This window comes from Vibrio sp. Isolate24, assembly GCF_022398215.1.
GTDB lineage: Bacteria > Pseudomonadota > Gammaproteobacteria > Enterobacterales > Vibrionaceae > Vibrio > Vibrio coralliilyticus_A.
The window spans coordinates 1-57,671 of the sequence record NZ_JAKEUU010000011.1 but is presented as its reverse complement, the minus strand read 5'-3'; the positions used below and the strand labels follow the sequence as shown (position 1 = coordinate 57,671).

The 57,671-nt window shown below is 45.9% G+C and carries 48 protein-coding genes, 9 tRNA genes, 1 pseudogene and 1 riboswitch (1 of these 59 running past the window's edge); of the genes and pseudogenes, 36 read left to right on the top strand and 22 right to left on the bottom strand.

Annotated elements, in window-relative coordinates; genetic code table 11:
* The 3 genes in view from L1D23_RS21015 to L1D23_RS21005 are tightly spaced (at most 31 nt apart) and all read left to right on the top strand, a layout consistent with a single transcriptional unit that may run on beyond the window.
* On the top strand, positions 1-3,707 hold the 3' portion of the coding sequence (locus L1D23_RS21015; protein ID WP_239871387.1) for a translocation/assembly module TamB domain-containing protein. Its footprint begins 55 nt before the window's first position; the window shows 3,707 of its 3,762 coding nt (coding positions 56-3,762); the start codon falls outside the window, past its left edge; its stop codon occupies positions 3,705-3,707.
* Between the two features lie 20 nt (positions 3,708-3,727).
* Positions 3,728-4,075: a gamma-glutamylcyclotransferase gene (locus tag L1D23_RS21010; RefSeq protein ID WP_239871384.1), complete on the top strand. Its 348-nt coding sequence runs from the start codon at positions 3,728-3,730 to the stop codon at positions 4,073-4,075.
* Positions 4,076-4,106: 31 nt separating this feature from the next.
* Positions 4,107-4,457, top strand: coding sequence for a DUF2799 domain-containing protein (locus tag L1D23_RS21005; RefSeq protein ID WP_239871382.1), 351 nt, complete (start codon positions 4,107-4,109; stop codon positions 4,455-4,457).
* Positions 4,458-4,487: 30 nt separating this feature from the next.
* Here the strand turns inward: L1D23_RS21005 and ppa are convergent, their stop codons facing one another.
* On the bottom strand, positions 4,488-5,015 hold the full coding sequence (ppa, locus tag L1D23_RS21000) for an inorganic diphosphatase (protein ID WP_038509400.1): 528 nt from the start codon (positions 5,013-5,015) through the stop codon (positions 4,488-4,490).
* A gap of 156 nt (positions 5,016-5,171) precedes the next feature.
* Positions 5,172-6,185, bottom strand: coding sequence for a class 1 fructose-bisphosphatase (gene fbp / locus L1D23_RS20995; RefSeq protein WP_239871379.1), 1,014 nt, complete (start codon positions 6,183-6,185; stop codon positions 5,172-5,174).
* 315 nt (positions 6,186-6,500) lie between these two features.
* Here fbp and mpl point away from each other — a divergent pair, with 315 nt between their 5' ends.
* The 5 genes from mpl (at position 6,501) to thiQ (ending at position 12,026) form a co-directional block, all read left to right on the top strand.
* Positions 6,501-7,853: a UDP-N-acetylmuramate:L-alanyl-gamma-D-glutamyl-meso-diaminopimelate ligase gene (mpl, locus tag L1D23_RS20990; protein WP_239871376.1), complete on the top strand. Its 1,353-nt coding sequence runs from the start codon at positions 6,501-6,503 to the stop codon at positions 7,851-7,853.
* 14 nt (positions 7,854-7,867) lie between these two features.
* Positions 7,868-8,494 (top strand): flavin prenyltransferase UbiX, encoded by a 627-nt coding sequence (locus L1D23_RS20985; protein ID WP_239871373.1) that lies wholly within the window; start codon positions 7,868-7,870, stop codon positions 8,492-8,494.
* 37 nt (positions 8,495-8,531) lie between these two features.
* Positions 8,532-8,645, top strand: a riboswitch (TPP riboswitch).
* A 53-nt stretch (positions 8,646-8,698) separates the two neighbouring features.
* Positions 8,699-9,691 carry a thiamine ABC transporter substrate binding subunit gene (gene thiB, locus L1D23_RS20980; RefSeq protein ID WP_239871370.1) on the top strand — a complete coding sequence of 331 codons (993 nt, stop codon included), beginning with the start codon at positions 8,699-8,701 and terminating at the stop codon, positions 9,689-9,691.
* Between the two features lie 9 nt (positions 9,692-9,700).
* The gene (gene thiP / locus L1D23_RS20975; RefSeq protein WP_239871367.1) at positions 9,701-11,305 is read left to right on the top strand and encodes a thiamine/thiamine pyrophosphate ABC transporter permease ThiP; all 1,605 of its coding nucleotides are present in this window, start codon (positions 9,701-9,703) and stop codon (positions 11,303-11,305) included.
* Positions 11,289-12,026, top strand: a complete 738-nt coding sequence (gene thiQ, locus L1D23_RS20970; protein WP_239871363.1) for a thiamine ABC transporter ATP-binding protein — start codon at positions 11,289-11,291, stop codon at positions 12,024-12,026. Before thiP ends, thiQ begins: the two co-directional genes overlap by 17 nt.
* Here the strand turns inward: thiQ and L1D23_RS20965 are convergent.
* The 4 genes from L1D23_RS20965 to L1D23_RS20950 all read right to left on the bottom strand — a co-directional run bounded on the left by L1D23_RS20965 (position 12,018) and on the right by L1D23_RS20950 (position 18,451).
* A complete protein-coding gene (locus tag L1D23_RS20965; protein WP_239871360.1) occupies positions 12,018-13,790 on the bottom strand; it encodes a PglL family O-oligosaccharyltransferase in 1,773 nt (590 codons plus the stop codon). The genes thiQ and L1D23_RS20965 overlap by 9 nt on opposite strands.
* A gap of 63 nt (positions 13,791-13,853) precedes the next feature.
* Positions 13,854-16,676 (bottom strand): excinuclease ABC subunit UvrA, encoded by a 2,823-nt coding sequence (uvrA, locus tag L1D23_RS20960; protein WP_239871357.1) that lies wholly within the window; start codon positions 16,674-16,676, stop codon positions 13,854-13,856.
* Between the two features lie 135 nt (positions 16,677-16,811).
* Positions 16,812-17,684 (bottom strand): UTP--glucose-1-phosphate uridylyltransferase GalU, encoded by an 873-nt coding sequence (gene galU, locus L1D23_RS20955; protein WP_239835103.1) that lies wholly within the window; start codon positions 17,682-17,684, stop codon positions 16,812-16,814.
* A 119-nt stretch (positions 17,685-17,803) separates the two neighbouring features.
* Complete coding sequence (locus L1D23_RS20950; RefSeq protein WP_239871354.1) at positions 17,804-18,451, bottom strand: LuxR C-terminal-related transcriptional regulator; 648 nt, start codon at positions 18,449-18,451, stop codon at positions 17,804-17,806.
* Between the two features lie 281 nt (positions 18,452-18,732).
* Here L1D23_RS20950 and L1D23_RS20945 point away from each other — a divergent pair, with 281 nt between their 5' ends.
* The 26 genes from L1D23_RS20945 (at position 18,733) to tldD (ending at position 48,587) form a co-directional block, all read left to right on the top strand.
* Positions 18,733-19,278 carry a single-stranded DNA-binding protein gene (locus L1D23_RS20945; protein ID WP_239835105.1) on the top strand — a complete coding sequence of 182 codons (546 nt, stop codon included), beginning with the start codon at positions 18,733-18,735 and terminating at the stop codon, positions 19,276-19,278.
* A gap of 150 nt (positions 19,279-19,428) precedes the next feature.
* The gene (gene csrD, locus L1D23_RS20940) at positions 19,429-21,444 is read left to right on the top strand and encodes an RNase E specificity factor CsrD (protein ID WP_239871351.1); all 2,016 of its coding nucleotides are present in this window, start codon (positions 19,429-19,431) and stop codon (positions 21,442-21,444) included.
* A complete protein-coding gene (locus L1D23_RS20935; protein WP_239871349.1) occupies positions 21,441-22,880 on the top strand; it encodes an MSHA biogenesis protein MshI in 1,440 nt (479 codons plus the stop codon). The genes csrD and L1D23_RS20935 overlap by 4 nt, the downstream gene beginning before the upstream one ends.
* Positions 22,880-23,530, top strand: a complete 651-nt coding sequence (gene gspM / locus L1D23_RS20930) for a type II secretion system protein GspM (protein ID WP_239871344.1) — start codon at positions 22,880-22,882, stop codon at positions 23,528-23,530. The genes L1D23_RS20935 and gspM overlap by 1 nt, the downstream gene beginning before the upstream one ends.
* Before the next feature lie 19 nt (positions 23,531-23,549).
* Positions 23,550-23,846 (top strand): MSHA biogenesis protein MshK, encoded by a 297-nt coding sequence (locus tag L1D23_RS20925; RefSeq protein ID WP_239835109.1) that lies wholly within the window; start codon positions 23,550-23,552, stop codon positions 23,844-23,846.
* Positions 23,847-23,861: 15 nt separating this feature from the next.
* Positions 23,862-25,493, top strand: a complete 1,632-nt coding sequence (gene mshL / locus L1D23_RS20920) for a pilus (MSHA type) biogenesis protein MshL (protein ID WP_239871341.1) — start codon at positions 23,862-23,864, stop codon at positions 25,491-25,493.
* A 6-nt stretch (positions 25,494-25,499) separates the two neighbouring features.
* The gene (locus L1D23_RS20915; RefSeq protein ID WP_239871338.1) at positions 25,500-26,345 is read left to right on the top strand and encodes an AAA family ATPase; all 846 of its coding nucleotides are present in this window, start codon (positions 25,500-25,502) and stop codon (positions 26,343-26,345) included.
* Entirely contained in the window at positions 26,342-27,379 is a 1,038-nt protein-coding gene (locus L1D23_RS20910) for a tetratricopeptide repeat protein (protein ID WP_239871335.1), read from the top strand. Before L1D23_RS20915 ends, L1D23_RS20910 begins: the two co-directional genes overlap by 4 nt.
* Positions 27,369-29,093 carry a type II/IV secretion system protein gene (locus L1D23_RS20905; RefSeq protein WP_239871332.1) on the top strand — a complete coding sequence of 575 codons (1,725 nt, stop codon included), beginning with the start codon at positions 27,369-27,371 and terminating at the stop codon, positions 29,091-29,093. The genes L1D23_RS20910 and L1D23_RS20905 overlap by 11 nt, the downstream gene beginning before the upstream one ends.
* 8 nt (positions 29,094-29,101) lie before the next feature.
* Complete coding sequence (locus L1D23_RS20900) at positions 29,102-30,322, top strand: type II secretion system F family protein (RefSeq protein ID WP_239836346.1); 1,221 nt, start codon at positions 29,102-29,104, stop codon at positions 30,320-30,322.
* Between the two features lies 1 nt (position 30,323).
* The gene (locus L1D23_RS20895) at positions 30,324-30,785 is read left to right on the top strand and encodes an MSHA biogenesis protein MshF (protein WP_239871329.1); all 462 of its coding nucleotides are present in this window, start codon (positions 30,324-30,326) and stop codon (positions 30,783-30,785) included.
* Between the two features lie 77 nt (positions 30,786-30,862).
* Positions 30,863-31,438, top strand: coding sequence for a prepilin-type N-terminal cleavage/methylation domain-containing protein (locus L1D23_RS20890; protein ID WP_239871326.1), 576 nt, complete (start codon positions 30,863-30,865; stop codon positions 31,436-31,438).
* A 34-nt stretch (positions 31,439-31,472) separates the two neighbouring features.
* Entirely contained in the window at positions 31,473-31,910 is a 438-nt protein-coding gene (locus L1D23_RS20885) for a type II secretion system protein (protein WP_239871323.1), read from the top strand.
* Between the two features lie 149 nt (positions 31,911-32,059).
* Positions 32,060-32,557, top strand: a complete 498-nt coding sequence (locus tag L1D23_RS20880; RefSeq protein WP_239871321.1) for a prepilin-type N-terminal cleavage/methylation domain-containing protein — start codon at positions 32,060-32,062, stop codon at positions 32,555-32,557.
* Positions 32,535-33,101: a prepilin-type N-terminal cleavage/methylation domain-containing protein gene (locus L1D23_RS20875; RefSeq protein ID WP_239871317.1), complete on the top strand. Its 567-nt coding sequence runs from the start codon at positions 32,535-32,537 to the stop codon at positions 33,099-33,101. The genes L1D23_RS20880 and L1D23_RS20875 overlap by 23 nt, the downstream gene beginning before the upstream one ends.
* Positions 33,101-33,874 carry a type II secretion system protein gene (locus L1D23_RS20870; protein ID WP_239871314.1) on the top strand — a complete coding sequence of 258 codons (774 nt, stop codon included), beginning with the start codon at positions 33,101-33,103 and terminating at the stop codon, positions 33,872-33,874. Before L1D23_RS20875 ends, L1D23_RS20870 begins: the two co-directional genes overlap by 1 nt.
* Positions 33,846-34,268, top strand: a complete 423-nt coding sequence (locus L1D23_RS20865; protein WP_239871311.1) for an MSHA biogenesis protein MshP — start codon at positions 33,846-33,848, stop codon at positions 34,266-34,268. Before L1D23_RS20870 ends, L1D23_RS20865 begins: the two co-directional genes overlap by 29 nt.
* Entirely contained in the window at positions 34,265-37,741 is a 3,477-nt protein-coding gene (locus L1D23_RS20860) for a DUF6701 domain-containing protein (protein WP_239871309.1), read from the top strand. The genes L1D23_RS20865 and L1D23_RS20860 overlap by 4 nt, the downstream gene beginning before the upstream one ends.
* Before the next feature lie 154 nt (positions 37,742-37,895).
* The gene (locus L1D23_RS20855) at positions 37,896-38,939 is read left to right on the top strand and encodes a rod shape-determining protein (RefSeq protein WP_004747218.1); all 1,044 of its coding nucleotides are present in this window, start codon (positions 37,896-37,898) and stop codon (positions 38,937-38,939) included.
* A gap of 57 nt (positions 38,940-38,996) precedes the next feature.
* A complete protein-coding gene (gene mreC / locus L1D23_RS20850) occupies positions 38,997-39,884 on the top strand; it encodes a rod shape-determining protein MreC (RefSeq protein WP_239835122.1) in 888 nt (295 codons plus the stop codon).
* Positions 39,874-40,362 (top strand): rod shape-determining protein MreD, encoded by a 489-nt coding sequence (gene mreD, locus L1D23_RS20845; protein ID WP_239871306.1) that lies wholly within the window; start codon positions 39,874-39,876, stop codon positions 40,360-40,362. Before mreC ends, mreD begins: the two co-directional genes overlap by 11 nt.
* A 3-nt stretch (positions 40,363-40,365) precedes the next feature.
* The gene (locus tag L1D23_RS20840; RefSeq protein WP_275667395.1) at positions 40,366-40,926 is read left to right on the top strand and encodes a Maf family protein; all 561 of its coding nucleotides are present in this window, start codon (positions 40,366-40,368) and stop codon (positions 40,924-40,926) included.
* Between the two features lie 22 nt (positions 40,927-40,948).
* Positions 40,949-42,418, top strand: a complete 1,470-nt coding sequence (gene rng, locus L1D23_RS20835; RefSeq protein WP_239835124.1) for a ribonuclease G — start codon at positions 40,949-40,951, stop codon at positions 42,416-42,418.
* A 7-nt stretch (positions 42,419-42,425) separates the two neighbouring features.
* On the top strand, positions 42,426-46,304 hold the full coding sequence (locus L1D23_RS20830; RefSeq protein ID WP_345779113.1) for a YhdP family protein: 3,879 nt from the start codon (positions 42,426-42,428) through the stop codon (positions 46,302-46,304).
* Positions 46,305-46,313: 9 nt separating this feature from the next.
* Positions 46,314-47,132 carry a carbon-nitrogen hydrolase family protein gene (locus L1D23_RS20825; protein ID WP_239871303.1) on the top strand — a complete coding sequence of 273 codons (819 nt, stop codon included), beginning with the start codon at positions 46,314-46,316 and terminating at the stop codon, positions 47,130-47,132.
* Positions 47,133-47,141: 9 nt separating this feature from the next.
* Positions 47,142-48,587, top strand: coding sequence for a metalloprotease TldD (gene tldD, locus L1D23_RS20820; RefSeq protein WP_239835126.1), 1,446 nt, complete (start codon positions 47,142-47,144; stop codon positions 48,585-48,587).
* 200 nt (positions 48,588-48,787) lie between these two features.
* Here the strand turns inward: tldD and L1D23_RS20815 are convergent.
* The 12 genes from L1D23_RS20815 to mutY all read right to left on the bottom strand — a co-directional run bounded on the left by L1D23_RS20815 (position 48,788) and on the right by mutY (position 52,723).
* Positions 48,788-48,863: transfer RNA gene (locus tag L1D23_RS20815), tRNA-Asn, on the bottom strand.
* A gap of 4 nt (positions 48,864-48,867) precedes the next feature.
* Positions 48,868-48,943 (bottom strand) — tRNA-Thr (locus L1D23_RS20810).
* 39 nt (positions 48,944-48,982) lie between these two features.
* A tRNA-Asn gene (locus tag L1D23_RS20805) sits at positions 48,983-49,058 on the bottom strand.
* 18 nt (positions 49,059-49,076) lie between these two features.
* Positions 49,077-49,152: transfer RNA gene (locus tag L1D23_RS20800), tRNA-Thr, on the bottom strand.
* A 54-nt stretch (positions 49,153-49,206) separates the two neighbouring features.
* Positions 49,207-49,282 (bottom strand) — tRNA-Phe (locus tag L1D23_RS20795).
* Positions 49,283-49,659: 377 nt separating this feature from the next.
* A tRNA-Asn gene (locus L1D23_RS20790) sits at positions 49,660-49,735 on the bottom strand.
* Positions 49,736-49,772: 37 nt separating this feature from the next.
* Positions 49,773-49,848, bottom strand: a tRNA-Phe gene (locus L1D23_RS20785).
* A gap of 7 nt (positions 49,849-49,855) precedes the next feature.
* A tRNA-Thr gene (locus L1D23_RS20780) sits at positions 49,856-49,931 on the bottom strand.
* A 54-nt stretch (positions 49,932-49,985) separates the two neighbouring features.
* A tRNA-Phe gene (locus L1D23_RS20775) sits at positions 49,986-50,061 on the bottom strand.
* 103 nt (positions 50,062-50,164) lie between these two features.
* Entirely contained in the window at positions 50,165-51,301 is a 1,137-nt protein-coding gene (mltC, locus tag L1D23_RS20770) for a membrane-bound lytic murein transglycosylase MltC (protein WP_239835127.1), read from the bottom strand.
* 74 nt (positions 51,302-51,375) lie between these two features.
* Positions 51,376-51,648, bottom strand: coding sequence for an oxidative damage protection protein (locus L1D23_RS20765; RefSeq protein ID WP_006958274.1), 273 nt, complete (start codon positions 51,646-51,648; stop codon positions 51,376-51,378).
* Positions 51,649-51,667: 19 nt separating this feature from the next.
* A complete protein-coding gene (gene mutY, locus L1D23_RS20760; protein WP_239871299.1) occupies positions 51,668-52,723 on the bottom strand; it encodes an A/G-specific adenine glycosylase in 1,056 nt (351 codons plus the stop codon).
* Positions 52,724-52,910: 187 nt separating this feature from the next.
* Here mutY and trmB point away from each other — a divergent pair, with 187 nt between their 5' ends.
* Positions 52,911-53,630: a tRNA (guanosine(46)-N7)-methyltransferase TrmB gene (gene trmB, locus L1D23_RS20755; RefSeq protein ID WP_239871295.1), complete on the top strand. Its 720-nt coding sequence runs from the start codon at positions 52,911-52,913 to the stop codon at positions 53,628-53,630.
* A gap of 100 nt (positions 53,631-53,730) precedes the next feature.
* Positions 53,731-54,651, top strand: a complete 921-nt coding sequence (gene glsB / locus L1D23_RS20750; protein ID WP_019277252.1) for a glutaminase B — start codon at positions 53,731-53,733, stop codon at positions 54,649-54,651.
* A 93-nt stretch (positions 54,652-54,744) separates the two neighbouring features.
* Here the strand turns inward: glsB and hemW are convergent, their stop codons facing one another.
* The 4 genes and pseudogenes from hemW to L1D23_RS20730 all read right to left on the bottom strand — a co-directional run.
* Positions 54,745-55,923, bottom strand: a complete 1,179-nt coding sequence (gene hemW, locus L1D23_RS20745; RefSeq protein WP_239871292.1) for a radical SAM family heme chaperone HemW — start codon at positions 55,921-55,923, stop codon at positions 54,745-54,747.
* Positions 55,923-56,525, bottom strand: coding sequence for an XTP/dITP diphosphatase (locus L1D23_RS20740; protein ID WP_239871289.1), 603 nt, complete (start codon positions 56,523-56,525; stop codon positions 55,923-55,925). The genes hemW and L1D23_RS20740 overlap by 1 nt, the downstream gene beginning before the upstream one ends.
* A 39-nt stretch (positions 56,526-56,564) precedes the next feature.
* The gene (locus tag L1D23_RS20735; RefSeq protein WP_239871287.1) at positions 56,565-56,996 is read right to left on the bottom strand and encodes a DUF4426 domain-containing protein; all 432 of its coding nucleotides are present in this window, start codon (positions 56,994-56,996) and stop codon (positions 56,565-56,567) included.
* A gap of 446 nt (positions 56,997-57,442) precedes the next feature.
* Positions 57,443-57,671: pseudogene (locus L1D23_RS20730) on the bottom strand (IS4 family transposase); the annotation flags it as partial.

Genomic DNA, 57,671 nt, shown 5'->3' with positions numbered 1-57,671 from the left:
TATTGGTGGCGATTGCCATCGCCTTAGCAGTAGTACTGTTTACAACTCCGGGTCTTAAATTAGCGCTCTGGGGTGCAGAAAAGTTTGTGCCTCAGTTGAAAGTCGAGTCCCATTCAGGAGCGATTTTCCCGCGCTTTACGCTTAATGGTGTTGTGTTTAAAGACGACTCACTTAACGTCGATGTGCAGGCTCGCTCAATCACGTTGGCAGTTAATGCTACTTGTCTGACAGAGCCCAGCGTTTGTGTCGATGAACTCGCTGTAGATGGCCTTAAATTTGAGATGCCGGAATTACCGCAGAGCAACGCAACGCCAGATGAATCTGTGGCTGAAGAAAGTGGTCTAGTGACAGCGCCGCTGCCAATTAAAGTCAAACGCGTCGCCTTAACCGACATATCTCTGGATATTCTAGGTAATCAGATCAACTGGCAGTCTTTCACGACTGGATTAACGTTTCAGGGCAATCGTCTACGAATCAACAAAACGGCGCTAGACTCCATTCGCGTCGCACTGGCGCCAAGTGAGGCCAGTGAACCAGCCCCTGCTGCAAGTCCTTCTGCGGATGCTAACACACCGATAGCCTTACCAAACATTACCTTACCGCTGCAAATTGATGTAGTGCGACTAGATGTGAATGATTTTGAGCTGCGACAACCCACTCCTGTAGTCGTGCACCATTTGGGGTTGGAGGCAAGTGCGGCCAGCTCCCAAGTTCAGGTTGATACTCTTGAGTTGGATATGCCTGAAGTCGAAGGTGTGCTGAGTACAACGGTGACCTTAGCAGATGACTATCCGTTGGATCTGGAACTGAATGCCAAAGTGAAGCAGGAGATAGCGGATGGACAGACAGTCAAACTGCATGCGACGGGAAGTGTTGCTGACTTGGAGTTAAAGGCAGACTTTGGCGGTTTAGCGAAGGCACATCTTGAAGCAGCACTGCAGCCACTGAAGGCTGAATTTCCTTTTGAACTGACTTTGAGTGATGGCGACCTTCAATGGCCGTTGAAAGGTCAAGGTGATTATTATGCCACAATACGCAACTTGCATACACAAGGCTCGCTAAGCGGCTACAGTGTTGAACTCGATTCGGCTCTGAAAGGTAAGCAATTGCCTGATGCTGACCTGACTTTGCGCGGCAACGGGGATTTGAACCAAATCGATCTTCAGTCCCTCTCTATACAAACTTTAGGTGGAGAGGTGAGTGGTACGGTGATGGCGAATTGGCAAGCTCCGATTAATTGGGCAGCGGACATATCATTGGTCGATATTCAGCCTGGCCTCCAGTGGCAGCAGGCGGAAGGGAAAATCAGCGGTCAGCTATCGACGTCAGGTTCATTAACTGAGCAAGGTGGCTGGCAGGTGGAACTACCTACTTTGGATATCGATGGTATCTTACGTGATTACCCACTTAACATTGAAGGTGCGTTGTCAGCATCAGATCGCGCTAGTAGTGGAGACATCAAACTCAGTACACCTCGCCTTGTTTTGTCCCATGGTCCTAATCACCTCATAGCTAAAGGGGATATAGACCGAGAGTTGAACATGCAGGTGGCGGTAGACTTTTTGGATATCGCTAAGTCGATCCCCGACTTGAAAGGCAGCGCACAAGGTAAGATCAAGCTGACCGGCCAATTAGATCAGCCCCAAGTTGGCATTAACCTCAAGGCGAAAGCGATAAAATGGCAGCAGGAAGTGAGTGTGCAAAGCGTGGCGCTGAAAGGGCAGATCTCTCCGTTACCTTTGCCGTCAGGAGAACTCAAACTTCAAGTCGCTAATACTCAGTATCAAGACTATTTGATCGATACTATTGCGTTGAATTTTGATGGGGAGCAGAAGCAACATACGCTGACATTGGATGTTGATTCAAATCTTGCTTCGACGAAACTTGCGATTCAAGGTGCGCTTCAAGATACGCCTGAGCTTGCATGGAAAGGGGCGTTAGAGAGCATGTCACTGACTTCGGAACAGGGAACATGGACCTTGGCGCAGCCGACACCAATAGAATTGCTGATGGATTCACAACAAGCTTTCGTTGCTGCCCATTGCTGGTTGCAATCCGGTTCTTCAGTCTGTCTCGATCAAGATTTAACGGCAGGCAAGAGTGGAGAAGCGCACTTCTCAATTAAACACTTCGATTTTGAACAGATCAAAACTTTTATCCCACAGGAAATTAATCTACAAGGCGCCGTTAACGCAGCAGCCATCGCGAAGTGGAATCCTGACACTGCACCTGAGGTGATACTTGATGTGGAGATGCCAAAAGGCTCGTTGGCTCAGACTAACAAGCAACCTGTAAAGCTAGGTTGGGAGTCATTCAAGCTCAATGCTCACCTAGTAGACAATAAGCTACAGGCGGATTGGCTATTGGATGTAACGGACAATGGTGACATTTCAGGGGAAGTTAGGATCCCTGATGTGTTAGCAAAAGACAAACTGCTCGACGGTAAGCTGGGTTTAACGACGTTTAACGTGGATTTTCTTGCTCCACTGCTTGGGGGCTACAGCAAGATGAAATCCAATATTCAGACAGAATTAACCTTCTCAGGCCCAATGATGCAACCTCGCGTTAATGGCCAGTTTGTGGTCGATGATATTTTGCTTAAAGGTGAGATTACGCCGGTCGAAATTGATTCGGGTAAGCTGGTGGTTAATTTCTCTGGCTATGATGCGACCTTAGCCGCAGCGATTAATACCCCGGATGGCAAGTTGGAAATCGCGGGTGATGCTGACTGGCAAGATCTTGAAGATTGGCAGACCAATGTGCGTGTTTTTGCTGAAGAGCTATTGGTGGATGTGCCGCCGATGGTAAAAATCAAAGTTGTGCCGGATATGACGATTTCCGCTTCACCTCAACAAGCTCGTATCGATGGTGATATTTCTTTGCCTTGGGGGCGAATTGTGGTTGAAGAGTTACCACCAAGCGCGATCGGGGTGTCTAAAGATCAAGTGCTCTTGAATGAGCAGTTACAACCCGAAGATGAAACGACAAGTGTTCCATTCAGTATTCAAACCAATGTCAACATCAATATTGGTGATGATTTCAAGCTGTCCGCTTTTGGCTTGGAAGGCGGGTTATCGGGTAATCTCAATGTTGCACAACGCGATCAGGGACCATTTGTGACCGGTGAAGTGAACATTGTGGATGGTTCTTATCGATCTTTTGGTCAAGACTTGTTGATCAAACAAGGGAAGATTCTCATGAATGGTCCAGTGGATCAGCCTTATGTGCAAATTACCGCCATACGTAACCCTGATAACACTCAGGATGAGGTGACGGCAGGAGTGCGAGTTACAGGCCCAGCTGACGAACCGACCGTCACTATCTTCTCTGAACCCGCTATGCCACAAGCTAATGCGCTATCTTATTTGTTACGTGGTCAGAATATAGACGGGGAGTCTGGAGGAAACTCTATGACGACGACTTTGATTGGGTTGAGTCTAGCGCAAAGTGGTCACGTGGTTGGAGAAATCGGAGAAGCCTTTGGTGTTCAGGATCTTCAGTTGGATACCGCAGGATCTGGTGATGATTCTCAAGTGACCGTGAGTGGCTATGTGCTACCGGGCCTACAAGTCAAATACGGTGTTGGTATTTTTGACTCTGTGGGTGAGTTTACGGTGCGCTATCGTTTGATGCAGGATTTGTACGTTGAGGCTGTGTCAGGTCTGGATAGTGCTGTCGATCTACTGTATCAGTTTGAGTTTAATTAATCGGAAAGTTAGGTGGCAGGATGCAGCATTTACTCTTTGTGTATGGAACCCTACGTCAAGGGGAGAGCAACCACGATTATCTGATCGGAACCCAATGCTTGGGGCATTTTGAAACACTTCCTAACTACGCGTTATACGATCTTGGACCGTATCCGGCAGTGATTGAAGGTCATAACTCAATACTGGGTGAAGTGTACCTGGTTGATGATGAGACATTGGCCAAGGTAGATAAGCTGGAAGATGTGCCAGTCGAGTATCGCCGTGAGCAGATTGAGACTCCTTTTGGTGAAGCTTGGATATACTTGTATCAAGACAGCAGTAAGCTCGATACCATTATTTCATCAGGTGATTGGTGCCAGAGGGTATGAGTTCATGCAATGTGCAACCAGGAGAATGACAATGATTATTAGAGTTTTACTATTAGCAAGTTTTCTTGTTGGATGTGCCGTTCCGCTCCCTTCGTCCACTTCAGAAGGCGACTGGCTAAGTTATGGTGAACAACGGGCACTAAGTGGATACAAAGTTCAATCAAAACATGAGCTTTCACAAAATCATGTTTTGTCTCAGGAACTTTATTCTGTCTATCTCAGAGGTTACGAAACAGGGAAAACCGCATATTGTCAGCAAAACCCTTATGCATTAGGGTCACGAAAGCAATCTTATTTTGGAATATGTGACGATGTGGATAAGTTCTTTCGAATGAAATTTGAGGCAGGTAGAAGCTTAGCAGACTCTCGTTCACGTAGTTAAAAAAGAGCCAGCATTGCTGGCTCTTTTTTATTATTTCTGTGCGCGTTCGTAAGACTCAAGAATCTCTTTACGAGCTGACTCTACGTCTTCCCAACCGTCGACTTTTACCCACTTGCCAGACTCAAGCTCTTTGTAACGTTCAAAGAAATGCGTGATCTGCGCTTTTAGTAGCTCAGGCAGGTCGTTTACGTCTTGGATGTGATCGTATTCTTTTGACAGCTTAGTGTGTGGTACCGCCACTACTTTTGCATCTTCACCAGACTCATCGGTCATCTTTAGAACACCGACTGGACGGCAGCGGATCACTGAACCAGGCATCAGAGGATGTGGTGTTGGAACCAGAACGTCTACCGGATCACCGTCTAGAGACAGAGTGTGGTTTACGTAACCATAGTTACATGGGTAGAACATAGGTGCAGACATAAAGCGGTCGACGAACACAGCACCTGAATCTTTGTCTACTTCATATTTGATTGGATCAGCGTTAGCTGGGATTTCAATCACGACATAGAGGTCATCAGGAAGAGACTTACCTGCTGGTACGTTGTTTAAACTCATTAAGAAAGTTCCTTTTTTAGTTTGTACCTCAATGAGGCACACGGGCTGAATATAAGACCGGAATACCTTACTGCTAAACTCGGTTTTATGTAAACCAACTAAGGCGAGATTTTGCTCAAGAAAATGTGAAAAAGGCGCTCGAAAGCGCCTTTATATTTAATCTTCAGGGTGTTGCTCTAAGAACTCTTCCACTTTTTTGACCATGTTTTTTGAGCCAACAAAGAAAGGCACACGTTGGTGCAGTTCGGTTGGTTTGAGGTCCATGATACGAGTTTTACCATCAGACGCTACACCGCCAGCTTGCTCAATGATATAAGCCATTGGGTTGCATTCGTATAGCAAACGCAGCTTACCGTTTGGATGGCTTTGTGTACTTGGGTAGAGGTAGATACCGCCTTTAAGCAGGTTGCGATGGAAATCCGCAACCAGTGAACCGATATAGCGTGACGTGTAAGGACGTTGCTCGCTCGGCTCATTTTCCTGGCAGTATTTGATGTACTTCTTCACACCCATAGGGAAGCGGATGTAGTTACCCTCGTTGATTGAGTAAATCGTACCATCTTGAGGAATCATCATGTTTTCATGAGACAAGCAGAATGTGCCCAGAGATGGATCGTAGGTAAAGCCATTCACGCCTTTACCAGTTGTGTACACCAACATCGTTGAAGAGCCGTAAATGACGTAACCTGCAGCGACCTGCTTGTGGCCTGGTTGAAGGAAGTCTTCTTCTGTTGGTGGGGTGCCGATAGGCGACACGCGACGGTAAATTGAGAAGATGGTGCCAACTGACACGTTAACATCGATGTTTGAAGACCCATCTAGCGGATCCATCAGAACCACGTATTTCGCGTTTTTGTTCAGCTCTTTATTGAACGCAACAGCTTCGTCTTCTTCTTCACTGGCAACACCACAAACCTGATCACGGGCTTCTAGCGCTGCTTTAAACTTTTCATTCGCGTAAACATCCAGCTTTTGCTGGTCTTCACCCTGTACGTTCTCAGTACCGACTGCACCGGTAATGTCACCAAGACCAGCTGCGTTGATTTCGCGGTTAACGATTTTTGCAGCAAGTCGGATAGAAGAAAGTAGGGATGATAGATCACCGCTAGCGTGGGGGAAGTCCGCTTGTTTCTCAACAATGAACTCGCCAAGGGTGCGCATTCCAGACATGATTTTTCCTTTAAGTCGCTTCAATATAGGGGGATTGGCGTTGATGACCTCTGACGGATCTTAGATTTCGCCTACGCTCTAGTCTAAGAGTTAGATCTTTTTATTGGTAATGAACTAACTGACTGAGATCTCGTTTTATTTGTCGACCTAATTAAGGTTTTCATCGCCCTATTTGATGCAATCCTATAACGAGAACGAGCATAACACGTAATCATTTGCGCTCGTGTGACGTAAAAACAGTGAGCAAAGTAGTTCGCTTTTCTGCGTATAATCGCCATAATGTCAGCTCAGTTTTCGCCTTGGAGAAGGTTGTTTATGCATATTCATATCTTGGGAATTTGTGGCACATTTATGGGAGGTGCTGCAATTTTAGCTCGTCAATTAGGTCACAAAGTGACGGGCAGTGACGCCAACGTTTATCCACCAATGAGTACATTGCTGGAGTCTCAAGGTATTGAAATCATTGAAGGCTTTAACCCTTCTCAGCTTGACCCAGCACCTGATCTGGTTGTGATCGGAAATGCGATGAGTCGAGGCAACCCCTGTGTCGAGCACGTACTCAACAGTAACCTGAGATACACCTCAGGCCCACAGTGGCTGCAGGAGTTTCTTCTCCATGACCGCTGGGTGTTGGCTGTCTCAGGAACCCATGGTAAAACCACAACTTCCAGCATGCTGGCGTGGATTTTGGAAGACTGTGGCTATCAACCTGGCTTCCTTGTTGGTGGGGTGCTGGGCAACTTTGGGGTTTCAGCACGTTTGGGCGAAAGTATGTTTTTTGTCGTTGAAGCCGACGAATACGACAGTGCTTTTTTCGATAAGCGTTCTAAGTTCGTGCATTACCATCCTCGCACGTTAGTCATGAACAATTTGGAGTTTGATCATGCGGATATCTTCGATGATCTGGAAGCGATCAAGCGCCAATTCCATCACTTAGTCAGAACCGTGCCGGGGAATGGTCGAATCCTTGCCCCGCAAGGCGATTCAGCAATTGCCGATGTATTACAGCGTGGCTGCTGGAGCGAAACGGAGTTCAGCGGCGAACAAGGTGACTGGCTAGCGGAGAAACAAGTCGCCGATGGTTCAATATTCACAGTTTTTTTCCAAGGTGAAGCCGTCGGTACTGTGAAGTGGGATCTGGTGGGCGATCATAACGTCGATAACGCCTTGATGGCCATCGCCGCGGCTCGTCACGTGGGTGTTACTCCGGATTTAGCCTGCCAGTCGCTGGCGAAATTCATCAATACCAAACGTCGACTTGAGCTAAAAGGTGAGGTGAATCAGGTTACGGTTTACGATGACTTCGCTCATCACCCTACGGCGATTGAACTTACTCTGGGTGGATTGCGTAATAAGGTTGGCCAACAACGTATTCTTGCAGTACTTGAACCTCGTAGTGCGACGATGAAACGTGGTGTGCACAAAGAAACATTGGCTGCGTCCCTTGCTCAGGCTGACGTGGTCTTCCTTTATCAACCAGATAATATTGAATGGTCTGTCGAGGACATTGCCCAGCAATGTCAGCAGTCGGCTTATGCGTCAGACAGTGTTGATGCGTTAGTCCAGATGATGGCAGAACAGGCTCAACCGGGCGATCAAATTCTGGTGATGAGCAATGGTGGGTTTGAAGGTATCCACGATAAAATTCTGGCGAAACTTGCCGAATAGATGAATGTAACGGTATGAAGCAAGAGAAACACAAAGCGATAACACTCGCTTTTACAGGGGCTTCCGGTGCGCCCTATGGACTAAGACTACTTGAATGCCTGTTAGCTGCGGGCTATCAAGTGCACCTACTGATTTCTTCGGCAGCTCGGGTTGTGTTAGCGACCGAGCATAATTTGAAGCTACCTGCCAACCCTGATTTGGCTCAACAGGCGCTAGTGACGCATTTAAACTGTGATGCCGAAAAGCTGCTCGTGTACGGCAAAGACGACTGGTTCTCTCCAGTGGCTTCTGGGTCCGCAGCACCGAAACAGATGGTCGTGTGTCCTTGCTCTGCAGGCAGTGTCGCTGCCATCGCACATGGTATGTCTGATAATCTTATTGAGCGTGCGGCCGATGTGGTGATCAAAGAGCGCGGTCAGTTGCTGCTGGTCGTGCGTGAAACACCGTTCTCTACGTTGCATCTAGAGAATATGCATAAGTTGTCGCAGATGGGCGTTACCATTATGCCTGCGGCTCCGGGCTTCTACCATCAACCTAAGTCTATTGATGATCTGGTCGACTTTATGGTGGCGAGAATTCTCGATCATCTTAATGTTGAACAGGGGCTTGTCCCGCGTTGGGGATATGACCAGCGTGTATAACTCTGGCTAATTGACAACATTACGATTACAATTCAGCCGATACTCATCGGGGAGCTATTCATCGCACAGATGAAGCTGAGATTGGGCAAAGCCCAGGACCCGTGTACCTGAACCAGATAATGCTGGCGTAGGAATTGAGTCTGAACATTTGCCCTGCCAATGTTTCCTCAAACCTGTGCCGCTCAACCAAGGAGAGAGCGAGCAGTGAAAACCACTTTAAGTACCATCGCCGTTGCCACACTGACATCTTTTTCTGCATTGGCAGCAGATAACACCCTTACCGTTTATACCTACGATTCTTTTGCCGCGGATTGGGGCCCAGGCCCGAAAGTGGAAAAAGCGTTTGAAGCGCAATGTGGCTGTGATGTGAACTTTGTTGCTCTTGATGATGGCGTTTCTATTCTTAATCGCCTGCGCCTTGAAGGTGACAACAGCAAAGCGGATATCGTGTTAGGTTTAGACAATAACCTGATGGCAGAAGCGCAGAAAACGGGGCTACTAGCCGAGCACAAGGTTGATACCAAATCGGTCAATCTGCCTAATGGCTGGGAAGACAGCACTTTTGTGCCTTATGACTTCGGTTACTTTGCGTTTGTCTACAACAAAGAAAAGCTTACCAATCCACCAAAGAGTCTTAAAGAACTAGTGGAATCACGCGATGATCTGAAAGTGATTTATCAGGATCCCCGTACGTCAACGCCGGGCCAAGGCTTGATGCTATGGATGAAATCTGTCTATGGCGATGACGTCACCCCTGCATGGCAACAACTGGCGAAGAAAACCGTCACTGTCACCAAAGGTTGGTCTGAGGCTTACTCTATGTTCCTTGAAGGTGAGTCAGACATGGTGTTGTCTTACACGACCTCACCGGCGTATCACCTGATCGCAGAAAGCGACAGCAAATACGCCGCCGCTGATTTTGCCGAAGGCCATTACACTCAGGTTGAGGTGGCGGCTAAAGTAAAAGCATCGAAAAACGAAAAATTAGCCGATGAATTTATGACGTTTATCCTTAGCGACGACTTCCAGTCTTTGATGCCAACAGGCAACTGGATGTACCCAGTAACTAAAGTCGCACTGCCTGAAGGCTTTGAGACACTGACGGTACCTGAAAAAGCCTTGAGCTTTAGCGCAGAAGAAGTGGCGCAAAACCGAAAATCTTGGATACGTGAGTGGCAAAGTGCCTTAACCTTCTAAGGAGACGCTTTGCGTAGTATTCCAAAATTGGGACTCTGGGTCGCGATAGCTATCGCGGCCTTTGTTGTTTCTGCTCTCGGTGCTTTATTAGTTGCCGCCCCATCTCTGAATATCACTCAGGTTTGGTCAGACCCTTATTATTGGCATGTCACCAAGTTTAGCTTTTACCAGTCGTTCCTGTCGACTCTGCTCAGTGTTGGCTTAGCCGTCCCTGTTGCGCACGCACTATCTCGGCGCACCTTTCCCGGTAAATCTTTGCTGCTTAAGCTGTTTGCCACCACATTAGTACTGCCTGTATTGGTTGGGGTGTTTGGCTTACTGGCGATTTATGGTAATAGCGGTCTGTTGTCATCAGCTTTAGCATGGTTTGATTCTAAACTGCCATTTTCGATTTACGGTCTGAACGGTATTTTACTGGCGCATGTGTTTTTTAACCTGCCCTATGCAACGCGCTTGCTATTGCAATCATTGGAGTCTATTCCCGCTGAACAGCATAAACTGTGTACTCATCTAGGTATGGGCCATTGGTATAAATTTAAGTGGGTCGAATGGCCTCGCTTGCGTCAGCAGTTGCCGCACGTGTGTGGCTTGGTGTTTATGCTGTGTTTTACTAGTTTCGCGACGGTAATGGCACTCGGTGGTGGGCCGAAATCGACCACGATAGAACTGGCGATTTATCAAGCGATCAAATTCGATTTTGACTTGCAGGCAGGGGCATTACTGGCGATATGGCAGATGCTATTGTGTGGCATTATGGCGTTGGCAGTGCAGCGTTTGACCAAGCCTGTGGCTGTGAGCTCAGGTACACAAGGTCACAACCTTTATATGGCCAAGGATTCCATCTGGTCACGTATCTGGGATTGGAGTTGGATTGGCCTGAGTATGCTATTAGTGCTGCCACCTTTACTGATGGTGGTGCTCAGTGGCCTCAACTCAGAAGCCCTATCAGTGTTTACGGATCAACGATTTTGGCTGGCGTTATGGTCGTCACTTAAAGTGGCAACATTGGCGAGCGGTATCGCGCTCTCGGCAGGGATTGCAATAATGCTGACCAGCCGTCGATTGCGTTTGAATGCAAAAAAACGTCATGCGGATCAGATTGAGTTACTGGGAACGATCATTCTTGTCACGCCCGGTTTGGTGATATCTACTGGGTTATTCTTGCTACTGCGGTCTTTTACAGATGTGTTTAGTCTGGCGTTTTTTATTGTGGTCGCGGTGAATGCTTTGATGGGCTTGCCTTACGTGATCAAAACCTTGTCACAGCCGATGCTGCATATCGAGCAGCAATACCAATATGTATGCGCAAGTCTAGGTATGAAAGGCTGGCAGCGCTTTCGCGTTGTTGAGTGGCGAGCACTGAAAAAGCCAATGGCTCATGCTTTCGCGATCAGTTTTATGTTTGCGGTGGGAGATTTAAGTGCGATTGCCCTGTTTGGTAGTCAGGAGTTCCGCACGCTGCCGTTGTATCTTTTCCAATTGCTGGGCAGTTATCAGATGGATGCAGCAGCTGTAGTGTCAGTCACTCTGTTACTGCTCAGTGTTGGCTGTTTTGCACTGATTGAAACCCTATTTAAGGCGAACTCTAAGGTGACTTATGTTGAGCCTCAATGATGTACATTACTATTACCATCAGGATCTATTCCATTTTGATTTACATATTGAGCAGGGAAGTCTGGTCGCATTGATGGGGCCGAGTGGGGCGGGTAAATCAACGTTACTGGCCTTGGTTGCGGGCTTTATCGAACCTGAAAGCGGCAGTATCAAAGCTGGTGGATTGGAGATTGTGGGCAAAGAGCCTTACCTACGTCCTTTTGCGATGCTATTTCAGGAGCATAACCTGTTTGCCCACCTCACAGTACGCGAAAACATTGGACTGGGCCTGCACCCTGGGTTGAAGCTCAACTCTGAGCAAGCCAGTGAAGTGGAACACGCAGCAATGCAGGTCGGTATTGCGGAATATTTGGATCGGTTACCTGAGCAATTGTCGGGTGGGCAGCGTCAGCGTGTCGCATTGGCTCGTTGCTTTGTTCAGCCTCATCCTATTTGGTTACTTGATGAACCTTTCTCGGCGCTTGATCCGGTATTACGAGAAGAAATGCTCGGGCTAGTTAAGCAATTAGCCGCAGAGCGCAATATTACCGTGGTGATGGTGACTCATCATATCAGTGACGCTAAAGCTATTGCTTCGCATTTTGCCTTTGTTGACCAAGGAAAAGTGGCGGTTGCGGATAAGATAGAACATTTGTCTCAGCAGAACGCCCATCCAGCTCTGAGCGGCTTTGTCAAAGCTGGTGAGTCATCGTTGGCTAACTTAGGGTTGAATTCAATCTAATTGCTTTTCGCTGTCGGCTTTTAGTGCATCAATATCTGGCGCAATATACTGTACGTGTGAGAAATCTCGTTCAGGAAATAGATATTGGGCTTCTCTGCGAATTTGCTCGGCACGTTCGCTGTCGCCTAAGCCTTGGTAAGCAAGGATTAAGTTGTTATAAAACGCCGGCCTTGGCTTGTCTTTAATAATCTGAAGTGACCAGTCAATGTAGGGCTGGATGAACTTTGCTTCCTGACGATAAAGGCCAATATTGAGATAGGTGCTATAAATGTCCCAATCGTATCTGTCTTTCCAAACGATTGGATTAGTCACTTCATTGAGCAAGTCTGGGTCTTTAGGCGTTGATGTTTCAAACTTCGTCAACACATAGTTGGTATGTAGGGCTGTCTGCATATAGAAGCTGACTAGGATGGGTACGATTAAGCTCATCACTCGAAAGAGTGTTTTACTGACAATGCTAATGGATGCGAGACGGTATGAGCCAGCACGTTGATCTATCCAAAAGAGCAAAACCACAAAAGTAATCCAGTGGATGGCTGAATGGTAAAAAGGGTACTCCAATTGGCTATGCAGAACGATAGGGACAAATAAAGCGAACATAGCTAAGCGAGTACCTTTTTTCGCGTTGTATATCCGAAGTAACACCATCACGGCAGCAAGCATGATGGCTAAAACAGGCAATAACCCCCCTTCAACTCCCCAATAGAGCAGTTCATTATGTGGGTGATCCATCGCAGCCAAACCTGGATGATAGCTAGGGTTTAGCTGATGCTGGCGGGCCGTGTAGACAATATATTCAGGCTCAAATCGTCCGTAGCCATAACCTGTGAAGGGTTTCTCGACTAGCATATCCAGAGTTTGTGGGAAGGTGTACTGTCGGGGGCCTTCCAGATTCGCGCGCTGCGTGGCAAGAGAGTCTCCAGCCGACAGGAGATTAATACTGCTACCTATAGATAAACCTAGGCAGATGGCGGCTAGCCATCCCCAAAAGCGCTTTTTTGTGGCAAATCGGTATAAGTAAGGTAACAGCAACATGACAGCAAGCAAGGCGCCTAACCAGCCGGTGCGAGAAGCAATCAGTATCAAAAGTGGAACTGTCACAACAGGCATGACGTAGAGTAGTAGCACTTCACTGAGTTGGCGGTGATATTTTTTGGGGTGTCGAGTGAGTAGGTATCCGGAAAGAACTAGGCCTGTTGCGAGAAAACTCGCCATGACGTTCGGCTGTTGAAAAATACCATAGGGGCGATTTTGGGCGGTATCGTAGCCAAATAGATTATTAGGCTGAAGAACGAAGTATTGTACCCAACCAAATAGGGCTTGAATGAAAACCGCGATGGTAATAAACCACAGTAAACGCTGTTTTTGTTTGTTACTGAAACGAAATTGTTGCAGCACGAAAAAGAGGGTAAAACCTGCCCAAAGGCCGATAAGCTTGCCTTGAGATAAAGAAAAGTCTGATTTGGGGTAGAGCACAGGTATGGTTAGTAGTACACAACAAATGAAGAGCCCTATGGTCAGTTTGTTGTATCGCAGTATCCCTTGTGTCCCTGCTTGATATAATCCTAACGCGAGAGAAAGGCTGACAGCAATCCAAGTGGTCGCATTAAAAGACAATGCCAGCCCAGATCCTCCGGGGTTAGGCATAAAAATGTGCATTGCGAGCAGAAACACTATTGCAATAGAAACAAGAAATGGCCTGGTGAGTGGAAGTTTAGGCGCTTGAGGCTCTAAGCTTGTCCCTGCTAAATGGGTAGTTGCCATCGATGATTATGTCCTTAAAAGAAAACAGACCAAATTCTGGTCTGTTTAATTTACTACTTTTCGTTATTTTAACATAGGCTTGAGGAACCTTGCGGTATGAGAACCTGTGACCTTAGCGACCTCTTCAGGTGTGCCTTGGGCAATGATTTCACCGCCACCTTGCCCGCCTTCTGGACCTAGATCCACAATCCAGTCTGAGGTTTTAATCACATCAAGGTTATGCTCAATAACAACCACAGTATTGCCGTGATCTCGTAGACGATGCAGTACAGTTAACAGTTGCTGAATATCATGGAAGTGTAAGCCCGTTGTGGGTTCATCTAAGATATAGAGTGTTTTGCCTGTATCGCGCTTTGACAACTCTCGAGCTAGCTTAACACGTTGTGCTTCACCACCGGATAAGGTCGTTGCCGCCTGACCTAGTCGGATGTATGACAGACCGACATCCATCAGAGTTTGCAACTTACGGGCAATAACAGGCACAGGGTCGAAAAATTCGCGAGCATCTTCAACCGTCATTCCGAGTACTTCATCAATCGTCTTGCCTTTGTAATGAACTTCCAGCGTTTCGCGGTTATAGCGTTTTCCTTTACATACGTCACAAGGTACATAGACATCAGGCAGGAAATGCATTTCTACTTTGATTACACCATCACCTTGACAGGCTTCACAGCGACCACCGCGTACGTTGAAGCTGAAGCGACCTGGTTTATAGCCTCGAGATCTTGCTTCCTGAGTGCCGGCAAATAATTCACGAATCGGGGTAAAGATCCCCGTATAAGTTGCAGGGTTGGAGCGTGGTGTGCGTCCAATCGGGCTTTGATCGATGTCGATGACCTTATCAAAGTGCTCTAGCCCTTTTATTTTTTGGTAAGGTGATGGGGTCGCAGTCGTTGCACCGTTGAGTTGAGTGTGGGCAATTTTAAAGAAAGTATCGTTAATCAAAGTCGACTTACCTGATCCCGAAACGCCAGTCACACAGGTAAACAAGCCAACTGGAATCGTTAATGTGACATCTTTAAGGTTGTTGCCTGTTGCACCGAATAACTCGACCACTTTTTTATTATTTATAGGAGTGCGTTGTTTAGGCACTTCAATTTTTTTCGCACCACTAAGGTACTGACCCGTTAGAGACTCTGGAGTGGCGACAATCTCTTCCATGGTGCCTTCTGCGACTACATTACCACCATGAACCCCGGCGCCGGGGCCAATATCGATCACATGATCCGCCATTCTAATTGCATCTTCATCGTGTTCAACGACCAAGACGGTATTGCCCAAATCACGTAGATGGGTCAGGGTATTCAAGAGTCGTTCGTTGTCGCGTTGGTGTAGCCCGATGGAGGGTTCATCCAGCACGTACATGACTCCGACTAACCCTGCACCAATCTGGCTGGCGAGTCGAATCCGTTGTGCTTCACCACCGGATAAAGTTTCGGCACTACGGGAAAGGTTGAGGTAGTTGAGGCCAACGTTTACTAGGAATTGGAGACGATCATTGATCTCCTTCATCACTTTCTCTGCGATTTGAGCCTTTTGGCCTTTTAGCTCTAGTGAAGCAAAGAAACCGAGCGCATCGGCAATGCTTAACTCAACAATCTCGGGCAATGTTGTATCGCCAATAAACACATTACGGGCTTCAAGACGAAGACGGCTGCCTTCACAGCTAGAGCAGGTACGAGTCGAGATATATTTTGCCAAGTCCTCACGGACCGCATTTGACTCTGTATCTCGATAACGACGTTCTAAAGTGTTCAGTATCCCTTCAAATGGGTGACGTTTCACACGAATATCACCGCGATCATTGATGTATTTAAACTCAACCTCAGTTCGCCCCGAGCCATTCAGCACTACATCACGAATTTTCTTCGGTAAGGACTTAAAAGGTGCTTTAAGATCGAAATCAAAATGCTCAGCTAAGGAAGAGAGCATTTGGAAGTAATAGTAGTTCTTTTGATCCCACCCCCTAATGGCTCCTTCTGCCAAGCTTAAGGAGTCATCAAGAATAACTCTCGCGGGATCAAAGTATTGTTGCACACCAAGGCCATCACAGGTGTGGCACGCCCCCGCTGGATTATTGAATGAGAAAAGCCTTGGCTCTAACTCTTGCATACTGTAACCACAGTGCGGACAAGCAAAGTTAGCAGAAAACACCACTTCTTCACCATTACCGTCCATAGGCGCAACCACTGCAATACCGCCAGAAAGTTCCAGTGTGGTTTCAAAGGACTCTGCCAGCCTCTGTTGTAGGTCATCGCGCACTTTAAAGCGATCTACGACCACTTCGATGGTGTGTTTCTTGTGCAGTTCTAAGGTCGGAGGATCCGATAAATCGCAGGTTTCACCATCGATACGAGCACGGATAAAACCTTGCGCTGCGAGGTTTTCTAGTGTTTTTACATGCTCCCCTTTACGCTCTTTAACGATGGGAGCCAGTAGCATCATTTTAGAGCCTGCTGGCAGTTCCAATACTTTATCGACCATCTGTGAGATGGTTTGGGCGGTGAGTGGAACCTTATGTTCTGGGCAGCGGGGCTCACCGACTCGTGCATAGAGTAAACGTAAATAGTCGTAGACTTCAGTAATGGTACCGACGGTTGAGCGAGGATTGTGTGATGTTGATTTTTGTTCAATGGAGATGGCAGGGGATAGACCTTCGATATGGTCAACATCTGGCTTTTCCATTAAAGATAAAAATTGACGAGCGTAAGCGGATAGTGACTCAACATAGCGCCGCTGACCTTCCGCATATAAAGTATCAAAGGCAAGTGATGACTTACCTGAACCTGATAATCCAGTAATGACGATGAGTTTATCTCGGGGGATAGTCAGATTGACATTTTTTAAGTTATGGGTGCGTGCGCCGCGAACTTCGATCTTATCCATTGCTCTCGCTCAATGTAAAAACAAGTGGGCTAAGTATTACATAGAGTGATAAATGTTCAAAGAAAATACTGTATGAAAAAACAGTAATAAAAAGGCTACTCACAGAGCAGCCTTTGAAAACAGAGAAATAAACCATTAGGCTTCTTTGGTTGTACTTTGTTTACCCAACTCAGATTTCTTGCTGTCTTTAAGGTAAAGGTTCTCAAAACAGTAGTTAGTGGCTTCGATGTAACCTTCAACGCTACCGCAGTCAAAACGTTGGCCTTTGAATTTGTAGGCCAGTACACAGCCTGCTTTAGCCTGTTTCAGAAGGGCATCTGTAATCTGAATTTCACCGCCTTTGCCTGGCTCGGTATTTTCGATCAGCTCGAAGATATCTGGAGTCAGGATATAGCGACCAATGATAGCGAGGTTACTTGGGGCGGTACCAGGTTCTGGCTTTTCAACCATGTCATCAACGCGATAGATATCGTCTTTGATCATTTCACCTGAAATTACACCGTACTTATGTGTTTCATCAGCAGGCACTTCTTGTACGGCAACAATTGAGCAGCGGAACTGTTTAAACAGTGCCACCATTTGCGCCAGCACACCTTCTTGTTCGTTGACGCAAAGGTCATCCGCCAGAACTACAGCGAAAGGTTCATCACCGATGAGTTCACGCCCAGTCAGAATTGCATGGCCCAACCCTTTCATCTCACGTTGCCGGATGTAGGTGAAGTTAGCACTTTCGATGATATCGCGGATATCGACTAAGAGCTCTTCTTTGTTCGTCCCACTGATTTGGTGTTCCAATTCGTAGTTTTTATCAAAGTGATCCATGATCGAGTGTTTACCACGACCTGTGACAATACACATACCATTCATTCCGGCTTGAATCGCTTCCTCTACACCGTATTCAATCAATGGCTTGTTAACGACAGGCATCATTTCTTTAGGCATGGATTTGGTCGCTGGGAGAAAGCGAGTTCCATAGCCTGCTGCCGGGAAAAGGCACTTTTTGATCATGTTAAAACCCTATATCTGTATTTCGTCTTTTATATAGCTGGCGCAACCATATCACTTTTTGCATGAATGAATAATGACTATAGAAGCGAAAACGTGAGTTTTTGCACATTGGATTATATTTAAGACATCATATGTTGATTGGCCCAAGCGATGGCTTGCACTCTATTCTTGACCGAGAGCTTTTTAAAGATTTGGTATAAATGAGACTTCACCGTGAACTCACTGATAAACAGGTCTTCGGCAATCTGCATATTTGATGCGCCAGTTTTTAAACAGCGAAGAATTTGGATCTCGCGGGCTGTTAAATCGACTGTCGCGGGTGCGGTCTGGCTTAATACTACATGGCGGTAATAGTGCAGTAGCTGAGCGGCGACCTTACGTGGCAGCCAGTTTTGGCTGTTAATGACTTCACCACATCCTTTGGCGACTGCTTCAATAGACTCTTCTTGGTAAAATAAGGCTTTGAGGTTGCCAAAACGTAATAGTTCTTCTGTAGTCAGTCTTTTCTCGACATTAAAAATGATCGTCTCAAACATTTTATTCGACAGAGGGAGGTCGCGAATCTGGTTGTTAAGCTTTTGATAATTGTTGTGATCTATCATTAGGATCTTATGTTTATGTTGTTGCATGGCAAGCATGAGTTCATTGGGCTCAATACGTGGAATGTCGATACTGAGTAGCTTTTCTACTTGATGGATAAGGTGATGGGGTTTCGATGTATCTTCACAAAGAAAGTAGATAGTTCGGGCGTAAATGTTTTTGGCCATAAGGTTCTTCATTCGGTTTAATTGAGGTGTTGGCAGAGTGAATGAGAAATTTGACCAGTGCGAATCAAGTTTACAGGATTGCGTTCAATTTCATATTGATAAGTAATCATTAAATCTATCAATCGAACAATAGATTGAATTTACTCGAAAATAGATGTGCCCTGAGTTGGGCTGATGACTTTGTGAGCTCATGGTGTGGATTGCAATTTGTTCGAAGGCTAAAGCGTGTTATCCTAGTGCGCTATTTTTAAGGTTAATAGAGAATTTAGACGGAGCGAATCATGGCGAGCCGTGGAGTAAATAAAGTTATCATTATGGGTAACCTAGGGCAGGATCCTGAAGTTAAGTACACTGCGAACGGTAGTGCCGTGGCGAACATTACCGTTGCAACTTCTGAATCTTGGCGAGACAAAAATACGGGCGAGCAGCGTGAAAAAACGGAATGGCACCGTATTGTGCTCTTTGGTAAGACCGCTGAAGTCGCGGGTGAGTACCTACGTAAAGGCTCGCAAGTCTACATTGAAGGCCAACTTCAAACGCGTAAATGGCAAGACCAAAATGGTCAAGACCGTTACACAACTGAAGTCGTTGTTCAATGGCCAGCTGGTCAAATGCAATTGCTTGGTGGTCGTCCGCAGGGGGGAGCATCAGGTCAGCCAATGGGTCAACCTCAGCAGCAAGGTGGTTGGGGACAGCCTCAACAGCCAGCGATGCAGCAAAGCCAACCTGCTCAGCAGCAATACTCTCAGCCGCAACAGCAGCCGAGTCAAAGCCAGCCACAATACAATGAACCTCCAATGGATTTTGATGACGATATCCCATTCTAGATCATTGAATCCTGAAAAAAGCCGCGAATTTCGCGGCTTTTTTATATAGTTAGAAAAACAGACTCATCAGTTAGTGGTCTTTTTTATCACATAGTTAACTGACCGCCAGCGCTATCGCGACCTTATTTTGAGAAAAGGAATTCTTTATCTATGAGGTACACACCTACTTTAAAATTGAGCACTCGCCTAGTTGCGTTTGTCACCGTTATAGTGACCAGTGCGATGTTCATCCTATTTTTAGGTGGTACCCTATCTTTTAAGCGACTTGGGCAAGAGTATTTAGATCATTCTCTGCAAGGTATCGTTGAAGTATTGGATAAGGAAATGGAAGATCCTGACGCGGCTTATTCACTCCAGCGTTGGATGCCCAAAATGCTTCAAGCCTCTAATATTGTTGAAATGGAGCTCCTGTCAGATAACGGTGTGATATACCGTTATAAAGATACTTCTTCGAAAGTCGATACCACTTTGCTGTATGACACTGAATATCAGCTGGAGCGCAATATTGGCTATCGCCTTCATTTTAAAGCTGTCCCCCCATACATAGGCTACGGTTATTCTCTTGAAGCTCTGTGGTCGATCACATTGGCCGTGGCCTTGATTATCTTTTGCTTAATGCGTGGGGTTAAGTGGTTGAAAGAACAGCTTGCAGGTTCTGAGTTATTGGAGGAGCGGGGCAGAATGATTCTTGCCGGACGTGTGGAAGAATACGCGAAAGGGGACATGAAAGAGTGGCCCTATACAGCCAGTGAAGCATTAGACTGCTTAATTGAAGAGCTACAAGATGCACGTCAAGAAAGAAGTCGCTTTGATACATTTATTCGTACCCAAACCTTCCTTGATCCATTAACTGGTGCGGCTAACCGTGTCCTGTTTGACAGTAAATTGGAAGCGGCTTTGTCTGAGCATGGTTCACATGGCGGTGTTTTGCTGCTGCGTATTGACGATTGGGAGCAATTGCAGGAAGAATCTGGCAAGCAGGTCGCTGATGAGTTTGTTGTCGATATTGGTGATAGCTTAAATAATATTATTCAACGTTACCCTGATGTGATTCTTTCTCGTTATTACGAGTCTGATTTTGCCATTTTTGCCCCTCATTTAAGCAGTAAAGAGGTGTCACAAATAGCGATAAATAGCTTAAAGCAATTGACTAAATTATCACCTCCCTCTCCTTTGGATAAAGAAAACTGGGTGCATATTGGTGTCAGTATGTACAGGGAAGGAGAGAGCCAAGGACGTATTTTAGATGAAGCTGAAACCGCTCTTAAAAGTGCCCAATTACAACGTGTAAATACTTGGAATAAGTTTAATAAATTGGTCACGCATGATGATGAGCGAGGTAGTGTGCGTTGGCGTACTCTATTCGATTTAGTGCTTAAGCCGGACCAGCTTTATATTTTCTATCAACCTTGTTATTTACTGGACTCACATAAAGACAGAATCTTTGAGCATTCAGAGCTATTTGTCCGTATCAATGATCCTGATAAGGGATTGATAAAAGCATCGCGATTTAATTCTGCAATAGAATCTGTGGGTTATGAGTCCGTTTTGGATCGCGCTGTTTTTTCGGCAGTCGCTCAGTTTTTGAAAGTGTCAAAGAAAAGAATATGTTACTCTGTCAATATTCACGTAGTACCTTTTGCTGATCGTGATTACTTGAAGTGGTTTCGATATGAGCTACTACAATTAACATCAGAACAACGCAAGTCGCTGATTTTTGAATTTGCGGAAGCGAGACTAGTCAAACATCTCGATTATATGCGTCCAGTGATCAAAATGATTTCTGGATTGGGTTGTCGAGTTACTGTTGGGCAGGCAGGTCGCTCTATAGTAAGTACTCATTATTTAAAAGATCTGCCCATTGATTTTTTGAAGCTGCATAGAAGTCTAGTGAAACAAATAGATCAGCGAGATGAAAACCAGTTATTTGTACGTAGCTTGCTAGGAGCTTGTGAAGGGCTTAAAACTCAAGTTATTGCCGTGGGTGTCGACAATAAACAAGAGTATAAAACAATGCTGGCTTTAGGAGTACAAGGGGTGCAAGGACGTTATTTTCAGTCTGAGCAACAGCTATTACCTAAAGTTGAAACTGAAAAGAAAGTCATGACGACCAGTAAAGTGCAAATTGGTCGTCGCAACCGGTGGCGAAAAGTTAGCAGTAAATGAATATCCAATCCTTGATCGGAAAGTTTAGTCATAATAAACGAGTTGGTTTAAACCTGACCGTTGTTGTCCAACCCGGCGAGTTGTATTTTTCAGCATTAGCTGAGGGAAAACTGCCATCTAAAGTGATGGTGGAAGGCAACTCTTGGCAAGAAACACTGCTTAAAACCTTGGTGCGGTCCAAGTTAACGGATCTTCATCTTGATATTGTTCTGAACTCTAAATTCTACCAAACCTATCAAATCGATAAACCCAACATTCCAGATGCAGAGTTGGTAAGCGCACTCCCGTTTTTACTTAAAGACCTGATCAGTGAAAAAGTAACGGACATCGTTGCTGATGCGGTGCACCTTCCAGTGGGCAATAAACTTCAAGTCTATGTTGCCCCTAAAAGTCTGATTGTCGGCCTGCAACAAAGCCTGTCTGCTCATCATATTCAGCTAAACCGAGTCTTAGTTGAAGATGAGGTATGGGGGATATCCGCGGGCGAGTTATCAAGCTTTTTACTTTTACAGCGCAGTAAGCAAAGTAGCTTTCGAGTCAGTGCTTTTGTTGACCATCACTGTGCTTTCCAAAGAACGATTCGTGGGGTAGCTTCTCCGTTGACTGGGGTGGCGACCAGCATTCTCCAGCTTGATGGAATCGCTTTGGAGTTACAGCGTTCGATTGATTACCTCTCTTCGCAATTGCGTGGAGCTTCTCTCCACAAAATGAAAGTCTGTTGTGATGAAGAAGACCAGCAAGAGTTGGTTGAAGCATTGAGTGAACGCTTGAGTGTCAAAGTCGCTGGGTTAAGTGAGGATGAGCGTGAATCAGGGGATATTCTGATTGAGTATGCTGATCAACTCAGTGAAAGTGCGGTGAATCTTTTCCCTGATTCTCTTAAGCCCAAAAAAGAAAACTTTACGCTCACCAATGTTGTTTTGGCTTGGGGGGCGGTAACGACAGTGTTACTCAGCGCTTTTGCTTATCTTTACGTTCAACAAATTCAGCTTGAGCAAGAGCTCGAAGACCACAGGGCACAGCAAGTGAAGCTTGAGCAACAACTTTCAGGCTTGAATCAGCGTCTTGCAAAACATAAGCCCTCAGCCGCTAAAATCGCTGCTGTTGCCCGGTTGAAGCTTGAGATTCAAGCGAAACGCGCGTCATTAAAAGCCGTCAATGAGTTTGATCAATCCCAGCAAATTGGATATTCAGGAGTCATGCGCGCATTGGCAGAGCTGGGAAGACAAGACATTTCACTGAGCCATATTTTTATCGATTCCAATACCATGGATTTACAAGGGCTTGCGCGTGAGGCTAAAGCCATTCCGAATTGGGTCAATCAATTTAAGTCCGAAGTGAACCTTGTCGGACGTACATTTGAAAAGCTTAAAATTGGTCGTAACGATGATGATATTGTGACGTTTGAACTCATCACTAAGCAGGAGCCCAAGTAATGCAGCAATTTTGGCTCCAACTCAATGATAAATTTAATACTTTAAGTCGACGAGAAAAGTGGTTACTAACCCTTTGTGGCATCGTGATTATTAGCCTGACTTTGTTGGTTTGGCTCGTTGAACCTATCTTGAAAGCCAACCAGTCCTTATCTGGGCAAGTCAGCTCATCTAAGCAGAATGTGCAGCGCTTAGAAGCGGATATTTTGTTGGTAACCGCTAAACTTAAGCGAGACCCTAATCAGAAGATTGATTTGGAATACAAGAAGCTGCTGACAGAGAGTCAGCAATTATCACAGCAGTTAGCAGAGATAATAGAAAACCTGATTTCTCCTAGTCAGATGGCTCGTTTATTAGAAGATGTCTTAACAGGTACACAAGGGCTAAAACTGGTGTCACTTGAATCAATGACCGCAGAACCCATTACAGGTGGCGTCGATAACCAAACTCGGACTGGATATTATCTACATCCGGTCAAAATAGAACTAACTGGCAGCTATTTTTCGATTCTGACTTATCTCAACACACTAGAGTCTTTGCCTGTTAAGTACTATTGGAGAAGCTTCAGCTATACCGTAGAGGAATACCCGACAGCACGTTTAATACTTGAAGTGTATACACTGGGTACAAGACAGGAGTTTATCGGTGGTTAGATGCATTATGGTAATTTTGATGGCTTACTCATCGATACTCCTCGCTTCGCAGGACCCGACAGCCCCATTGGGTTGGCAAAAGCCACAAGAGGCTAAGCCTGCCTCTAAGATAACTGACCAACCCGTTCCGATGCTGCAAAGTATCGTTTGCCGAGAGATTGCACAATGTCAGGCCGTTCTGAACAATCAAGTGGCATTAGTAGGAGAAACGGTTAATGGTTACACCGTGAGTTACATTGGGCCGGAGCTTGTTACGCTAGTCAAAGCGGGCAAGCAGTGGAAGTTAGAGCTATTTACTCTGGATATAAAACAGTAAGGTGATTGGAATCGTATGCGTAAACTCGTTGTAGCAATTACTGTTGCGTCATTAGTCGGTTGTTCTATGGGCCATCGTGAGCCAGTGGAAGCTAAAGATGCGCTCAATGAAGCGATTAATCAATCAGGCAGCCGCAGTTTAGATGAATTGCCACCTTCTGTTGAAGCAGATCTAATGCCTGACCTAGAGGGGGCAGCAAGCACTACCTTTGAAACAGTAAAGCGCTTTAGAATCCAAGCCAATGATGTTGATGCTAAAGCTTTTTTTGCTAGCTTGGTTAGAGGTACAGAATTTAGTGTTGCTTTGCACCCAGAAGTATCAGGCAGTATCACAGTCAATTTAACGGATGTGACATTGGACGAAGTGTTGTCTGTGGTGCAAGACCTTTATGGCTATCAAATTGAAACAACAGGGAAAGTTATCCAGATATACCCAGCAGGTCTAAGAACAGTGACTATCCCGGTTGATTACTTGCAATTTAAACGTAGCGGTCGCTCGCTGACCTCCATCACCACAGGCACCATCACTAACAGTAGCTCTTCCAGTTCATCATCTTCCAGTTCGGATTCGGATACTTCCAGCTCGGGCAGCTCGAGTACCACTTCATCAAAAGGAGGGACGGAAATTGAAACCACCAGTGAAAGTGACTTTTGGCCTCAGTTAGAACAAGCGGTGAGTCAGCTGATTGGCTCTGGTCAAGGGCAAAGTGTGGTGACTACCCCACAAGCTGGTGTGATCACGATTCGAGCTTTCCCTGATGAAATCCGGGAAGTGAAAAGCTTTATTGGGGTTTCACAGCAAAGACTACATCGACAAGTGATCCTAGAAGCGAAAATCTTGGAAGTGACGTTGAGTGATGGCTACCAGCAAGGGATCGATTGGTCGAAGGCATTTACTTCGAATGGGACTAACTACACGATTGGTCAAGGAAACCCTGGGACAGCAGCTACATTACCTGGTTTGGATGCGATAGGGACTTTGCTAGGGGGGCAGTCCAACTTAGTCATCTCTAGCGGCAGTTTTGATGCCGTTATTAGCTTTATGTCGACTCAAGGTGACTTGAATGTACTCTCTAGCCCAAGAGTGACAGCTTCGAATAACCAAAAAGCGGTGATCAAAGTCGGTACGGACAGTTACTTTGTGACGGACTTTTCGACGAACGTCGATTCCGGCAGTACAACATCGACAACCAGCACGGATATTGAATTAACGCCGTTCTTCTCAGGGATCTCTCTTGATGTGACCCCCCAGATTGACAATGATGGCAGTGTGCTTTTGCATGTTCATCCCGCGGTTATTGATGTGACAGAAGAAGAAAAAAACATTACCAATGGCTCGGATACGGTTTCTTTACCGCTGGCGACCAGCTCTATTCGCGAGTCGGACTCTGTGATTCGTGCTCAAGATGGGGATGTGGTTGTCATCGGAGGTTTGATGAAGTCAAATACTCTAGAGCGAACTTCCAAAGTGCCATTCCTTGGTGATGTGCCGGCATTGGGTCACTTGTTCCGCAATACTACGCAGTACACAGAGAAAACTGAATTAGTGATCTTACTTAAACCTACCGTTGTGGGAGTAAATACGTGGCAAAAAGAGCTCGAAAGATCTAGAGATTTACTTCAGGAATGGTTCCCTGATGAGCAATAATCGCCTATGTATTTGGAGCATTTTGGATTAACTCAGTTTCCATTTCACTTAACCCCGAACACTGAATTGTTCTTAGGGGTGGAGCCTCATTATGAGGCGATTCAGACGGTTCAATCCGCGATAGAAATGGGAGAAGGTCTGATCAAGATCACCGGAGAAGTAGGAACCGGAAAAACCATGGTGTGCCGGATCTTGGTGAACCAACTGAGTCAGGCCGTTCAGCTTGTTTACCTACCTAACCCTGCTCTGAGCGGTGATGAACTCAGGCGAGCCATTGCGACTGAGCTCGAAGTTAGCATCACTGCAGACACAACGCTGGTCGAGGATATTCAAGCTAAACTTATAGAGTTTGCGCGAAATGGCTCTCAGGTGGTGGTATTTGTGGATGAAGCGCAAGCCTTAAGCGATGAAGCGCTGGAAGTATTACGTTTATTTGGCAACTTAGAGACGGAATACCATAAGCTGATACAAATTGTCTTGCTGGGTCAGCCTGAGTTGGATGAGCGATTAGAGCAGCATCACCTGCGCCAACTTAGGCAGCGTATTACTTTTAGTGCACGGCTAAGAACGCTGACGGTTTCTGAAGTGGTGGCGTACATCGACAATCGATTAGAAAAGTCCGGTGGGGAAGCTGGTATCTTCACGGTTAATCAGAAAAAAGCCATTTGGAAAGCGAGCCGAGGTATTCCGAGGTTGATCAATCAAATCTGCCATAAGTGTTTGGTTCTGGCGTGTAGTCAAGATGAACTGACTGTCAGCAACCAACAGTTGTTTAATGCTATCCATGATACGTATGACAGCTGCAAACCAAAATTTAGAATCCCGTTAATTTGGGGCTGGAGTTTATCATGAGTGCGATTAACAATGCGCTTTCTGAACTAGCCGATAATCAGTCAACTAAGCCAGAGCAAGTGGTTAAAGCGAACGTAAAACCTGTGAAACAACTTAAGGTTTTGCCTTGGGTGGTAGGCAGCTTTGGCTTAAGTTTAGCGGTCGGGGGATGGGCTATTTCAAGTCAGATTCCAGTTATTGATCCTCAACCTTTGCCCGCCGTCGGAGTTGAGAAAGCGAATGAACCTATTTCCTCACCGACATCGAAATCATCGGTAAGTAGCGACACTATTTATCTTTCACAGCCTCGTCTGGTCAGTAAATTGAATCCTCTCCTCAATGAAGTAGAGGCAGCAAAAGCAAGCGTTGAGCCTGAACCGGCAACAATAAAAGAGGCTAGCATTGCTGCTCCTTCAGTGAAAGTGGCTCAGGGGCAAGTTGTCATTCAACAAGTGGAGTTGTCCCCTGCTCAGTTAGCAAAGAAAGCGCAAAGTCGAGCGAAAAAAGCACTGGATAACAATAACCTGACTGAAGCACTTAAGTATTATCAAGAAGCGCTGCGTTATGCGCCTGATAACGTTAAATATCGTAAAAAGCTATCTGCACTTTATTACGGTAAAGGAGAGGTCCGTAAGGCGGTCGATATTTTACGTAAAGGCATTCAAATTGATAAAGAAGAGAGTGCTCTGCGGATGTCGTTAGCTAAACTGCTCATCAAAGAGCAGCAAAATGAAGCGGCTTTAACGGCTTTGGTGCATGTGCCTCAAAAGGCACCGGTAGAGTATTTATCTCTTCGAGCAGCGTTAGCTCAGAAATCGAAGCAAGATGACATTGCACTCAGTAGCTATCAGAGTTTAGTGACGCTGGAACCTGATAGTGGGCGATGGTGGCTTGGCTTAGGTATTCAACAAGAACGGGCTTTGAACTTAGCCAAAGCCGAAGAAGCCTACCAGCAAGCTTTAACTAAGCTGGGGTTATCCAGTCAGTCGCAGCAGTTTATTCGTGACCGTTTATCCCTTATCAGCCGTTTAAAGGAGCAGCCAGATGCAAATTAAACTTAGGAAGCGTCTTGGTGATCTGCTCGTCGAAGAAGGGATTATTACTGAGTCTCAAGTCGAAGAGGCACTAGCGGCACAGAAAAGCACAGGCAGAAAACTGGGAGCAACTCTGATTGAGCTTGGCTTCTTAACGGAACATCAAATGCTGACTTTCCTTTCTCAGCAGCTTGACGTCCCTCTCATTGACCTGAGCCGTGCAAATGTTGATGCCGACGCGGTACAGCTACTGCCCGAAGTACATGCCCGCCGTTTGAGGACTTTGGTTATTGGGCGTCAAGGGGATACGCTAAGAGTCGCTATGAGTGATCCGGCGGATCTTTTTGCCCAAGAAGCGTTACTGGGTCAGTTACCTAACTACAGTATCGAATTTGTTATTGCGCCAGAAAAACAACTGGTGGATGGCTTTGACCGTTATTACCGACGAACCAAAGAAATTGCTTCTTTTGCTGAGCAACTTCAGGCTGAACATCAGGTCAATGAAGCGTTTGATTTCAGTATCGAGGATGAAGACAGTGACGAAGTTACAGTTGTAAAACTGATTAACTCGTTATTTGAAGATGCCATTCAAGTTGGAGCTTCAGATATTCATATTGAGCCTGATGCCAATGTGCTGCGTTTGCGTCAGCGTATTGATGGCGTGTTACACGAGACCTTACTGAATGAAGTTAATGTTGCTCCGGCTTTGGTACTGCGCCTCAAGCTCATGGCTAACTTGGACATCTCCGAAAAACGGTTACCACAAGATGGACGCTTCAATATACGTGCTAAAGGTCAGTCGGTCGATATTCGTATGTCAACCATGCCTGTCCAGCATGGTGAATCAGTGGTGATGCGTCTTCTCAACCAGTCTACAGGGGTGAGAAAGCTTGAAGAGTCAGGTATTCCGAACCATTTATTGGTTCGTCTAAGACGGCAGCTTCGCCGCCCGCACGGCATGATACTGGTGACGGGACCAACAGGCTCAGGTAAAACCACCACACTATATGGTGCCTTGAGTGAACTGAACGAACCCGGTAAGAAAATTATCACCGCAGAAGACCCGGTAGAATACCGCTTACCGCGTGTTAACCAAGTGCAGGTGAACCCTAAAATTGACCTCGATTTCTCCACCATCCTGAGAACCTTCCTTCGTCAGGATCCAGATATCATTCTAGTTGGGGAGATGCGTGATCAAGAAACGGTTGAAATTGGCTTACGTGCGGCGCTGACGGGCCACTTGGTATTGAGTACTTTGCATACTAATGATGCGGTGGATAGTGCGCTTCGGATGATGGATATGGGAGCTCCGGGTTACTTGGTAGCCAGTGCCGTTCGAGCAGTGGTTGCCCAGCGTCTAGTTCGTAAGGTTTGCCCTGACTGTAAAACGGATGATGATGTGGAAGACGCACGTAGACAGTGGCTAGCACAACGTTTCCCAAACCAAGAGCAAGCGACTTTTGTTAAAGGGCGTGGATGCCAAAACTGTAACCTGACTGGTTATCAGGGTCGTATCGGTGTCTTTGAAATGCTTGAACTTGAACAGGAGATGATGGATAAGCTACGAGCTAATGATGCTGTGGGTTTCTCCATTGTTGCTCGTCAGTCGGCAAGTTATAAACCTCTGCTTGCCTCTGCTATGGAGCTTGCTTTACAGGGGATCGTTAGCTTAGACGAAGTGATGAATCTTGGAGAAGGCGATGCTTCTGGCTCTGTTGAAGCGATCTACTTATAGGGAGAATGATGCCAGTATTTAGCTATCAGGGACGTAATCTAGATGGTTCAGCTGCGGCTGGGCAGGTTGAAGCGCCCAATGAAGAGGCGGCGGCTGAATCGCTTATCAATAAAGGTGTCATTCCTACCGCTATTACACAGGGTTCAGGCGGCAGCTCATTTGATATTGATCTCCGGTCGATATTTAAACCCTCGATCCCTTTGGAAGTGCTGGTGATTTTCTGTCGTCAGTTATACAGCTTGACCAAAGCTGGTGTTCCTTTGCTGCGTTCAATGAAAGGCTTGACGCAAAATAGCGCTAATAAGCAGTTAAAAGAGGCATTAGAAGAAGTAACGCAAGAGCTGACTAATGGACGAAGTTTATCGGCATCCATGCAGATGCATTCTAAGGTCTTTAGCCCTCTATTTGTTTCTATGATTAATGTGGGGGAAAACACTGGTCGATTGGATCAGGCTTTGATGCAACTGGCTAACTACTATGAGCAGGAAGTGGAGACGCGAAAGCGGATTAAAACGGCAATGCGATACCCCACTTTTGTGATCAGTTTCATTGTCGTGGCGTTGTTTATCCTTAATGTAAAGGTTATCCCACAGTTCGCTAGCATGTTTTCTCGTTTTGGCGTCGATTTACCCTTACCTACTCGAATTATCATTGCGACATCCGACTTCTTTGTGAACTATTGGGCATTTATGTTGGCTGGGATCGTGAGTCTGATCTTTGCGTTCAAAGCTTGGGTCAAGACAGCTAAAGGCCAAGAACGTTGGGACAAGTTTCGCTTGCGTATGCCGATCATTGGTGATCTGGTAAATCGTGCCCAGCTGGCGCGTTTTTCCCGTACGTTTGCTCTGATGTTGAAGGCAGGTGTCCCACTTAACCAATCACTCGCTCTGTCCGCAGAAGCGCTTGAAAATAGATATCTAGAAAATCGTCTGTTGGAGATGAAATCTTCGATTGAAGCAGGCGGAACGATCTCATCGACAGCGAGCAACAGTCAGGTATTTACCCCTTTGGTTCTGCAGATGTTGTCGGTGGGAGAGGAAACCGGTCGGATTGACGAGCTTTTGCTTGAAGCCGCTGATTTTTATGATCGTGAAGTCGATTATGATTTGAAAACACTGACGGCACGAATTGAGCCTATATTATTAGTAGTGGTTGCGGGCATGGTATTAATACTTGCATTGGGTATATTCCTACCAATGTGGGGCATGTTAGACGCAATTCAAGGTTAATATGTCGAGTAATATTGAACGCTCTAGGTTCGTTGTTTGGTTGTTGGTAATCATTATTCTAATACTGAGCTTTGTTCTGATAATCGAGAAATTAGAAGAAGATGTTGATGATGCTGCATTTTTACTGGCGAGTAAAAGAATGATAGAAAGAGCGAGCTTCTATAAGCAGCAATGGATGTTGAATGGCCAACGAGAGCACTTAGTGGTAGATACTGAAAACCTTTTGTTTTCAAAGCATGGTTGGGTTATCCCAAACCGTGAACAGACTAGAACAGCATGTGAGAGTTGGTTTTCGTTATTATATCCAGAACAAAGAGTGTTAGGGGTAGCACCGTCTAAAGTTGTGGAGCGTTCTGAATTAAATAATTATCGATGTGAGTATATTTTTAATTATGGAAAGTCGATTCATATACAGCTCGTGGATAATAATTTTACCGTGAGTGTCGGCTTCTCGGCCAAGTGATTGTATTGACGTATTTGCGATAGCTATATTGCGGATATTTCGTATAATATGTTGTAGTAAATAGCGAGTTTATCATTATGCATAATAAGCAGTTCGGTTTTTCGTTAGTTGAGCTTGTTGTTGTCATTGTTGTGGTTGGTCTATTAGCGGTTGCTGCTTTGCCGCGCTTTTTAGATGTTACTGATGAAGCGAAAAAGGCTAGCGTGGAAGGTGTGGCTGGTGGCTTTGCTACTGGCGTGTTATCCGCTCGTGCGCAATGGGAAGCAGAGGCTCGTCCTTCGGTGACAGTCAACACTGAAACGTATAATCGAGTTGACTATGATGGTGTGGATTTTTGGCTGACTCGCGCTCAAAACGGCAGTAATGCGGATACTGGCTTTCGAGACGGATATCCCTATGGTTTAAATACCGACAATGTGAGTTTTCCAACCAGCTTAACTGACCAGATGTGTATTGACTTGATGAATAACTTATTACAAAACCCACCAAGTGTTGATACAGTATCGAATGCAAACACGAATGGAAATATAAAATATTCAGCACAGGCTGATGACTCAAATGACACTTGTACCTATATTCAACAAGAAGGTGGTACGGATCATCAGTTTGTTTATGAGATTAAAACAGGTCGTGTGACCGTAACCTTGCAGTAGTACTGCGGACATTTAACACAGAGAGATTGAGACTATGAAAAAACAAGGCGGTTTCACCCTAATCGAATTGGTCGTGGTGATTGTTATTCTAGGTATTCTTGCAGTGACTGCAGCACCTCGTTTTCTTAACCTGCAAGGTGATGCTCGCGAAGCTTCCCTACAAGGATTAAAAGGTGCAATTGATGGTGCTGCTGGTATTGTTTATGGCAAAGCAGCCATTGATGGCATTGAAGCTCAAGCATCAGGTTCTGTAGATAGTATCAACGTTGTTTATGGTTACCCTGCTGCAACAACGACAGGTATCGGTGCTGCTGTTACGGGCTTGTCGACTGATTGGGCTGTTGCTGCTAGTTCTGGTTCTTCTATTACGTATGGTTTTGAATCGAATACTTCAGCGACCTGCGCAGTGACCTATACTCAGGCAACAAGTTCTGCTGCTGCTACTACTGCGGTCGTTGACGATAATTGTTAAATACGAAGGCCAGCAATGCTGGCCTTTTCTTTAAGCCACTCTACTTCTATTCCATTTCTAAATACCTTCTCAAAACTCACACAAATTCCCTCATCAATAGCCTTTCTAATTTATAATCAAATAAGAAAAATTAACTACTTAGGTATGCTATGAAAGTTAAGCGTGATCGAGGATTTACACTCATTGAACTGATCATGGTTATTGTTCTGCTGGCGGTTGTCTCTGTTTATGCGGCCAGCCGATATTTCGGCAAAAGTAGCTTCGATGCCCAATTAATGGAAGAGGCAGTATTATCTTCGTTGCGTTTAACTCAGCTAAGAGCAATGAATCGTAGTAATTTGTGTGGTAGATGGATTCTGAGTGGAAACCAAGCCATTGATATGGCAGCTTCAATAACTTCTGGAGCCTGTAATACTGTTTTCCCAGGTGACACCAGTGACAGCAGCTTTGTCGATGCTGAGGTCGAGGATGTGTCCATAACACTCAATTCCAGCTCCCAAGGGTTTATTGACTTTGATAGCTTAGGGCGACCTTCTCAATGCTCTGCGGCTTCTTGCACAATAGCAATTCAAGGTCAGTCGGGAACCAGCCGATTTATTTGTATCAATTCAGAAGGTGGTATTTTTGCAAATCCGACAAGTTGCTAAAAAAAAGGGTTTTTCACTGTTAGAAATGGTGGTGGTGATCGTGATTATTGGCATCGCAATCGGTGGTGTCTCGATAGCCCTTTTCCCTAAAGGTAAGCAAAGTGCCGACCAGGTTGCGTCGGTCAAAGCTGCTGAGCTTGGGCGTGCAGTATTGGACGAAGTATTAGGGCGCCATTTTGATCAGAATTCTGGGACGAATGGAGGAGTACCTGAATGCGTCATTGTTGCTCAGGCTGATCGAGTGTTATGTACTTCGGCGGCGAACCTTGGATCGGATTCCGGAGAGTCGGATAAAACGCTCTACAATGATGTCGATGACTTTGATGGGCTGAATGGAGCGGCTCAAGATGTGTTGGGTAATAGCATCGATGATGGCTACCAAGGCTATAATATTGCGATTACGGTTTTTTATGAGCAGGAAGTCGGCGGAACAATGCAAGGCGTAGAATCGATCGCAATGACAAACTACAAGAGAATCAACGTCACTATTACCGATCGGCAGGGGAATACCTACCCCTTCGCGGCGACAAAAGGGAATTTTTGATGCGTGGTTTTACTCTGATTGAGATGGTGGTGTCAATTACTTTACTCGGTATAGTCGGCTTGTTTGTGGGGGAAGTGGTGCGTCAGTCATTAGTGCTTTATTCCGACTCTGCAAATAGAGAAGCGCTAATTCAACAAGGGCGGTTTGCCACAGAAAGGCTACGTCGAGAAATTCGTGAAGCGATCCCTAACAGCGTCGTGGTTGAAAATAACTGCATTGAAATTCTGCCGATTACCAACACTGCTATTTATATGGATCTTCCTACCCCTTCCTCCGCCTCTGCGTCGATCAGAGTATTACCTGTGGTCAAAAGTATTACCGCGGGTGAGCGTGTTGTCGTTTACCCAACGGATGCCTCTGAGCTAAGAAAAACGATTGATGGCACCGGTCAAGTTGCTGAAGTGAGAAGTGATGTTGATTTTACGGCCAGTGGCGCTACGTCTTCTATGGTAGATGTTGATCTGACGGTAAGCACAGGTTTTACGACCTTCAGCCCTGCTGAACGCCTGTATTTCTATCAAGAGCCAGTCGCATTTTGCTTGGTTGGCAATGAGCTAATGCGTTATTCGGGCTATGATCTAGGTAGGGCTTCTCTAACACCAGCGTTGTTGGGTAGTGGTGTTCGAGTCGCTGGAAATCTTAACCAAGTGAATTTTTTGGTCTCAGAACCTCAATTGCAACGAAATGGCTTGGTAAAAATGGAGTTAACATTCTCTGATAATGGAGAGCAGATAAGGTTTGATCATGATGCGCTTATCTACAACACGCCGTAGACAACAGGGCAGTGGATTGTTACTGGTTATCTTCATCATTGTGGTGGTGGTGGGGTTTATGGCCGCTATTGCCAATAGAAACCAAGAGCGTAGCAGTGATCAGCTTATTGCCGCAGTGATAGGCACAAGAGCGGAAATGGCGGCACGCTCAGCCGCTCAGATAGAAATCAGTCGCTTTTACCAACCCGTAACGGATGGCAGTTGTCAGCTTGGGGTTCAACAAACAATTAATTTTAATGGCGGCGGCCTATCTCAGTGTACGGCTTCTGTGGTGTGCAACGCTTTAGGGACTTTGGATGACAATACGCAAGTATTTCAGTTGGTTTCAACAGGAATATGTCAAGTAGGAGGGTGGCAGTTGCAAAGAATTATTGAGGTAGGAGTGCGGCAATGAACGTAATGAGGAAAATAGTTTATTGTGTCATTGGGTTGATAATGCCGATTTCCGCTTATGCTGTGCCTCAATGTACGGATGTCTTTACTGATCCTCCTTCTGGCAACCATTCTGGAAGCGGTTTAGTACCGCCGCCAGATATTATTGACAATAAATACGGTGACTTAGATTGTTATAGAACATGGTGGGGGTACGACTACTGTAGAGTGAATGATACAACCATCGTCGGCACAAATTTTCCTCCGGGAGATTTCAGTTTTGCTGCAGGCGATTTTAATAATGGCTCAAGAATCTCCACTAATGGAGCCACCACTCGTTTGTATTTTGACTCTCTTCAACTAAATAATGTTGAATTAAACCTTGATGGTAATCCTGAAGATTTATTTATTTATGTCGCAGGCAGCTTGCAGATCGCGGGTCAGAACAAAATCAATGGCATTATCTACGTTGCTGGGAGCGTTCAGGTAGCTGGTAATGCAGAAATTTCAGGAGCACTAGCTTCTGGAGGCGCATTATCAACCGTTGGTAATAGTACTGTAACGGTAGACCCTGATGCGATTGAGGATGCGGATCTCATTGGTATGTGTGAAGATTCAAGTGTCTCTTTAGAATGTTTCACCGATGACTTTAATTCAGGAAGTTTGTCTGATTTGTGGGTCACTTCTACCAGTAGTGGTTCATTCCAGCCAGGTATTGTGAGTAGCCGATTACGCTTTACCCAAGCAGTTCAAAATCAGGCCACTTCATCGACCTATCAACGCTTATTCCCAGCTAAAGATAACTTGGTTGAAATTGAATTTGACCATTTTGCCTACAATGGGTCAGGTGCGGATGGGATTGCAGTTGTACTGTCTGATGCATTAGTAACGCCAAGAGCGGGGGCATTTGGTGGTCCTCTAGGTTATGGATTTAAGACAAATGAACCGGGGTTCGCTGGTGGTTGGTTAGGTATTGGTATCGACGAATATGGGAATTTCTCTTCTCAAGGTGGAGAGGGAAGTGATCCTGGACAGCGCCGTCAGTCAGTCGCTCTAAGGGGCTCAGGTTCTAATGAAACAGGGTATCGGTATTTAGCCGGTGCCTGTAATAACGGTCAAACTAATCAAAACAGCGATTGTTTATCTCCGACCGTCGATGATAATAATTCTGGATCAGTACATCGCTATAAAATTGTGGTTGATTCTAGGGTGAGTAACCAATCTCAGGTCGAGATCTTCCGTAAAATTGGTAATGCTGATTGGCAAACGATTGTTGGTCCAATTGATGTACTGGATAGCCAATACTCACAAGCTGCAGTGCCTGAAGACTTTTTATTATCTATCACAGGCTCTACAGGTGATTTAACGAATAATCATGAGATAGACAACTTTCAGGTTTGTGCGTTGAATTCCCGCCCTATAGAAGATCAAATCGATCATTTTCGTCTAACTCATACCGGACAAGAACTCACTTGTAATGCAGAAGAGGTGACTATTAAGGCCTGCAAAAATGCAACCTGTACTGAGCTATATACTGATTCAGTGACTGCAACTCTTTCTCCGGCGACAGTTGATGGCGGTGGAGGGTGGGTCGGTGGAAATGTAAAAACTTTTTCTGGCGGCTCAGGTACTTTCCAGATAAGAAAGGGCCAGCCAGGGACTTTAACCTTGGGTGTGACGGGCTCGACACCTCCTGCGAGACCATTCTCAACCAACTTATGTGACGACGGTAGTGGTTTCAGTGCAGACAACTGTGATGTGGTTTTTTCTGAAAGTGGCTTTGTGGTTGAGGTGCCTGACAAATATGGTGCAGAGTCGGTTACAGCTACGATTCAAGCGGTTAAACAAGGTGATAGCGCCACTCAATGTGTACCTAGTTTTGCTAATGTCACTAAGAGTGTTGACCTATGGAGCCAGTACTTAGACCCTGTTGAAGGGGCTGACTTAATAGGTCAGCCCAAAGTATCGGTAGAAAGCACAGAAATTGGTATTAACGAATCCGATGCCACCAACTTCAACCTAGCCTTTAATAGCTCGGGGCAAGCATCGGTTAACCTTAACTATGATGATGCAGGGCACATGCAGCTCAATGCTAAATTTAATGGTACTGGTGATGAACAAGGGTTAGAGCTAACAGGGAGTGGTAATTTTATTAGTGCGCCTAAATACCTAACTGTCAGCGTAGAGAATACCTCTGGAGGTACAGGTGTTTGTAGTAGTGCGGATACAAGTTGTAGCGTTTTTGCGAAGGCAGGAGAAAACTTTACTCTTAAAGTCACTGCTTATAATCAAGATGATGAAGTGACGCCTAACTATAAACATAGTGATATTACCATCACCCATAGCTTGGTTGAGCCCTCAATAGGCAACACAGGAAGTATCAGCACCACTTCTTACAACCACGTTCCGATTTTGAATGGTACCAATAGTGTTACACAGTCGGTCTCTGAGGTTGGGGTGTTTAACTTTACGGTTGCTCCACCTAGCTTATTTTATGGAAAGACGACTAAATCTATCGCCTCTGGCTCTACAGGTAATATCGGGCGCTTTACTCCGGCATATTTTGAGCTTCCGGCGACGTCTACTGGTATTTTGAATACGCCAGTGCTGCTGGGGGCTTGTTCTCAATTCCCGAAGTTTAGCTATATTGGCCAATCATTTGGTTATTCGACTAACCCTGCATTGACGCTAAATCCTAAAGCCGTTGATGGTTCGGATATTGAAAATTATGTTATCGGTAATTGGTGGCGTTACAGTAATAGCTGGGGAAGTCGTAACTATATCGCTGATAATGGTTTAACTATTGCTTTAGACCCCACGGCTTCTCCTAGTGTGACGAGAACTCCCTCTGATGAGAACATCATGGTGTTAAATGATGAGATGATTTTCTACACCAAGGAAACGACACCAATTAATCCTTTTACTGCTAGCTTCCAACTGGTATTAACTGCAAGTGATGTGACTGATTCCGATGGCGTTTGCTTGAAGTCCAACGACTCAGGAGCTTGCCAAGGTATTACCTTTGAGAATGTAGATGGCACTATGCAGCTTCGTTGGGGGCGTTTGCTTATCAACGACACCTATGGCTCTGAGATAGCAACGGTGAGGCAGCGACTGGAATTACAACACTATCAAAATGATCGCTTTGAAACCAATACCGATGACTCATGCACCAGCTTCGGGGCGATTGGAAACTTTGTATTTACATCAGGGGAATATGCGGTTGTAACTAACGGTAGCCCTACTCAGCCAGAGGTCAATGCTTCACTCGTTTCTGCGACAGCTAGTGGTGGTGAGTCTTGGATAGAATTCACCCCACCGGGTTCTGGCAGTTATGGAACGATTACAACTTCTCTCAATGTGAATTCGTTGTTTCCTTGGCTAAGGGATGATGAAGACGGCGATGGCAATTTTGAAAGTACCGCCTCAGGACTGACACAATTTGGTCTCTATCGAGGGAGCGATCGGGTCATTTGGTGGAATGAACAGAATTAGAGACAAGGCGTTTTTTTCGACTTTCGTTAGGAATCTGTTAGAAATTGCGGGTTTCAGCCCATGTTTATAGTTCAATGCCTTGCTGATAAGGCAAGGCATTGGTACATTTAGTGCAATTTTCTATCTTCTAATTCTTTCAGGACGAGCGAAGAATATGTTCAAAAAACTTCGTGGCATATTTTCTAATGACCTATCAATCGATTTAGGTACTGCCAACACTCTTATCTACGTCAAGGGACAGGGTATTGTTCTAGACGAGCCTTCAGTAGTCGCTATCCGTCAGGACCGTAACAGAGCAGGCAAAAGCGTCGCTGCTGTCGGTCATGCGGCAAAGCAAATGTTAGGTCGTACTCCAGGTAATATTTCGGCAATTCGTCCTATGAAAGACGGTGTGATTGCGGATTTCTACGTAACAGAAAAAATGCTTCAGCACTTTATTAAACAAGTGCATGACAACAGTGTTCTGAAACCAAGCCCACGTGTTCTTGTATGTGTGCCTTGTGGTTCTACGCAAGTTGAGCGTCGAGCGATTCGTGAGTCAGCGCTTGGTGCCGGTGCTCGTGAAGTGTATTTGATTGATGAGCCAATGGCGGCCGCAATCGGTGCTGGTTTACGTGTTTCTGAGCCGACAGGCTCAATGGTTGTTGATATCGGTGGTGGTACAACAGAAGTTGCAGTCATCTCCCTAAATGGTGTGGTTTACTCGTCTTCCGTTCGTATCGGTGGTGATCGCTTTGACGAAGCCATCATCAACTATGTCCGTCGTAACTACGGTAGTTTGATTGGTGAAGCAACGGCTGAAAAGATCAAACATGAAATCGGTTCCGCTTATCCTGGCGATGAAGTAGAAGAAATCGAAGTTCGCGGCCGCAACCTTGCTGAAGGTGTGCCACGTAGCTTCAGCCTAAACTCCAATGAAATTCTTGAAGCTCTACAAGAGCCGCTGACAGGTATCGTTTCAGCTGTGATGGTTGCGCTGGAGCAGTGTCCACCAGAGCTGGCATCGGATATTTCTGAAAATGGTATGGTTCTTACAGGTGGTGGTGCTCTACTGAAAGATCTTGATCGCCTTCTGACTGAAGAAACGGGTATCCCAGTGGTAATTGCTGAGGATCCACTGACTTGTGTGGCTCGTGGTGGCGGTAAAGCTCTAGAAATGATCGACATGCACGGTGGCGATCTATTCAGTGAAGAATAATTGGGTTGGCCTAGTGATTCGCTAGGCTGCTTCGATCGATTAAGGAACTCATACTCAATGAAGCCTATTTTTGGCCGAGGACCTTCACTTCAATTACGCCTGTTTTTTGCAGTCATTATATCAGCCAGCCTTATGCTGGCTGATAGTCGTTTAGGCGCATTTGCTCAAGTACGTTATTTACTCAACAGTATGGTCGCGCCGATTCAGTATCTCGCAGACGTTCCTCGCACCATGTTCGATGACGCTTATGAGCGCTTCAATATTCGTAAAGACTTTATGGAGAGCAATTATCAGCTTAAACGTGAAATTTTGCGTCTCAAAAACGACATGCTGTTATTGGATCAGTATCGTGAAGAAAACCAGCGATTGCGCAAGCTGCTAGGTTCTTCCTTTGTTCGTGATGAGCGCAAGGTCGTTACAGAAGTCATGGCGGTAGACACATCTCCATATCGACAGCAGGTTGTTATCGACAAAGGCCAGATCGATGGGGTGTATGTTGGTCAGCCTGTGGCGAATGAAAAAGGGATTGTGGGTCAGGTGACATTTGTGTCAGCGCATAATAGCCGCGTGTTGTTGCTTACCGACAGCCAGAGCGCGATTCCAGTGCAGGTAATACGTAACGATATTCGAGTCATTGCATCAGGTAACAGTAAAATTGATCGGATTAACCTAGACCATATCCCGATCAGTTTAGATATCCAGGAAGGTGATTTACTGGTGACTTCTGGGCTGGGAGGTGTATACCCCGAAGGCTACCCTGTCGCGCACGTAGTGGATGTGCTTCGTGATACTGCACGTGAATTTGCGGCTATTGAGGCGGAGCCCGTTGTGGACTTTGAACGTCTACGCTATCTGTTGTTGATTTGGCCTAATGACTCTCGGCAAGATAAAATTCAGCAGGCCTTACCGGATAATAGTCAAGAGGTAGTGGGTAATGGCGAATAGTGTATTTAAAGGCAAAATGGTCATTGCCTTTTCATTTTTAATTGCTTTAACACTGCAGACGATTCCTTGGCCTGGTGTACTGGATGTGCTGCGACCTTCTTGGTTATTTTTGGTGATTTGCTATTGGGTTCTTGCATTGCCACATCGAGTCAATGTGGGTACTGCGCTAGTGCTTGGACTACTCTGGGATCTCTTGCTTGGCTCGACACTGGGGATCCGCGGCATGATGATGTCCATTGTGGTGTATCTCGTGGCTCTTAATTTCCTTGTACTACGTAATATGGCGTTGTGGCAGCAGGCAATGCTGATCGGCTTGCTTTCCGTCTTGCTTGATGTGTTGATCTTCTCGGGCGAGTACCTGATTCAAGACATTTCATTTAATCTGCTGTCACTATGGAGTGGCTTGATAAACTGTATTCTCTGGCCTTGGCTGTTCCTATTAATGCGCAGAGTCAGACGCCATTGGCATATAAGATAATTGATGATGAAAAAACTGGTGCTAGCGTCAGGTTCGCCGAGGCGCAAAGAATTACTGTCACAACTCGGGTATTCGTTTAGCGTTATTCGCACTGATGTTGAAGAAAGCCAAGCCGTCCAAGAAACGCCTTTTCAGTATGTATCTCGTCTTTCTTTCGATAAAGCCATGGCTGGCGTAGCCATTGATAACGATGCTGTCGTACTGGGTTCAGACACTATTGTTGTTTGCGATGGTACGGTTCTGGAAAAGCCGGAAGATCTGGAACATGCTAAAAGGATGCTAATGCTACTGTCGGGGCGTGCACACCAGGTAATGACTGCGGTGACAGTGGCGACAAACGAACATCAAGAAACTGTAGTGGTAACTACAGACGTTTGGTTTAAGTCTTTGTCAGAAAAAGAGATAGAACAATATTGGCAGACAGGTGAACCATGCGATAAGGCTGGTAGTTATGGAATCCAAGGTATTGGAGGACGTTTCGTGACGCGTATTGAAGGCAGTTATCACGCTGTGGTAGGCCTGCCATTATTCGAAACAGACCAGCTCTTGCACAAATTCTTATAATTTAAAATTTTGAGGTGCGCCGATGAGTGCAGAGTTGCTAATCAATGTGACCCCGAGTGAAACTCGTGTGGCCATGATTGAAGGGGGAACCCTACAAGAGATCCATGTTGAACGTGAGGCGAAGCGTGGAATAGTCGGCAATATATACAAAGGCAAAGTGAGTCGTGTCCTACCGGGCATGCAAGCCGCTTTTGTTGATATTGGCCTCGACAAGGCGGCGTTTCTCCATGCCTCTGACATTGTTCCGCATACTGAATGTGTGGCTGAGAATGAAAAGCAGCAGTTTCAGGTGAGGGATATTTCTGAACTGGTTCGTCAAGGGCAGGATATTGTCGTCCAAGTCGTTAAAGACCCGCTGGGGACCAAAGGTGCTCGCCTGACCACAGACATTACTTTACCTTCCCGTTATCTCGTATTTATGCCAGGCGCAAGTCATGTGGGGGTTTCACAGCGTATCGAGAGCGAAGAGGAGCGTAACCGTCTCAAGAAAGTCGTTGGTCATTACTGCGATGAAGATGGTGGCTTTATTATCCGAACTGCTGCGGAAGGGGCGCATGATTCTGAACTTGCTCAGGACGCGGCATTCCTCAAACGACTTTGGTCTAAAGTGAATGAGCGTCGTTCGAAGTACAAAACCCGTTCCACTCTGTATGGTGAACTTGGCTTGTCCCAACGTATTCTGCGCGACTTTGTGGGGACAGAGTTGACCAAGATATTGGTTGATTCTCGTTTGGAATTTGAAAACCTCAAAGAATTTACCTCTGAGTATGTGCCTGAGTTGACAGAAAAGCTTGAATTGTATGACGGTGATAAGCCTATTTTCGATATGTACGACACTGAGAATGAGATTCAGCGTTCTCTGGAGCGTAAAGTGGAACTCAAATCTGGTGGTTATCTGATCATTGATCAAACAGAGGCGATGACAACGGTTGACATTAATACAGGTGCTTTTGTTGGCCGTCGCAACCTCGAAGAAACGATTTTTAATACCAATGTTGAGGCGACTCAGGCGATTGCCCGCCAACTTCGCTTACGTAACCTTGGTGGTATTATTATCATTGATTTTATAGATATGTTGTCAGAAGAACACCGTAAGCGTGTACTTACTTCACTGGAAGCTGCCCTTGATAAAGACCGAGTCAAAACCAACATTAATGGCTTTACGCAATTAGGCTTGGTCGAGATGACACGTAAGCGCACACGCGAAAGTATTGAACATATTCTCTGTTCGACTTGTCCAACTTGTGAGGGGCGCGGAAGTGTGAAAACGGTCGAAACGGTTTGTTATGAAATTCTTCGTGAAATCACTCGAGTGAATCGGGCATATGATGCGGACAAGTTTGTGGTTTACGCTTCTCCTTCCGTTGCGGACGCACTGCAAGGTGATGAATCGCACGCGCTGGCGGAGCTGGAAGTCTTTATTGGCAAGCAGGTGAAAGTTCAAACTGAGCCCCTTTATATTCAAGAGCAATTTGACGTTGTCATGATGTAGGCTTTTTGTGAACACCATAGCTAGACGCTTAATTCAGGTATTAATGTGGCTCTTGGTGACGGTATTGGTCACCATGGCTGTTGCCATCACCACGTTGCGCATTACTTTGCCACAGCTTAATCACTTCCAAAGTGAGATTCAGGGCTGGGTCAACCAAGGCTCAGAGCTGGACTTCGACATTGATAACATCAGTGGATTCTGGCGCAATACGCACCCTTCGGTCTCTCTACAAAATGTACGCGCGAAGACGCCTGAAAGTAGTGGTATTCACTTTTCGGCACAAACGGTTGAAGTCGAATTTGATCTCATTCAGTCTCTCATTGATAGGCGCCCAGTGATTGCTGACCTCAGTATCCATAACCTCAAATTGGATATCAGCTCCATCGAATGGGTCAAGTCGGGTGAGAAAGCGGCCATGCAACCGCAAGGTGAGCAGAAGAGTGTTGTTCAGCAATTAGATCAGCTTCTCCTGCGTCAGCTAGATAGCTTCTCTCTGGTGGATTCTGAAATATTCCTGCAGGGAATTGATGGTTCAAAGCGTGAACTGGAAATAGTGAAGTTATTCTGGCAAAACAAAGGCAGACGCCACATCGCAGACGGTGAGATTAGCATTGCTCACAGCAACCTAAACTCTGCTCAGGTTAAAGCTAACTTTGTCGATCATGGTTCACTAGCGGAAGTGAGCGGTGAATTCTACTTGGCCGTGGATAATGTTTTAGTAACGCCTTGGCTAACCAAGTACCTCAAGACTGAAACAGGGATAGAGAAAGGTCAGGTTAGTTTAAATAGCTGGATTACGTTACAGAACAATAAACCGACTAATGCCTATGTTGCGCTCGAACCTTCAGAACTGACGTGGAAAGAAGGAAAAGAACACGAGCTGTTAATAGAGTCGGGCATTTTACAACTGGAGCCTAAAGGGGAAGGTTGGCAAGTTAATGCTCACTCACTTCAGTTACAAACGGATGGTGAACCATGGCCTGAGCTAGATATGGCTTATCAGTGGCAGCCAGAACACTGGCTGCTCAACATCTCTCAACTTGATCTTAGTGCTATCCTGCCTTTGGTTAAACTGGCGCCAGAATCCAAAAAAACGACTCAGCTCTTGGAGACTTTAGCCCTTGGAGGCTTAGTAGAAGATATTAGGGTTTCGATGAGCGGTGAAGCTTTGGATTCACTCAAATACTCAGCAGAGCTTACTGATGGCTCTATGAAGCAATGGGAGTTGCTGCCGGGTATTCACCAGCTTGCGGCGAAAATATCAGGTGATGTTCATCAAGCTCAAGCCAGTGTGACTTTAATTGATGATGTATTGCCTTATGGAGAGGTCTTTCAGGCTCCGTTGAACATCAAGCAAGGCCAAGTGGATATGGTTTGGCAGAACAACAAAGATGGCTGGAGTTTGTGGGCGGATAAGGTAACGGCGGCTACACCCGATCTTCAGGTGCTCGGTGCGTTTAGACTCGATTTTCCCAATGATAAAAGCCCGTTTCTGTCATTTTACGCCGAAGCCGATGTATATAACGCAGGGGAAACTTGGCGTTACTTGCCGACTTTGGCCCTTGGGCGAGACTTAACCGATTACCTTTCGACGGCGATTCAAGGCGGAAAAGTGAATACGGCCAAGTTACTCTGGTACGGTGAGCTAGCGGACTTTCCCTACCACAATAATGATGGCATTTTTCAGGCTTGGGCTGGGTTGAAGCAAGCCCAGTTCAGCTTTGATACAGCTTGGCCCACCATTACAGATTTACAACTAGATCTACTCTTCCAAAACGATGCTATGTACCTCGACTCACGTAGTGCAACTTTAATGGATGTAGAGGCCACTAGAATTACTGGCCGTATACCTGAGCTTGCTCCCGGTGGTCATATCGAAATAGAAGCGAGTGCAGTCGCACAAGGTAATGCAGTTCGAGATTATATGACGGCGACGCCATTGGTTGATTCTGTAGGGGCTGCTTTAACAGCGGTGCAGGTGGATGGCAAAGTGACATCCAGCTTTAAGCTCAATATACCGTTTAGCTCTGATGAGGAAGTACGAGCTTGGGGCTTCGCTGACTTGGATGAAAATCAGGTTACAATTGAGACGCCTCCAGTAGCACTAGAAACGGTTTCAGGCCGAGTCGAATTTGATAATGACGTCGTCAGTGCGGCAGGTTTGTCAGCGCGCTTGTTGAAACAACCAGTAGCGATAGACTTTGCTGGTGAAAATGCAGGTCAAGGCTACAGCGTAAATATTGATGCGGTTGGTGATTGGGATTTGAAACCTCTGACACCTTATCTCGGTGGGCGTTGGACTGAGCCTCTCGATGGCCATGCACCGTGGCGAATGGGAGTTGATATCCAGCTTAATGACGTCGGCTTTACTTACCAACTGGATACTCGTGCTGACCTGAAGCTGGTGAGCAGTCACTATCCTTATCCACTCAATAAAGAATTACATCAGGCTGGTGAAGCCAGTATGCAGGCCTCGGGGAATCAGGAAAGTATTACGGCTCGTCTTCAGTTGCCGAATTTGAAGTATCAGGCTGAAATTGACATTCGCCCAGAGACTCCGGTGTTAAAAGCAACAAACCTGATTTTAGGTAAAGGCAGTTTTAAAATGAGCCCGGTAGCGGGTCATCAAGTTCAGATCCGCACGGATAAGTTAGATATTGAGCAGTGGGCAGAACGTCTTTCCCCCCCTACATCAAGTACCCATAAAGCGGTTCTAAACACTATGAATACGCCCGAAATTCCGATGCCAAATCGATTGGAGTTGGATGTAGGGGAACTGACTTTGGCTGGGATAGAATGGAATGATGTTGATTTCACCGCTAAGCGCAAAAATCTGGGTTGGCATATGAGCCTTGAAAGCCAAGAGATCGCAGGTGAGGCAAGCTATATTGAACCTTATGATCTCTCCATCGCGCTCGATAGGTTACATGTCTATATCCCAGCGTTAGATACAGAGTACAAAGATACGTCGCTGTTTGAAGCAGGCAAAGATCAGAAAGAGTTGATCAGTGATTTTGAGCGAACCTTCCATGAGCAGATACCCAATATCACGCTTACTATCGATGATTTCTGGCTACAAGGCTATAAAGTGGGGAAAACACACTTAGATCTTCAGCGTCAAGGAGACCGTCTTGAGTGGAAAAAACTCTCCTTCCAAAGCGGCGCGAATAAGGTGGATATGAATGGTTCGTGGCGACTGACAAAAGAAACCAGTCACACCAATTTTAATATCTCGATGTCAGGTGAAAACAACAGCGATGTGATGGAGCGCTTCGGCATAACATCTGGCATTCAGCAAGCGCCGTTTGAGATTGACTCAAAAATTGAGTGGGATGGTTCTCCATGGTCGATGAGGGTCGATACTCTCCAAGGGCATGTATCGACTCAGCTAGGTAAAGGTCAAATTTCAGATGTGAGTGGGGCAGCGCGGCTACTCGGCCTCTTTAGCTTAGATTCCATTATTCGAAAAATGCAGCTCGATTTTAGTGATGTATTCGACAACGGCATGGCGTTCAACTCCATTACCGGCAGCGGTGAGATTAAAAATGGTATTTTTCTGACCAATGATATTAAGATGGATGCTGTTGCAGGTGAGATGACCATTAAGGGGTTGGCAAACTTAAACTCACGTACTGTGGATGCGGAGGTAAACTTTGTTCCTGATATTACATCGGGTATCCCAGTACTGACAGCGTTTGCTGTCACACCGCAAACCGCTTTGTATGTTTTGGCTATTACCACGGTGATTTCACCTGTAGTCGAGGTCTTTACTCAGGTTAACTACGAAGTCAAAGGCCCGCTGGATGCGCCAGTGGTTAAAGAGCTGTCGCGAAGCAAAGGTGAGTTTAAGCTGCCGGAAAATTTACGCGAAGCAACGAAAGAGTAAGGAGCGCTCATGGAACGAGTGGGACTAATTCAAATGACCTCAGGACCAGATCCTCTACAAAATCTGGCCTATATCCAACAGCAAGTCGCTGATTTAGCTAAATCGGGAGCAAAGCTGGTGGTCACCCCAGAAAACTGCCTAGTGTTTGGTAATCGAACGGATTACCATACGATGGCCGAGCCATTGAATCAGGGAGCGATTCAATCAAAGCTAGCGCAGACAGCTAAGCGCCACTCTGTTTTTTTAGTCATCGGGAGCATGCCGATTCGGTGTGGTAATGATGTGACTACGACTTCGTTAGTCTTCAGCCCTCAAGGTGAGCTCATCGCACACTATGATAAGCTGCATATGTTTGATGTCGATGTTGCCGATTCACATCAGCGTTATCGCGAATCCGAAACCTTTAAGCCGGGAGAACAAATTGTATCGGTCGATACGCCTATCGCTCATTTAGGTTTAACAATCTGCTATGATGTTCGTTTTCCACAGCTATACAATGAGCTGGTGCGACGAGGTGCCAATGTATTACTGGTGCCTGCTGCATTTACGGCTGTGACAGGTGAAGCGCATTGGGAGCCTTTACTCAGAGCACGCGCGATAGAAACTCAGAGTTGGGTGATTGCAGTCAATCAAACTGGGGTTCATCCTTGTGGGCGAGAAACTTGGGGGCATTCCATGGCAATTTCTCCTTGGGGAGAGGTGGTTGCTCGTCTCGACACTCAACCGCAAAATTTGTTAGTGGATATTGATTTAGAGAGAGTAGATGACATCCGTAAGGCGATGCCGACTCTCAGCCACACCCGGTTCCAAAACCATTTACATGTTTAAGAGCGAAGTATGACAATAAACCAAGTAGAAGATGCATTGCTAAACTCGGCTGGTCTGACCGAGCAAGACATTGCAGAGACCTTAGCGAGCATTGCCAGTCGTCAGATTGACTACGCAGATATCTATTTTCAGTCGAGCTGGCATGAATCATTGGTTCTGGAAGACAGTATCATCAAGGATGGCTCGTTTAACATCGACTGTGGTCTCGGTGTGCGAGCGGTTGCTGGTGAGAAAACAGGTTTCGCCTACTCAGACCAAATTCAGCTTGAAGGCTTAAAGCAAAGTGCGATTGCGGCTCGTGGCATTGCTCAGCAGGGGCAGAATGCTCAGGTTCAGGCATTTAAGCGCAGTGACAATCAGCAGGTTTACGCTGCAGTAAACCCACTTGAGAGCTGGGAGAAAGAACAAAAAACACAGCTGCTGAAAGAACTGGATGCGTATATCCGTACCAAAGAGCCTTTGATTAAAGAAGTGTCGGTAAGCTTAAGCGGTGTGCATGAGCAGATGCTTGTCGCCGCAACAGACGGCACTTATGCCGGAGATATTCGCCCACTGGTGCGTTTGTCTATTAGTGTATTGGCTCAGCGAGGCGAACGTCGTGAGAGAGGTAGTGCTGGTGGTGGCGGCCGATTTGGTTATGACTTCTTTTTGACTGAAGAGCAGGGTATCAAAGTAGCCTATCACTACGCTGATGAAGCGATTCGTATGGCGCTAGTTAACCTTGAAGCGGAAGCTGCACCTGCAGGGGCAATGCCAGTTGTATTAGGCTCAGGCTGGCCTGGTGTCCTGCTTCATGAGGCGGTAGGGCACGGGTTGGAAGGCGACTTTAACCGTAAGGAATCTTCTGTGTTTAGTGGAAAGGTTGGAGAAAAAGTGACGTCTGATCTTTGTACCATTGTTGATGATGGCACTCTAAAAGATCTACGTGGTTCTCTCAATATTGATGATGAAGGGGTTGCGGGACAATACAACACCTTGATTGAAAATGGTGTACTTAAAGGTTACATGCAGGATAAGCACAACGCACGTTTAATGGGCGTTGCGCCGACGGGTAATGGCCGACGTGAGTCTTATGCGCACCTTCCAATGCCACGTATGACCAACACCTACATGCTTCCGGGGCAGCACACGCCAGAAGAGATTATTTCAACAGTGAAGAAGGGACTGTATGCACCAAACTTTGGTGGTGGTCAGGTGGATATCACTTCCGGTAAATTCGTCTTCTCTGCTTCAGAAGCCTACTTGATTGAAGACGGTAAGATTACTCGCCCTGTAAAAGGTGCGACACTGATCGGTTCAGGTATTGAAGCGATGCAGCAAGTCTCTATGGTCGGTAATGACCTTAGTATTGACCGAGGTGTGGGTGTTTGCGGTAAAGCGGGTCAGAGCGTGCCTGTGGGAGTAGGACAACCGACATTGAAGCTGGATTCTTTGACGGTGGGCGGCACTGAGTAATAGCCTCAAGAAATATAGCTATTTATAAAGGGTTGGCGCCTACGTGCCAGCCCTTTTTTAGTTTCGTAGTTCTTATTTTAGGTTTGCTATTTTCAATGTGTGAAGAGAGGTGACGTGCAGAATGGAGACATTTACTTGAAACAAGTAAGTCGTAGTTAAAAACGAAAAAAGCCAACTCTTTCGACTTGGCTTCTTGAATATGGCTCCCCCTGCGGGACTCGAACCTGCGACATACGGATTAACAGTCCGCCGTTCTACCAACTGAACTAAGGGGGAATAATGGTGCCGACTACCGGAATCGAACTGGTGACCTACTGATTACAAGTCAGTTGCTCTACCTACTGAGCTAAGTCGGCGCCTTTTTAATCAACAAGCATTTGCTCATCAATTGAAAATGGCTCCCCCTGCGGGACTCGAACCTGCGACATACGGATTAACAGTCCGCCGTTCTACCAACTGAACTAAGGGGGAATTATTCGTTTAAAGAAATGGTGCCGACTACCGGAATCGAACTGGTGACCTACTGATTACAAGTCAGTTGCTCTACCTACTGAGCTAAGTCGGCACACTGTATTCTTTAACTATTGTTCGTGCTAAAGCACCAACAATTAATAAATTGTGGTGCCCGGAGGCGGAATCGAACCACCGACACGAGGATTTTCAATCCTCTGCTCTACCGACTGAGCTATCCGGGCGACGAGGTGTATTAAAAGGCTTTTCGTCTTAGAGGTCAACATTAAATTGCAAAAAAAATATCGTTTGTTGTTTTTCTATACTTAATGGGCTGTTTTTGCTCATTTCGAATAAGAAGTGTATAGCTAGCAACAGAAGTTATACTTGAGAGAGTAGGGAATAGTGGTTTTAAAGAGACAAAAAAGTATGCTCTAAAGCGTGCTTTTCACTTGTTTGACTACAGAATCTGCGCCTAAAGGAAAAGTGACCTGAGCTATTTCTAATATGGCCCTATGTTGGGACTCAACACGGGCGGCCAGCTCTGAGATATTTACTTGGAACAAGTAAGTCGCAGTTAGAAACGAAAAAAGCCAAGTCTTTCGACTTGGCTTTTTGAAAGTGGCTCCCCCTGCGGGACTCGAACCTGCGACATACGGATTAACAGTCCGCCGTTCTACCAACTGAACTAAGGGGGAATTATTTGTGTCATCTCTTCAGATAAACACCAAATAATGGTGCCTCGAGGCGGAATCGAACCACCGACACGAGGATTTTCAATCCTCTGCTCTACCGACTGAGCTATCGAGGCAAAAGAATGGTGCCGACTACCGGAATCGAACTGGTGACCTACTGATTACAAGTCAGTTGCTCTACCTACTGAGCTAAGTCGGCACACTGTATTCTTTTACTAACTGTTCGTGCTAAGCACCAACAATAACAAAATTGTGGTGCCCGGAGGCGGAATCGAACCACCGACACGAGGATTTTCAATCCTCTGCTCTACCGACTGAGCTATCCGGGCAACGGAGCGCTATTAAACGGATTTTCCGTCTTGCCGTCAACTTGTTTTTAGAAAAAAATTCAAAAAAGTGGTTGAGTGCCGATAATTTAGGCGTTTTTAGTGCTTATGATTTACCAGCGTTAAAATCCTTTTTGAATTTTGTGACTTTTTCTAAGTAACGACGAGCTTCTGCATTGGGGTGCTTTTTGGTCAGTGCCCAGTAAACCTGATTTGGTTGTAGTGAATTGAGGTCGCGCATTGCTCGTTTTCTGTCACTACGATTAAAGGTATTGAGTACTCCGCCAGTGCCACCGTTGTAAGCGGAGATCATGCTGTACTCTAGAGAAGTAGGATGACGGACATCTTTTAGGTAACGGCTTTTGAGAATGTAGAAATACGCAGTACCGGTATCGATATTATTTTCTGGGTTGAATAAGTATTCTGGAGACGGCTGTCCGGATTTCTTTTTCACCAACTTAAATACATCGCGCCCTGCGGTTTTAGGCACCACCTGCATCAGACCGTAGGCGTTGGCCCAGCTTACTGCATACGGGTTAAAGCTACTTTCTGTTTTGATAATCGCATAAATCAGATCTTCAGGTATACCGTAACGGCGTGAAGCGCGTTGGACAATATCCGCATATTTATAGCTGCGAATTTCAAATTGTTCCTCAACCATAGGAATTTCAACGTAATAGGCTTTTTTGAAGTCGACATCTTTGACTTTGAGCTTGTTGGCGATCAGGTAATCGGCAAAACGGTTCGCTCGCCATGACCATTGAATAGGTTTGTTATCTTGATCGACGACCTGACGGTATAGGAACGGCTGACCTTCTAGCTTGATATCTTTGGAAGAGAATAAATCGACGTTTGCAGGATCATCTGGGGTTAGTAGAGTGGTAACAATCGCATTTTTAAGGTGGCCTTTTGGGTCAGTAGGCGAAACGGTTTCGATAATAATGGTGCCTTTGTCGAAATTGACTTCCGAACGACTAAGGTAATTGTCGATGTACTTTACATAGTTACTTTTACCAGCAAACTTAATTTCTCCGCGCCCCCAGCGTTTTGCAATGTTACCGGAGAAGCTGCTGATTAAGGCGTCAAGGGCTTCTGTATCCTTTTGAAATTGGCCGGGTAGCTCGGCTAGGTTCTTGGCAAAACGATTGGTGGGTTCATAGTTTACATCATAGATGTTTTCAATAAACTCACGGCTACAACCAGTGAGTATCATTGCCAGAAAAAAGTAAGCTAACTTCTTCATATTTATCCTAAAAAAATGACATCAAAGCAACGCGTTGATGTCATTCTCTCTATCCTTAACCTAAAGGGAAAACCTTATTCGCTTGGTGGCGTGTAGCCTTCGATATGGACATCTTTACCTTCAAACAGGAAGTTGACCATCTCTGTTTCAATCAATTTACGGTGCTCAGGATCCATCATGTTGAGCTTTTTCTCGTTGATCAGCATGGTTTGCTTGTGTTGCCACTCTGCCCAAGCTTGCTTAGAAATGTTGTCAAAAATACGCTTACCGAGTTCACCTGGGTACAGTTGAAAATCCAGACCTTCTGCGTCTTTTTGTAGTCGAGCACAAAATACAGTGCGGCTCATAACGACTCCTTAGAGTTAATCAATATTGAAGTTCGAAAGGCAGGCTTTCCAGTAGCTGTTTTACCGGAGCGGCCAAACCTATCTCTTCAGGTTGCGATAAGTTATACCAAAGACCTTTGCTTGCTTCCATCACCACATCGGGTTGCTTTGATAGGTCTACCAAAATTGGTGTGATATCGAGGTGGTAGTGACTAAAGGTATGGCGAAAAGCAATTAGCTGATCGCGACGTTGAATGTCCTTATCAAGGACGCCACGCATTGTCAGTTGGTGATCGAGTTGTGCTTCAGAGTGTTCTGGAAAGCAGAATAGCCCGCCCCAGATCCCCGACTGTGGGCGCTGTTCCAGCCATACATGCCCTTGGTGATGCAGCATAATGAACCAGGTCTCTTTGATTGGCTTTTCTTTTTTCGGCTTTTTACCAGGGTAGTCGAGAGGGTTGCCTTGTTTGTACGCGGCGCAAAAAGAAGACACAGGACACAATGTACATTTTGGCTTGCTGCGAGTGCACACCATGGCCCCCATATCCATCATTGCCTGATTGTACTTATCGACATCGGTGTCGGGAGTGTGTTCTTCAGCATGCTGCCAAAGCTGATTCTCGACTTTCTTTTGCCCCGGCCAGCCCTCAACAGCAAAGCTACGCGCCAGTGTACGCTTCACATTGCCGTCTAAAATGGCGTGTGGCTGTTTATAGACAGAAGACAATACAGCCGCTGCGGTAGAACGACCTATACCCGGTAGGGCGTTCATCTGCTCAATATCGAGAGGGAATTCGCCCTGATACTGCTCTGCCACAATCTTCGCAGCTTTATGTAAATTACGCGCTCGTGCGTAATAGCCGAGCCCTGTCCATAGGTGAAGCACTTCATCTTGCTCTGCATTGGCAAGATCTACGACAGTCGGGAAGCGTTCGAGAAAGCGTTGGTAATAAGGTATCACGGTAGTGACCTGAGTCTGCTGAAGCATAATTTCAGACAGCCAGACACTATACGCAGTTTTATCTTGTTGCCACGGAAGGCTTTTTCTTCCGTAGTCTTCGTACCATTCTAGGATGGCGTTAGCAAAAGGAGTCACGACTTGCTCTGTAATTTTATATTTATTGAGTTAGCTAAAATTGCACCATAGAAACTGTCTAAAGTACAACCGATAAAGAGTAGGGGTTTATTCTGCGAGAAATGACCTAAAATACTTGCACCAGTGTCGATTCTTTGGATAATCACAATCCCTTTAAGTCGAGAGCAATTTTTAGACAGGCAGAATCATGAGTGAAGTGACCACTAACGAATACAATGAAGACGGTAAACTGATACGCAAAGTACGCAGCTTTGTGCGTCGTGAAGGCCGTTTGACCAAAGGTCAGGAAAGCGCAATGAATGAATGCTGGCCGACAATGGGTATTGATTACCAAGAAAAGCTTCTTGATTGGAAAGAAGTATTTGGTAACGACAACCCTGTGGTACTGGAAATTGGCTTCGGTATGGGTGCATCTCTGGTTGAAATGGCGAAAAATGCGCCTGAGAAAAACTTCCTTGGTATTGAAGTTCACAGCCCTGGTGTGGGCGCATGTCTTGCTGATGCACGTGAAGCTGGCCTGACCAACTTACGAGTGATGTGTCACGATGCTGTGGAAGTGTTTGCTAACATGATCCCAGACAGCAGCCTAGCAACACTGCAATTATTCTTCCCAGACCCATGGCACAAGAAGCGCCACCACAAGCGCCGTATCGTACAGCTAGATTTTGCTGAAATGGTGCGCCAAAAACTCTCAGTTGGTGAAGGCATCTTCCACATGGCGACAGACTGGGAAAATTACGCAGAACATATGATTGAGGTGATGAATCAAGCGCCTGGATATGAGAACATCGCCGAGGATGGTGACTTTGTTCCACGTCCGGAAGATCGTCCTCTGACCAAGTTTGAAGCACGTGGTCACCGTTTAGGTCACGGAGTGTGGGACATTAAGTTTAAGTGTGTTAGCTAAGTCACCCGCGAAATAAAAGCGAATGAGAAAGCCAACATTTTGATGTTGGCTTTTTTGACCCTACAAGAAAAATAATAAGCCTTTGAAATATAGGTAAGTAATGAAACCGACAAAAGAAATTTTAGCCGACATCCTGCAAGAGGTCAGGCCGCTTATCGGTCAGGGAAAAGTTGCCGATTATATTCCTGCACTAGCAAAAGTTCCGGCTAACAAACTGGCAATTGCTGTCTTCACCAATAAGGGAGAAGTGATCAAAGCTGGTGACGCCGATGAACCTTTTTCAATTCAGTCCATTTCTAAAGCGTTAAGTTTAACGTTGGCAATGGGGTTGTATACTCCTGATGAGATTTGGGCTCGGGTAGGTAAAGAACCTTCTGGTCAAGCGTTTAACTCTCTGATTCAGCTTGAAATGGAACAGGGAATTCCACGTAACCCTTTCATTAATGCTGGGGCAATAGTGGTTGCCGATTTGCTGCAAAGTCGCTTGTCTGCACCGAGACAACGCTTGCTGGAGTTTGTCCGCCAACTGTCGGGCGATACTCATATTTGTTACGACAAGATAGTTGCAGCATCCGAGATGATGCACAGCGATCGCAATGCGGCGATTGCGTATCTGATGCGCTCTTTTGGCAACTTTGACAATGATGTAATCCCAGTACTGAATAACTACTTCCATGCGTGTGCTTTGAAGATGAGCTGTGTCGATTTAGCGAAAACATTCAGTTATCTGGCTAATAAAGGTACTTCAGTGCAAACAGGCAAGCCTGTGGTGACGCCTACTCAAACCAAGCAGCTTAACGCTTTGCTGGCAACATGTGGCTTGTATGATGGCGCTGGTGAATTCGCCTACCGAGTCGGTATGCCGGGGAAATCTGGTGTTGGTGGCGGTATTATCGCTATCGTACCGGGGGAGATGACGATTGCGGTTTGGTCTCCAGAGCTGGACCCTTCAGGTAACTCTCTCGCGGGGACCAGAGCACTAGAGCTACTCGCTGAGCGAATTGGCCGCTCGATATTCTAAACTTCGCTCCGAGACAGCGGAGACAAGTTTGGAACGATGAAAAGCAAAAAGGGTTGACCATATCGTCAACCCTTTAAATTTATTCCAGCCTTTTTATTCCTCTTCCGCCATAAACGCTTCGAGTAAATCGTTAAGGAACAGCTTTCCTTTTTCTGTGATTTGCCAATGCGTATCAGACTCGCTGAGATATTGCATCTCTTTCGCCCAGTCGATGGTTTCCTGAATCGATTCAAAACCCAAGCCAGTTGTATCTAAGAAGTCTTGCTTAGGGCAGGCTTCCATCAGACGGAACCGGTTCATAAAGAATTCGAAAGGGCGATCTTCGCTAGCGACATCGGCTTCACTATCTAGGTAGGGTTTTACCATATTCTGATATGCTGCCAGATAGCCTCTCGGGTGCTTGACCTTAGTTGTGCGGATGATACGTCCATCAGCGAAACTGAGTTTGCCATGCGAGCCACAGCCAATACCGAGATAGTCACCAAAGCGCCAATAGTTGAGATTATGTTGGCATTGATACTCTGGCTTACTGTAGCCGGAAATTTCGTATTGAACGTAACCCGCTTCAGTCAGCTTTTGGTGGCCGAGTTCAAAAATGTCCCACAAGTCATCGTCATCGGGCAGAACAGGCGGCTTGTAGTGGAACATAGTATTGGGCTCAATAGTGAGCTGATACCACGAAAGATGTGGTGGGTTAAGCTCAATCGCCTTCTCCAGATCCGCGAGTGCTTGCTCTACGGTTTGGTCTGGCAGACCGTGCATTAAATCAAGATTAAAGCTATTTAAACCAATCTTGTGAGCCAGTTTCGCGGCATTGACGGCTTCATCCTGACCATGGATTCGCCCAAGACGTTCGAGCTTCTGCTGTTCGAAGCTCTGCACACCAATCGAAATTCTCGTCACTCCAGCTTTGCGATACCCCGCGAAGCGCTCCGCTTCAATCGTGCCTGGATTCGCTTCCATGGTGATTTCAATGTCGTCTTTAAACGCGACTCTTTTTTCTATGCCAGCAAGTAAATCAGCGATTCCTTGCGCTGAGATGAGACTTGGCGTCCCTCCACCGATAAATATGGAGTGGAGTGCCCGTGGGTTGGTTTTAAGCTGATAACGCTCGATATCAGTATCAAGGTCCTCTAGTAGAGCAGCGATGTACTCCTGCTCTGGGATGTCGGCTTTTAACGCGTGCGAGTTAAAGTCGCAATACGGGCATTTTTGCACACACCAAGGGATGTGGACATAAAGGCTCAGCGCCGGTGGAATCAACTGGCTCATTATTGCTGCTCAGAAAGTGTCGCAAACAGCTGCTTAAGCGCTTTACCACGGTGAGAAAGTTGCTTTTTACGTGTTGGTTCAAGCTCTGCTGAAGCACAGTTATCTTCTGGAACGAAGAAAACTGGATCGTAACCAAAACCATTGTCGCCCTGAGCTTCAGTCAGAATACGGCCTTCCCACTTACCGTGGCAGACGATCGGGGTTGGATCTAATTCGTGACGCATTAGTACTAATACACAATGGAAGCGTGCAGTACGTTGCTCCTGCGGAACGCCCTGCATTGCATCAAGCAGCTTCTCTAGATTTTGCTGGTCACTCGCGCCTTCTCCGGCATAACGTGCAGAGTAGATGCCCGGGGCTCCTTTTAGGAAGTCGACTTCAAGGCCTGAATCGTCGGCAATGGCCGCCAATCCAGTTTCTTTCGCTGCATGACGTGCCTTGATGGTGGCGTTTTCAATAAATGTTGTGCCAGTTTCAGCAACTTCAGAGACATTAAATTCGCTTTGTGCCACGACATCGAAACCGAAATCTGCCAGCAGGTCGGCCATCTCACGAACTTTGCCCTGATTACCTGTCGCTAGGACAATTTTTTGTGCATTCATAATCTTGTTTGTGCCTATATTGGGAAGGGCGTTCAGCCGTTACTCTTCCACATAAAATTTCTGGGTGAACTTTAATCTGCCCGTGCCTTTATTACCAGCATTAACATCGATATTGAATGTTAGGTTTTCCTCGTCCGAAATAGTGAATTCAGCGAGGTAATAAATCGCAGAGCCTTCTTTTATTTCACGGAACTCAAGTGTCTTAGTTTGGCCGATTAAGTTCTTAGCGCTGCCACTAACTTTAGCGGTTATAGGCGGTTTACCAGCCTGGTAGTTGTCTAGCACACTGATATTAATGATCGCTGAGTAGCCGTTTCGTTTCAGCTCATAGCTGCGTGCGACTTGCGGAGTTATGAATGTGGAGTTAAATGCGGAGTAGTGAACTTCGACATCTTTGATAGTCTTAAACTGACCCGCCCATACGGGTAGGGCTAAAAGACTGGCCAGCGCTAACGTGATCCATTTTTTCATGATGCTTCCTTAATGGCTTACTACAGAGGAAAAGAGCAGCGTAAATGATACGACTACATGCTTATTATTTTTACGCCTGATCATACGTTTGGATCCTCACTCTGTGAAGGTTTTTAGATGATCAATGGATACTTAGATCAACCGTCCACGAAAAAGGGGATAGCCTTACTGGTCACCTTGAGCTGATTGCCGCGAGTATTACGGCTGAAGGTGTGCAATACGGCGGTATCATCGGCACGACCATTCCGGTAGCAATGGGTTTATGGGAAACTTTTTGCAATGAGTTTATCTAGATATGGTCGAGCTGCTGCTATACCTAAACTCAATGGGGTTTTCCCCGTCGATGCTGCTGATTGTCGCTATATCTGGAGGCACAATGAACGCATCATACGACTGGAAAACAAAGTGCTTTAACGAAAAAGCCCGCTTCAAGAGCGCAACGTAGTTCACTTAAGAGGAGCTGCGTAGCGATTAACAGGGTATCGGGTCTTTGATATTTTTACCGCCCTAGGCCGATTTGGCTTAGGGCGTTTGTCTATAAAGAGGATAGATAAATCTCCTCGAAGGCTCTTTAAGCGTTTCGGCGTGTTACCTAAAGACACCGCTTTACTCATCATTTTGAGCTGGCTGGCTATAAATTGGCAAGCGTACTTAAAGCTGATTTCATTAGGTAAG

What these genes read in the sequence shown, in the direction of transcription:
- L1D23_RS20860 (WP_239871309.1), top strand. Translation starts at nt 34,265, where the DNA reads ATGAACGTAATGAGGAAAATAGTTTATTGTGTCATTGGGTTGATAATG.
- L1D23_RS20910 (WP_239871335.1), top strand. Translation starts at nt 26,342, where the DNA reads ATGAGTGCGATTAACAATGCGCTTTCTGAACTAGCCGATAATCAGTCA.
- L1D23_RS20870 (WP_239871314.1), top strand. Translation starts at nt 33,101, where the DNA reads ATGCGTGGTTTTACTCTGATTGAGATGGTGGTGTCAATTACTTTACTC.
- L1D23_RS20855 (WP_004747218.1), top strand. Translation starts at nt 37,896, where the DNA reads ATGTTCAAAAAACTTCGTGGCATATTTTCTAATGACCTATCAATCGAT.
- mreD (WP_239871306.1), top strand. Translation starts at nt 39,874, where the DNA reads ATGGCGAATAGTGTATTTAAAGGCAAAATGGTCATTGCCTTTTCATTT.
- hemW (WP_239871292.1), bottom strand. Translation starts at nt 55,923, where the DNA reads ATGAGCCAGTTGATTCCACCGGCGCTGAGCCTTTATGTCCACATCCCT.
- trmB (WP_239871295.1), top strand. Translation starts at nt 52,911, where the DNA reads ATGAGTGAAGTGACCACTAACGAATACAATGAAGACGGTAAACTGATA.
- L1D23_RS20935 (WP_239871349.1), top strand. Translation starts at nt 21,441, where the DNA reads ATGAATATCCAATCCTTGATCGGAAAGTTTAGTCATAATAAACGAGTT.
- L1D23_RS21005 (WP_239871382.1), top strand. Translation starts at nt 4,107, where the DNA reads ATGATTATTAGAGTTTTACTATTAGCAAGTTTTCTTGTTGGATGTGCC.
- L1D23_RS20985 (WP_239871373.1), top strand. Translation starts at nt 7,868, where the DNA reads ATGAAGCAAGAGAAACACAAAGCGATAACACTCGCTTTTACAGGGGCT.
- L1D23_RS20890 (WP_239871326.1), top strand. Translation starts at nt 30,863, where the DNA reads ATGCATAATAAGCAGTTCGGTTTTTCGTTAGTTGAGCTTGTTGTTGTC.
- L1D23_RS20735 (WP_239871287.1), bottom strand. Translation starts at nt 56,996, where the DNA reads ATGAAAAAATGGATCACGTTAGCGCTGGCCAGTCTTTTAGCCCTACCC.
- L1D23_RS20840 (WP_275667395.1), top strand. Translation starts at nt 40,366, where the DNA reads ATGATGAAAAAACTGGTGCTAGCGTCAGGTTCGCCGAGGCGCAAAGAA.
- rng (WP_239835124.1), top strand. Translation starts at nt 40,949, where the DNA reads ATGAGTGCAGAGTTGCTAATCAATGTGACCCCGAGTGAAACTCGTGTG.
- uvrA (WP_239871357.1), bottom strand. Translation starts at nt 16,676, where the DNA reads ATGGATAAGATCGAAGTTCGCGGCGCACGCACCCATAACTTAAAAAAT.
- L1D23_RS20905 (WP_239871332.1), top strand. Translation starts at nt 27,369, where the DNA reads ATGCAAATTAAACTTAGGAAGCGTCTTGGTGATCTGCTCGTCGAAGAA.
- L1D23_RS20915 (WP_239871338.1), top strand. Translation starts at nt 25,500, where the DNA reads ATGTATTTGGAGCATTTTGGATTAACTCAGTTTCCATTTCACTTAACC.
- L1D23_RS20895 (WP_239871329.1), top strand. Translation starts at nt 30,324, where the DNA reads ATGTCGAGTAATATTGAACGCTCTAGGTTCGTTGTTTGGTTGTTGGTA.
- L1D23_RS20825 (WP_239871303.1), top strand. Translation starts at nt 46,314, where the DNA reads ATGGAACGAGTGGGACTAATTCAAATGACCTCAGGACCAGATCCTCTA.
- csrD (WP_239871351.1), top strand. Translation starts at nt 19,429, where the DNA reads ATGAGGTACACACCTACTTTAAAATTGAGCACTCGCCTAGTTGCGTTT.
- mltC (WP_239835127.1), bottom strand. Translation starts at nt 51,301, where the DNA reads ATGAAGAAGTTAGCTTACTTTTTTCTGGCAATGATACTCACTGGTTGT.
- fbp (WP_239871379.1), bottom strand. Translation starts at nt 6,185, where the DNA reads ATGTCTGGAATGCGCACCCTTGGCGAGTTCATTGTTGAGAAACAAGCG.
- tldD (WP_239835126.1), top strand. Translation starts at nt 47,142, where the DNA reads ATGACAATAAACCAAGTAGAAGATGCATTGCTAAACTCGGCTGGTCTG.
- L1D23_RS20925 (WP_239835109.1), top strand. Translation starts at nt 23,550, where the DNA reads ATGGCTTACTCATCGATACTCCTCGCTTCGCAGGACCCGACAGCCCCA.
- glsB (WP_019277252.1), top strand. Translation starts at nt 53,731, where the DNA reads ATGAAACCGACAAAAGAAATTTTAGCCGACATCCTGCAAGAGGTCAGG.
- mpl (WP_239871376.1), top strand. Translation starts at nt 6,501, where the DNA reads ATGCATATTCATATCTTGGGAATTTGTGGCACATTTATGGGAGGTGCT.
- L1D23_RS20950 (WP_239871354.1), bottom strand. Translation starts at nt 18,451, where the DNA reads ATGGCCAAAAACATTTACGCCCGAACTATCTACTTTCTTTGTGAAGAT.
- L1D23_RS20865 (WP_239871311.1), top strand. Translation starts at nt 33,846, where the DNA reads ATGATGCGCTTATCTACAACACGCCGTAGACAACAGGGCAGTGGATTG.
- L1D23_RS20965 (WP_239871360.1), bottom strand. Translation starts at nt 13,790, where the DNA reads ATGGCAACTACCCATTTAGCAGGGACAAGCTTAGAGCCTCAAGCGCCT.
- mshL (WP_239871341.1), top strand. Translation starts at nt 23,862, where the DNA reads ATGCGTAAACTCGTTGTAGCAATTACTGTTGCGTCATTAGTCGGTTGT.
- galU (WP_239835103.1), bottom strand. Translation starts at nt 17,684, where the DNA reads ATGATCAAAAAGTGCCTTTTCCCGGCAGCAGGCTATGGAACTCGCTTT.
- L1D23_RS20740 (WP_239871289.1), bottom strand. Translation starts at nt 56,525, where the DNA reads ATGAATGCACAAAAAATTGTCCTAGCGACAGGTAATCAGGGCAAAGTT.
- L1D23_RS20900 (WP_239836346.1), top strand. Translation starts at nt 29,102, where the DNA reads ATGCCAGTATTTAGCTATCAGGGACGTAATCTAGATGGTTCAGCTGCG.
- L1D23_RS21010 (WP_239871384.1), top strand. Translation starts at nt 3,728, where the DNA reads ATGCAGCATTTACTCTTTGTGTATGGAACCCTACGTCAAGGGGAGAGC.
- thiQ (WP_239871363.1), top strand. Translation starts at nt 11,289, where the DNA reads ATGTTGAGCCTCAATGATGTACATTACTATTACCATCAGGATCTATTC.
- L1D23_RS20885 (WP_239871323.1), top strand. Translation starts at nt 31,473, where the DNA reads ATGAAAAAACAAGGCGGTTTCACCCTAATCGAATTGGTCGTGGTGATT.
- L1D23_RS20945 (WP_239835105.1), top strand. Translation starts at nt 18,733, where the DNA reads ATGGCGAGCCGTGGAGTAAATAAAGTTATCATTATGGGTAACCTAGGG.
- L1D23_RS20880 (WP_239871321.1), top strand. Translation starts at nt 32,060, where the DNA reads ATGAAAGTTAAGCGTGATCGAGGATTTACACTCATTGAACTGATCATG.
- ppa (WP_038509400.1), bottom strand. Translation starts at nt 5,015, where the DNA reads ATGAGTTTAAACAACGTACCAGCAGGTAAGTCTCTTCCTGATGACCTC.
- L1D23_RS20765 (WP_006958274.1), bottom strand. Translation starts at nt 51,648, where the DNA reads ATGAGCCGCACTGTATTTTGTGCTCGACTACAAAAAGACGCAGAAGGT.
- gspM (WP_239871344.1), top strand. Translation starts at nt 22,880, where the DNA reads ATGCAGCAATTTTGGCTCCAACTCAATGATAAATTTAATACTTTAAGT.
- mreC (WP_239835122.1), top strand. Translation starts at nt 38,997, where the DNA reads ATGAAGCCTATTTTTGGCCGAGGACCTTCACTTCAATTACGCCTGTTT.